This window comes from Haloferax sp. Atlit-12N (assembly GCF_003383095.1).
Classification (GTDB): Archaea; Halobacteriota; Halobacteria; order Halobacteriales; family Haloferacaceae; genus Haloferax.
In genome coordinates this window covers 1,482,738-1,537,409 of the sequence record NZ_PSYW01000001.1, presented here as the reverse complement: position 1 = coordinate 1,537,409, position 54,672 = coordinate 1,482,738, and the positions used below count along the sequence as shown (strand labels likewise).

At 67.9% G+C, this 54,672-nt stretch carries 57 protein-coding genes (2 of these 57 running past the window's edge); 25 read left to right on the top strand and 32 right to left on the bottom strand.

The window, feature by feature from the left end:
- On the bottom strand, window positions 1-142 hold the beginning of the coding sequence (endA, locus tag C5B90_RS08120; RefSeq protein WP_115880474.1) for a tRNA-intron lyase. 878 nt of this gene lie to the left of the window's left edge; 142 of the gene's 1,020 nt are visible here — the first part of the coding sequence; its start codon is at window positions 140-142; its stop codon lies beyond the left edge, outside the window.
- 167 nt (window positions 143-309) lie between these two features.
- The gene (locus C5B90_RS08115; RefSeq protein ID WP_115880472.1) at window positions 310-1,041 is read right to left on the bottom strand and encodes an Sjogren's syndrome/scleroderma autoantigen 1 family protein; all 732 of its coding nucleotides are present in this window, start codon (window positions 1,039-1,041) and stop codon (window positions 310-312) included.
- A gap of 101 nt (window positions 1,042-1,142) precedes the next feature.
- Between C5B90_RS08115 and C5B90_RS08110 the strand changes: the two genes are divergently transcribed.
- Complete coding sequence (locus C5B90_RS08110; RefSeq protein ID WP_115880470.1) at window positions 1,143-1,793, top strand: HAD family phosphatase; 651 nt, start codon at window positions 1,143-1,145, stop codon at window positions 1,791-1,793.
- Window positions 1,794-1,846: 53 nt separating this feature from the next.
- Here the strand turns inward: C5B90_RS08110 and C5B90_RS08105 are convergent, their stop codons facing one another.
- Complete coding sequence (locus C5B90_RS08105) at window positions 1,847-4,186, bottom strand: DEAD/DEAH box helicase (protein ID WP_115880468.1); 2,340 nt, start codon at window positions 4,184-4,186, stop codon at window positions 1,847-1,849.
- A gap of 638 nt (window positions 4,187-4,824) precedes the next feature.
- On the opposite strand from C5B90_RS08105, the gene lipA reads away from it, so the two are divergent.
- From lipA to lpdA, 5 genes are all read left to right on the top strand, one after another.
- On the top strand, window positions 4,825-5,760 hold the full coding sequence (lipA, locus tag C5B90_RS08100) for a lipoyl synthase (RefSeq protein WP_115880466.1): 936 nt from the start codon (window positions 4,825-4,827) through the stop codon (window positions 5,758-5,760).
- 307 nt (window positions 5,761-6,067) lie between these two features.
- Window positions 6,068-7,174 (top strand): pyruvate dehydrogenase (acetyl-transferring) E1 component subunit alpha, encoded by a 1,107-nt coding sequence (pdhA, locus tag C5B90_RS08095; protein WP_115880464.1) that lies wholly within the window; start codon window positions 6,068-6,070, stop codon window positions 7,172-7,174.
- Window positions 7,171-8,154, top strand: coding sequence for an alpha-ketoacid dehydrogenase subunit beta (locus C5B90_RS08090; protein WP_115880462.1), 984 nt, complete (start codon window positions 7,171-7,173; stop codon window positions 8,152-8,154). Before pdhA ends, C5B90_RS08090 begins: the two co-directional genes overlap by 4 nt.
- Window positions 8,155-8,157: 3 nt before the next feature.
- Window positions 8,158-9,726: a 2-oxo acid dehydrogenase subunit E2 gene (locus C5B90_RS08085; protein ID WP_115880460.1), complete on the top strand. Its 1,569-nt coding sequence runs from the start codon at window positions 8,158-8,160 to the stop codon at window positions 9,724-9,726.
- Entirely contained in the window at window positions 9,726-11,153 is a 1,428-nt protein-coding gene (lpdA, locus tag C5B90_RS08080) for a dihydrolipoyl dehydrogenase (RefSeq protein ID WP_115880458.1), read from the top strand. Before C5B90_RS08085 ends, lpdA begins: the two co-directional genes overlap by 1 nt.
- A 31-nt stretch (window positions 11,154-11,184) precedes the next feature.
- Here the strand turns inward: lpdA and C5B90_RS08075 are convergent, their stop codons facing one another.
- On the bottom strand, window positions 11,185-11,376 hold the full coding sequence (locus C5B90_RS08075) for a hypothetical protein (RefSeq protein ID WP_115819901.1): 192 nt from the start codon (window positions 11,374-11,376) through the stop codon (window positions 11,185-11,187).
- 51 nt (window positions 11,377-11,427) lie between these two features.
- On the bottom strand, window positions 11,428-12,075 hold the full coding sequence (gene serB / locus C5B90_RS08070) for a phosphoserine phosphatase SerB (RefSeq protein ID WP_008090876.1): 648 nt from the start codon (window positions 12,073-12,075) through the stop codon (window positions 11,428-11,430).
- 152 nt (window positions 12,076-12,227) lie between these two features.
- Between serB and C5B90_RS08065 the strand changes: the two genes are divergently transcribed.
- A complete protein-coding gene (locus C5B90_RS08065; protein ID WP_115880456.1) occupies window positions 12,228-12,665 on the top strand; it encodes a hypothetical protein in 438 nt (145 codons plus the stop codon).
- Between the two features lie 42 nt (window positions 12,666-12,707).
- On the opposite strand, the gene C5B90_RS08060 is transcribed toward C5B90_RS08065, so the two are convergent.
- Window positions 12,708-13,373 (bottom strand): hypothetical protein, encoded by a 666-nt coding sequence (locus C5B90_RS08060; RefSeq protein ID WP_115880454.1) that lies wholly within the window; start codon window positions 13,371-13,373, stop codon window positions 12,708-12,710.
- Window positions 13,374-13,512: 139 nt separating this feature from the next.
- On the opposite strand from C5B90_RS08060, the gene serA reads away from it, so the two are divergent.
- Window positions 13,513-15,090, top strand: coding sequence for a phosphoglycerate dehydrogenase (gene serA / locus C5B90_RS08055; protein WP_115880452.1), 1,578 nt, complete (start codon window positions 13,513-13,515; stop codon window positions 15,088-15,090).
- Window positions 15,091-15,129: 39 nt separating this feature from the next.
- On the opposite strand, the gene C5B90_RS21300 is transcribed toward serA, so the two are convergent.
- The 6 genes from C5B90_RS21300 to C5B90_RS08025 all read right to left on the bottom strand — a co-directional run bounded on the left by C5B90_RS21300 (window position 15,130) and on the right by C5B90_RS08025 (window position 19,042).
- Window positions 15,130-15,786, bottom strand: coding sequence for a hypothetical protein (locus C5B90_RS21300; protein WP_115880450.1), 657 nt, complete (start codon window positions 15,784-15,786; stop codon window positions 15,130-15,132).
- 135 nt (window positions 15,787-15,921) lie between these two features.
- Window positions 15,922-17,181, bottom strand: coding sequence for a threonine synthase (gene thrC / locus C5B90_RS08045; RefSeq protein WP_115880449.1), 1,260 nt, complete (start codon window positions 17,179-17,181; stop codon window positions 15,922-15,924).
- A 96-nt stretch (window positions 17,182-17,277) separates the two neighbouring features.
- Window positions 17,278-17,649: a helix-turn-helix domain-containing protein gene (locus C5B90_RS08040; protein ID WP_004968692.1), complete on the bottom strand. Its 372-nt coding sequence runs from the start codon at window positions 17,647-17,649 to the stop codon at window positions 17,278-17,280.
- Window positions 17,650-17,727: 78 nt separating this feature from the next.
- Window positions 17,728-17,967, bottom strand: a complete 240-nt coding sequence (locus tag C5B90_RS08035; protein WP_115880447.1) for a hypothetical protein — start codon at window positions 17,965-17,967, stop codon at window positions 17,728-17,730.
- A gap of 99 nt (window positions 17,968-18,066) precedes the next feature.
- Window positions 18,067-18,759, bottom strand: coding sequence for a DUF5828 family protein (locus C5B90_RS08030; protein ID WP_058568856.1), 693 nt, complete (start codon window positions 18,757-18,759; stop codon window positions 18,067-18,069).
- A 73-nt stretch (window positions 18,760-18,832) separates the two neighbouring features.
- Window positions 18,833-19,042, bottom strand: a complete 210-nt coding sequence (locus C5B90_RS08025) for a hypothetical protein (RefSeq protein WP_058568855.1) — start codon at window positions 19,040-19,042, stop codon at window positions 18,833-18,835.
- An 88-nt stretch (window positions 19,043-19,130) separates the two neighbouring features.
- Between C5B90_RS08025 and C5B90_RS08020 the strand changes: the two genes are divergently transcribed.
- Both C5B90_RS08020 and C5B90_RS08015 read left to right on the top strand, forming a co-directional pair.
- Window positions 19,131-19,511, top strand: a complete 381-nt coding sequence (locus tag C5B90_RS08020) for a cupin domain-containing protein (protein ID WP_115880445.1) — start codon at window positions 19,131-19,133, stop codon at window positions 19,509-19,511.
- Window positions 19,508-20,170, top strand: coding sequence for a hypothetical protein (locus tag C5B90_RS08015; protein WP_115880444.1), 663 nt, complete (start codon window positions 19,508-19,510; stop codon window positions 20,168-20,170). Before C5B90_RS08020 ends, C5B90_RS08015 begins: the two co-directional genes overlap by 4 nt.
- Before the next feature lie 32 nt (window positions 20,171-20,202).
- Here C5B90_RS08015 and C5B90_RS08010 read toward each other — a convergent pair whose 3' ends face one another.
- From C5B90_RS08010 to C5B90_RS08000, 3 genes are all read right to left on the bottom strand, one after another.
- A complete protein-coding gene (locus C5B90_RS08010; RefSeq protein ID WP_058568852.1) occupies window positions 20,203-22,023 on the bottom strand; it encodes a carbon starvation protein A in 1,821 nt (606 codons plus the stop codon).
- 134 nt (window positions 22,024-22,157) lie between these two features.
- Complete coding sequence (locus C5B90_RS08005; RefSeq protein ID WP_115880442.1) at window positions 22,158-23,123, bottom strand: TRC40/GET3/ArsA family transport-energizing ATPase; 966 nt, start codon at window positions 23,121-23,123, stop codon at window positions 22,158-22,160.
- 1 nt (window position 23,124) lies between these two features.
- A complete protein-coding gene (locus C5B90_RS08000) occupies window positions 23,125-23,421 on the bottom strand; it encodes a hypothetical protein (RefSeq protein ID WP_004968702.1) in 297 nt (98 codons plus the stop codon).
- A 101-nt stretch (window positions 23,422-23,522) separates the two neighbouring features.
- On the opposite strand from C5B90_RS08000, the gene C5B90_RS07995 reads away from it, so the two are divergent.
- From C5B90_RS07995 to C5B90_RS07965, 7 genes are all read left to right on the top strand, one after another.
- Window positions 23,523-24,830 (top strand): GTP-binding protein, encoded by a 1,308-nt coding sequence (locus C5B90_RS07995; protein WP_115880440.1) that lies wholly within the window; start codon window positions 23,523-23,525, stop codon window positions 24,828-24,830.
- Complete coding sequence (locus tag C5B90_RS07990) at window positions 24,827-25,060, top strand: hypothetical protein (RefSeq protein WP_115880438.1); 234 nt, start codon at window positions 24,827-24,829, stop codon at window positions 25,058-25,060. The genes C5B90_RS07995 and C5B90_RS07990 overlap by 4 nt, the downstream gene beginning before the upstream one ends.
- Window positions 25,061-25,168: 108 nt before the next feature.
- Window positions 25,169-25,849 carry a uracil phosphoribosyltransferase gene (gene upp, locus C5B90_RS07985; protein ID WP_058568848.1) on the top strand — a complete coding sequence of 227 codons (681 nt, stop codon included), beginning with the start codon at window positions 25,169-25,171 and terminating at the stop codon, window positions 25,847-25,849.
- Between the two features lie 131 nt (window positions 25,850-25,980).
- A complete protein-coding gene (locus tag C5B90_RS07980; RefSeq protein ID WP_004974143.1) occupies window positions 25,981-26,184 on the top strand; it encodes a hypothetical protein in 204 nt (67 codons plus the stop codon).
- 450 nt (window positions 26,185-26,634) lie between these two features.
- On the top strand, window positions 26,635-27,666 hold the full coding sequence (locus C5B90_RS07975; RefSeq protein ID WP_115880436.1) for a TAXI family TRAP transporter solute-binding subunit: 1,032 nt from the start codon (window positions 26,635-26,637) through the stop codon (window positions 27,664-27,666).
- Between the two features lie 51 nt (window positions 27,667-27,717).
- Window positions 27,718-28,203: a DUF1850 domain-containing protein gene (locus tag C5B90_RS07970; protein ID WP_058827420.1), complete on the top strand. Its 486-nt coding sequence runs from the start codon at window positions 27,718-27,720 to the stop codon at window positions 28,201-28,203.
- A 6-nt stretch (window positions 28,204-28,209) separates the two neighbouring features.
- Window positions 28,210-31,089: a TRAP transporter fused permease subunit gene (locus C5B90_RS07965; RefSeq protein WP_115880434.1), complete on the top strand. Its 2,880-nt coding sequence runs from the start codon at window positions 28,210-28,212 to the stop codon at window positions 31,087-31,089.
- A 24-nt stretch (window positions 31,090-31,113) separates the two neighbouring features.
- On the opposite strand, the gene C5B90_RS07960 is transcribed toward C5B90_RS07965, so the two are convergent.
- Window positions 31,114-31,746: a YigZ family protein gene (locus tag C5B90_RS07960; RefSeq protein ID WP_004974131.1), complete on the bottom strand. Its 633-nt coding sequence runs from the start codon at window positions 31,744-31,746 to the stop codon at window positions 31,114-31,116.
- Between the two features lie 323 nt (window positions 31,747-32,069).
- Complete coding sequence (locus C5B90_RS07955; RefSeq protein WP_058827423.1) at window positions 32,070-32,573, bottom strand: ACT domain-containing protein; 504 nt, start codon at window positions 32,571-32,573, stop codon at window positions 32,070-32,072.
- Window positions 32,574-32,735: 162 nt separating this feature from the next.
- Here C5B90_RS07955 and C5B90_RS07950 point away from each other — a divergent pair, with 162 nt between their 5' ends.
- Window positions 32,736-33,449: a hypothetical protein gene (locus C5B90_RS07950; protein ID WP_115880432.1), complete on the top strand. Its 714-nt coding sequence runs from the start codon at window positions 32,736-32,738 to the stop codon at window positions 33,447-33,449.
- Between the two features lie 44 nt (window positions 33,450-33,493).
- On the opposite strand, the gene hisB is transcribed toward C5B90_RS07950, so the two are convergent.
- Window positions 33,494-34,087 (bottom strand): imidazoleglycerol-phosphate dehydratase HisB, encoded by a 594-nt coding sequence (gene hisB / locus C5B90_RS07945; RefSeq protein ID WP_115880430.1) that lies wholly within the window; start codon window positions 34,085-34,087, stop codon window positions 33,494-33,496.
- 121 nt (window positions 34,088-34,208) lie between these two features.
- Between hisB and C5B90_RS21025 the strand changes: the two genes are divergently transcribed.
- Both C5B90_RS21025 and C5B90_RS07935 read left to right on the top strand, forming a co-directional pair.
- Window positions 34,209-34,367 carry a hypothetical protein gene (locus tag C5B90_RS21025; protein ID WP_233511918.1) on the top strand — a complete coding sequence of 53 codons (159 nt, stop codon included), beginning with the start codon at window positions 34,209-34,211 and terminating at the stop codon, window positions 34,365-34,367.
- 45 nt (window positions 34,368-34,412) lie between these two features.
- On the top strand, window positions 34,413-34,601 hold the full coding sequence (locus C5B90_RS07935) for a hypothetical protein (RefSeq protein WP_115880426.1): 189 nt from the start codon (window positions 34,413-34,415) through the stop codon (window positions 34,599-34,601).
- 45 nt (window positions 34,602-34,646) lie between these two features.
- Here C5B90_RS07935 and hisA read toward each other — a convergent pair whose 3' ends face one another.
- Window positions 34,647-35,363: a 1-(5-phosphoribosyl)-5-[(5-phosphoribosylamino)methylideneamino]imidazole-4-carboxamide isomerase gene (gene hisA, locus C5B90_RS07930; protein ID WP_115880424.1), complete on the bottom strand. Its 717-nt coding sequence runs from the start codon at window positions 35,361-35,363 to the stop codon at window positions 34,647-34,649.
- 125 nt (window positions 35,364-35,488) lie between these two features.
- Here hisA and glmM point away from each other — a divergent pair, with 125 nt between their 5' ends.
- Window positions 35,489-36,853: a phosphoglucosamine mutase gene (gene glmM / locus C5B90_RS07925; RefSeq protein WP_115880422.1), complete on the top strand. Its 1,365-nt coding sequence runs from the start codon at window positions 35,489-35,491 to the stop codon at window positions 36,851-36,853.
- A gap of 45 nt (window positions 36,854-36,898) precedes the next feature.
- Here the strand turns inward: glmM and C5B90_RS07920 are convergent, their stop codons facing one another.
- From C5B90_RS07920 to C5B90_RS07880, 9 genes are all read right to left on the bottom strand, one after another.
- Window positions 36,899-37,150 (bottom strand): hypothetical protein, encoded by a 252-nt coding sequence (locus tag C5B90_RS07920; RefSeq protein ID WP_115880420.1) that lies wholly within the window; start codon window positions 37,148-37,150, stop codon window positions 36,899-36,901.
- Between the two features lie 90 nt (window positions 37,151-37,240).
- On the bottom strand, window positions 37,241-37,609 hold the full coding sequence (hisI, locus tag C5B90_RS07915) for a phosphoribosyl-AMP cyclohydrolase (protein WP_115880418.1): 369 nt from the start codon (window positions 37,607-37,609) through the stop codon (window positions 37,241-37,243).
- An 81-nt stretch (window positions 37,610-37,690) separates the two neighbouring features.
- Entirely contained in the window at window positions 37,691-38,713 is a 1,023-nt protein-coding gene (locus C5B90_RS07910; RefSeq protein ID WP_115880416.1) for an A24 family peptidase, read from the bottom strand.
- 73 nt (window positions 38,714-38,786) lie between these two features.
- Complete coding sequence (locus C5B90_RS07905) at window positions 38,787-39,728, bottom strand: hypothetical protein (RefSeq protein WP_115880414.1); 942 nt, start codon at window positions 39,726-39,728, stop codon at window positions 38,787-38,789.
- 120 nt (window positions 39,729-39,848) lie between these two features.
- A complete protein-coding gene (gene fer, locus C5B90_RS07900; protein WP_004974109.1) occupies window positions 39,849-40,238 on the bottom strand; it encodes a ferredoxin Fer in 390 nt (129 codons plus the stop codon).
- A gap of 140 nt (window positions 40,239-40,378) precedes the next feature.
- Window positions 40,379-41,500, bottom strand: coding sequence for an inorganic phosphate transporter (locus tag C5B90_RS07895; protein ID WP_199517467.1), 1,122 nt, complete (start codon window positions 41,498-41,500; stop codon window positions 40,379-40,381).
- A gap of 150 nt (window positions 41,501-41,650) precedes the next feature.
- Complete coding sequence (locus C5B90_RS07890; protein WP_115880410.1) at window positions 41,651-42,946, bottom strand: O-acetylhomoserine aminocarboxypropyltransferase/cysteine synthase family protein; 1,296 nt, start codon at window positions 42,944-42,946, stop codon at window positions 41,651-41,653.
- A 132-nt stretch (window positions 42,947-43,078) separates the two neighbouring features.
- The gene (metX, locus tag C5B90_RS07885) at window positions 43,079-44,326 is read right to left on the bottom strand and encodes a homoserine O-acetyltransferase (RefSeq protein WP_058568831.1); all 1,248 of its coding nucleotides are present in this window, start codon (window positions 44,324-44,326) and stop codon (window positions 43,079-43,081) included.
- On the bottom strand, window positions 44,323-45,642 hold the full coding sequence (locus C5B90_RS07880) for an O-acetylhomoserine aminocarboxypropyltransferase/cysteine synthase family protein (protein WP_115880408.1): 1,320 nt from the start codon (window positions 45,640-45,642) through the stop codon (window positions 44,323-44,325). The genes metX and C5B90_RS07880 overlap by 4 nt, the downstream gene beginning before the upstream one ends.
- A 169-nt stretch (window positions 45,643-45,811) precedes the next feature.
- On the opposite strand from C5B90_RS07880, the gene C5B90_RS07875 reads away from it, so the two are divergent.
- From C5B90_RS07875 to ligA, 3 genes are all read left to right on the top strand, one after another.
- Window positions 45,812-46,465 (top strand): helix-turn-helix domain-containing protein, encoded by a 654-nt coding sequence (locus C5B90_RS07875; protein WP_115880406.1) that lies wholly within the window; start codon window positions 45,812-45,814, stop codon window positions 46,463-46,465.
- A 94-nt stretch (window positions 46,466-46,559) separates the two neighbouring features.
- The gene (locus C5B90_RS07870; protein WP_115880404.1) at window positions 46,560-47,912 is read left to right on the top strand and encodes a cytochrome P450; all 1,353 of its coding nucleotides are present in this window, start codon (window positions 46,560-46,562) and stop codon (window positions 47,910-47,912) included.
- 133 nt (window positions 47,913-48,045) lie between these two features.
- A complete protein-coding gene (ligA, locus tag C5B90_RS07865) occupies window positions 48,046-50,145 on the top strand; it encodes an NAD-dependent DNA ligase LigA (RefSeq protein ID WP_115880402.1) in 2,100 nt (699 codons plus the stop codon).
- Window positions 50,146-50,208: 63 nt separating this feature from the next.
- On the opposite strand, the gene C5B90_RS07860 is transcribed toward ligA, so the two are convergent.
- From C5B90_RS07860 to C5B90_RS07850, 3 genes are all read right to left on the bottom strand, one after another.
- Complete coding sequence (locus C5B90_RS07860) at window positions 50,209-51,132, bottom strand: ABC transporter permease (protein ID WP_115880400.1); 924 nt, start codon at window positions 51,130-51,132, stop codon at window positions 50,209-50,211.
- Window positions 51,129-52,109 carry an ABC transporter ATP-binding protein gene (locus C5B90_RS07855; protein ID WP_115880398.1) on the bottom strand — a complete coding sequence of 327 codons (981 nt, stop codon included), beginning with the start codon at window positions 52,107-52,109 and terminating at the stop codon, window positions 51,129-51,131. The genes C5B90_RS07860 and C5B90_RS07855 overlap by 4 nt, the downstream gene beginning before the upstream one ends.
- Window positions 52,110-52,292: 183 nt before the next feature.
- A complete protein-coding gene (locus C5B90_RS07850; protein ID WP_115880396.1) occupies window positions 52,293-52,568 on the bottom strand; it encodes a hypothetical protein in 276 nt (91 codons plus the stop codon).
- Window positions 52,569-52,674: 106 nt separating this feature from the next.
- Between C5B90_RS07850 and C5B90_RS07845 the strand changes: the two genes are divergently transcribed.
- A complete protein-coding gene (locus C5B90_RS07845) occupies window positions 52,675-53,211 on the top strand; it encodes a VIT1/CCC1 transporter family protein (RefSeq protein ID WP_115880394.1) in 537 nt (178 codons plus the stop codon).
- A 32-nt stretch (window positions 53,212-53,243) separates the two neighbouring features.
- On the opposite strand, the gene C5B90_RS07840 is transcribed toward C5B90_RS07845, so the two are convergent.
- On the bottom strand, window positions 53,244-54,672 hold the 3' portion of the coding sequence (locus C5B90_RS07840) for a methyl-accepting chemotaxis protein (RefSeq protein ID WP_115880392.1). It continues 86 nt past the right edge of the window; only the last 1,429 of its 1,515 coding nucleotides appear in the window; its start codon lies beyond the right edge, outside the window; its stop codon occupies window positions 53,244-53,246.

Genomic DNA, 54,672 nt, shown 5'->3' with positions numbered 1-54,672 from the left:
GCGAGAGCAGGTGGGCGGCCTCGACGGGCGCGACCTCCAAGTCGTCGCCGCCGGTGGGTCTCCCGTAGCCGCGGGAGTCGTGGAACCGCTGTCGAGCGTCGCCCGGGAGGTGGACGACGCCGTCTTCGAGGCGTCCTTGCATACCCGAATCGGGGCGCGGCGACGACAAAGGGTCTGCGATGCCGGCGGCGCGGCGCGCGGGACGAACAGGGCCGCCGCCACCGTCTGCTCGTCGCGGGCGCGGACGCGTCCCTCGCGGCCGGCCGTGTCGCCAGCGACGGGGCCATGCCCGCCGCCCCTCGTCTCGGCTCATCGACCCTCGCAGGTCGAGTCGAGACACCGCCGGCCGCGACTCGTCTCGAACACAGGCAGACCACAGTCGCAGTCGTCGCCGACGACGCCCGCGGGGAGGGAAAACGCCGCCTCGCACTCGGGATAGGCGTCACAGCCGGCGAGCAGGCGGCCGCTCCGCCGGATGATTCGGAGGGGAGACCCGCAGTCCGGACACGACCACTCGCCGTCGAATCGATCTTTCACGTGGTCGTCCAGCGGGTCGCACCGGCGGTCGATGCACACCTCGAACGGCGCGCCGCGCTCGACGCGCATCAGCGGCAGGCCACAGTCACCACACGTCTCGTCGAGGACGGTCGCGCCCGCGGGAAGACGATACTCGGTTCCCGAGTCGAGGGCGACGACGGAGCCGTTGGTCCTGACGAGCGGGTCGCCGGTGTCGGGATGTGAACCGACCGGGACGCCCGCGTCGCTGGCGGGGTACTCGGCGCGGCCGGTCACGTCGTTCGATTCGACCGTGAGCGTCTGGTCGCCGGCGCGGGCCACGAGGCCGAACGACCCCGGCCCGGACTCGACAGTCAGCGAGTCGGCGCGAGTCAGCCACGCGACGGGTTGGTAGCCCCCGGCGTCGTGGACGAGGACGGTTCGGTCGGGCTTGGCCACGACGACGACCCGCCCGCGCTGGGTGCGGTCGCGGGAGCCTTCGAAGTTGACGGTGCAGTCGCCGGCGAAGACGCGTATCGAATCCATGCGGCGGAGTGGCCGCCAATTGCGATTTGAACCTTCGTACGGGAGTTCATCAGCCATGCCGCGGCCGAAGCTCTTTGGTCGGCCGCGGCCGAGGGCGAACCATGGACGCGAACGTCGTGCTGTTCGACATGGACGGTGTGTTGGTCGATTCCGAGCAGTACTGGCACGCCTTCGAGGACGAGTGGGTGTTCGCCGACGCCATCGAGTCCGGCGACCCCGACCACGAGGAGATAACGGGGATGAACTTCCGCGAGATATACGACTATCTCGACGCGGAGTACGGGACGACCGTCACGAAAGAGGAGTTCATCGCGGCGTACCACGAGAACTCAGAGGACGTCTACGGCGAGCACGTCGTCCTGATGGACGGCGCGGAAGAACTCTTCTCCGACCTCCGCGCGGCGGGCAAGAAGGTGGCAATCGTCTCGTCGGCCCCGCAGGACTGGATTTCGACGGTCCGCAAGCGGTTCGACCTCGACCCGCTCGACCTCGTGCTCTCGGCCGACGACATCGACAAACCGGGGAAGCCCGAGCCACACATCTACGAGCACGCCGCGGCCGAGTTCGGCGTCGCCCCCGAGGAGTGCGTCGTCATCGAGGACTCGATAAACGGCATCGAGGCGGCCGTCCGGTCCGGCGCGTACACCATCGCCTACCGCGGCGGGCAGAACGCCGACCTCGACCTCTCGCGGGCGGACGAAATCGTGAACGGGCCCGAAGAGTTGCGGGCGGCGTTGCTCGTCGAGGAGTAGGCGAAAGGCGGCCAGAAAACGACCGGAACCCGACCGCCCCCACGTCTTTTCCGTTATTCGACTCGAACCGTCCGCGACTCCCGAATCGGGAGCAGCGGCAGGTCGGGGAACGTGACCTCCACGACGAACGCCAGTTCGTCGTCCGTCGCGCCGAAGACGCCCACGGGGACGGTCACCTCGTCGGAGAGGTAGCACGTCTTCGCCGACATCTCCACGTCGTTGACGGTGACGCGGATACCGACTGAGCCACCGCCGCCGTCGTTTCGCACGCGGATGTCGTGCATGTCGCTCTCGCCGCGGGCGACCGACTCGGGGAAGTCGCCCCAGTCGATTTCGGGCGCGGGGAGGTCCTTCGCGCTCTTGATGACGCGCTCGGCGACGCCCTGCGAGAGGCCCGCGCGAGTGAGTTCCTTCACGCCGGCGTCGACCACGTCGGCCGGGGTCGAGAGGCCGCCGGTCGCGAGCTTTCGCGCGCGGCCGGGACCGATGCCGTCGACGGCCGTGAGCGCCGCGGCGTCGCTGCTGACGCCGTTGTCGACGCGGGCCTCGACGCGCTTTGCGAGGTTGGCCGCGCGGGCGTCCGCGAAGGTGTCGAGGAACTCGCGGAGCGCGGAGAGGAGTCGGAGCGCGTTCTGCTTGATGACCCACGCGTCGCTCCGGAGTTCGCTCGGCGTCGAGTTCGCCATGCTGGCGTGGAGGATGGCGAGCACCTTCTTCGGGCCGTCTTCGAGCGTGGTCGAGACGCCCGTCAGCACCGAATCGACGGCGTCCACCTCGGACTGGCGCGCCGACACCTGTCGGAAGTCGGCCGCGCCCGCGACGGTTTCGAGGATGTCGTCGGCGGTGATGCGGTCCCGTTCCGCGAGGTCGGCGAAGCGCGAGGCGGTCCCGAGTCGGAGGTAGTACTTCGAGGTGAGTCGCCCGAGCGGGGTCGCGTCGATAGAGAGGTCGTCGTCCATCTCGACGAAGCCGCGGGAGACGAGGCGGTCGAGCACGTCGCGGACGCGCTCGCGGAGGTCCTCGAAGTCGTAGGCCGCGGGGTTCGACTGCGCCCGGCGGTAGTAGAACGTCGTCTCCAGCCACGACAGCACGTCGTCGAGGTCGCGGATGGTCCCCATGGCGATTTCGGCGTTGAGGTGCGAGTCGAGGTCTTCTGCGAGGCGCGACTCGATTTCCTTGCCCTCGCGGAGCAGGCGGCGGTACTTGTTCTGGTCCGAGCGGTCGCAGACGACCCAGCCGTAGCCGACGTCGTCGTAGCCGGGGCGGCCCGCGCGGCCGAGCATCTGGAGGATGTCGAGCGGCGAGATGTCCACCTCGCCTTCGAGCGGGTCGTGGTGTTTCGTGTCGCGGATGACGACACAGCGGGCGGGGAGGTTCACGCCCCACGCGAGCGTGGAGGTCGAAAACAGGAGCTGAATCTTGCCCTCCTTGAACCACTCCTCGACGGCCTCGCGGTCGTCCCGCGAGAGGCCGGCGTGGTGGAAGCCGACGCCGTCCAAGACGCCCTTGGCGAGCGAGTCGTTGCTCAGTTCCTTCGCCTCGTTGTGGAAGTCGTAGTCGCCGCGCGCGCCGATGGGCACGTCGCGCTTGGCGAGTTCGTCGCGCGCCTTGGCGGCCGCGCGGACGGCGTCCTGCCGCGAGGAGACGAAGACGAGCGACTGGCCGCCGTCGCGGATGTGCGGTTCCGCGAGGTCGAACGCCCGGTACAGGCGGCGGTACTTGTCGGCGAAGGAGTTCTCGCCGTGGGTGTAGGTCTTGACGCCCGCGTGGAGGTCGACCGGGCGGTAGTCGTCGCCGAACTCGAAGGTCGTCTCGTCCGGTGCGTCGAGCCACGCCGCCACGTCGTCGATGTTGGGCATGGTCGCAGAAAGCGCGACGATGCGGGGGTCGCAGATGCGGCGCATCCGCGAGACGGTGACTTCGAGGACGCCGCCGCGGGTCTCGGAGTCCAGCAGGTGGACCTCGTCGATGACGACGCAGTCCACGTCCTCGATGAAGGAGTAGCGCGCCGAGTCGTGTTTCCGGGTCGCGGAGTCGGTCTTCTCGGGCGTCATCACGAGGATGTCGGCGCGGGCGGCCCGTCGGGGGTTCAGGTCGCGCTCGCCGGTGACGACGTACACCGAGTAGCCGAGGTCCTCGAAGCGCTCCCACTCGGTCTCCTTCTCGGTGGTGAGCGCGCGGAGCGGCGCGATGAAAAGCGCCGTCCCCTCGTCGCGGAGCGTCCGGCAGATGGCGAGTTCGGCGAGCGCCGTCTTCCCGCTGGCGGTGGGGGCGGAGGCGACGACGTTGTGGTCGGTGTCGAGGATGGCGGGCAGCGCCTCGCGCTGCATCCGGTTGAATTCCTCGAACCCGAAGGCATCTGCGAACTCGGGGACCGCCTCGGCGACTTTCACTGGGCGCACCTCCGGGTGCGCGCTGGCGTCGGGGACGAGACGAAGACGAGCGTCATACACGAAGCCGAGTCGTCCGTGGGGAAAGGCGTTTCTCCATCCGGCGCGGCGGCTCGCGGGCGTCGAACGAGCGGAAAACGGAGGGACTGAGGTTGGTGGCGCGTTCCGGCGGAACGCGGTGTGGTGTGGTGGAGTGGTGGAGTGGTAGAGGATTCGGGGACCGAAGCGCCGGGCCGATTACGCGGCGCCGGCGAGCGCGGCGATGAACGACCAGTTCGTCCCCGCGGTGGCCTCGTGCTTCTTCGATTCGGCCTTCGTCATGTTGCGGCGGTGTTTCCAGTTCATACTCGACAGAAGTCTTTACTCGAATATAAGTTTTTCAGTTAAGTGATACATCTAGCACGGTCGTACATGCTGTTTGATGGAAAGTCGTGATATATTCGTCCCGAACGTTTCGTTTTCCGAGATAGTAGTGTTCGTTTGAACGATTCTGAACAAGGCATGATAACACGGGACGTGCGGGCGCTGGGCGAAGTCGCGGGGACGCGGTTTCGCTCGCCTCGGGGAATGGCTCCGTCGGCAACCCGACAGACGGCGGACCAATCCTCACGTTTTTGCCCGTCGCCTCGCAAGAACTGCCTATGCGCACGCGGCGGAAGCCAGACTGGTTGAAGATGCGACCGCCATCGGGCCGGCGTTTCACCGATATCAAATCGACGCTCCGGGACCGGAACCTCAACACCGTCTGCGAGGAGGCGAACTGCCCGAATCTCGGGGAGTGTTGGAGCGGCCGCGACGGCCCCGGGACGGCCACGTTCATGCTCATGGGCGACCGGTGCTCGCGCGGGTGTAACTTCTGCGACGTGACGACCGGCGGGATGGAGCCACTCGACCCCGAGGAACCGGCGAACGTCGCCGACGCGGTGACCGAAATCGGCCTCGACTACGTCGTGTTGACCTCGGTGGACCGCGACGACCTGCCGGACCAGGGCGCGGCCCACTTCGCCGAGACCATCCGCGAAATCAAGCGCCGCGACCCCGAGGTGCTCGTCGAGGTGCTGATTCCCGACTTCCAGGGCGAACCCGACCACGTCCGGAAGATAATCGACGCCGGCCCCGACGTCATCGCCCACAACATCGAGACCGTCGAGCGCCTCCAGTGGCCGATTCGGGACCGCCGCGCCGGCTACGAGCAGTCGCTTTCGGTGCTCCAGCAGGTGACGGACGAGTCCGACATCCACACGAAGACCTCCGTCATGCTCGGCCTCGGCGAGCACGCCCACGAGGTCTACCAGACCCTCTCCGACCTCCGCGAGGCCGACGTGGACATCGTCACCTTCGGCCAGTACCTCCAGCCCTCCCGGAGCCACCTCGACGTGTTCGAGTACGTCCACCCCGACGCCTTCGAGACGTGGCGGCGCGTCGCGGAAGACGAACTGGGCTTCCTCTACTGCGCGTCCGGCCCGATGGTCCGGTCGTCGTACAAAGCCGGCGAACTGTTCGTGGACGCGCTCCTCCGCGAGGGATCGAGCGTCGAGGAGGCGCGGCAGGCCGCGCGCGCGGCCGCCGGACAGTAGGCCACGGTCGCCACCCCGCCGCGTCCGCCCGACTCAGCCATCCGGGTCCGACATCCGGTCCGACCCCGTTCCGCCCCGAAACAGTCCTGCAATGCTGTCGATATTTCCGATTATTTCTCGGTGATGTGTGGGTTCACACTAATGAACGTCAGGAAGAATCGTTTAGAAGCGAAAATGTCCAATTTTACCTCGCGTGAGTTTACATAGCACGACGCGAACCGCAATATTCCGAGCCAAAGTAAATTATATACGAAAACAATATAACGCCGGCGGGTGTCGATTTTGCCATGAACAGGAGGGTTCTCCCGTGAGCGTGCTTCAGCGCGACCCGCAGGACCAGGTACGAGTGCTCGACGAGGACGGGACCGTCGTCGGCGAGGTTCCCGACATCGACGACGAGACGCTCGTCGAGATGTACCGGTACATGCGTCTCGCCCGACACTTCGACACGCGGGCGGTGAGTCTCCAGCGACAGGGGCGGATGGGGACGTATCCGCCGCTGTCGGGACAGGAAGGCGCACAGATCGGCAGCGCAATCGCGCTCGACGAACAGGACTGGATGGTCCCGAGCTATCGCGAACACGGCGCGTCGCTGCTCCGGGGCCTCCCGCTGAAGCAGACGCTTCTGTACTGGATGGGCCACGAGAAGGGCAACGAGATGCCTGAGGGCGTGAACCTCTTTCCGCCCGCGGTCCCCATCGCCTCGCAGATTCCCCACGCGACCGGCGCGGCGTGGGCGAAGAAGCTCCGCGGCGAGGACGACACGGCCGTCATCTGTTACTTCGGCGACGGCGCGACCTCCGAGGGCGACTTCCACGAGGGACTGAACTTCGCGGGCGTCTTCGACACCCCGAACGTCTTCTTCTGTAACAACAACCAGTGGGCCATCTCGGTGCCGCGGGAGCGACAGACCGCCTCCGAGACGCTGGCGCAGAAGGCGACCGCCTACGGTATCGACGGCGTGCAGGTCGACGGGATGGACCCGCTCGCGGTCTACTCGGTGACGAAAGCGGCGCTCGACAAGGCGAAGAACCCCGGCGAGGGCGAGGGCCGACCGACGCTCATCGAGGCGGTCCAGTACCGCTTCGGCGCGCACACGACCGCCGACGACCCGACCGTCTACCGCGACGACGACGAGGTCGAGGAGTGGAAGGCGAAAGACCCCATCCCGCGGCTGGAGTCGTTCCTCCGCGAGACGGGCCGCATCGACGACGAGGGCGTCGAGGCCATCGAGGCAGACGTGAAACAGCGGGTCGCCGACGCCATCGAGGCGGCCGAGTCCGACCCGCGTCCGGACCCGAGCGAGATGTTCAACCACGCATACGCCGAGCGAACCCCGGAGATTCAAGCGCAGTACGAGGAGTTCGAGGCGCTCCGCGAGAAGTTCGGCGACGAAGGATTCCTCAGAGAATGAGCAGTCAGAACCTCACCATCGTGCAGGCGGTACGGGACGGTCTCTACACCGAGATGAACCTCGACGACGAGGTGCTCGTCATGGGCGAAGACGTCGGCAAGAACGGCGGCGTCTTCCGGGCCACCGAGGGCCTCTGGAACGAGTTCGGCGACGACCGCGTCATCGACACGCCGCTGGCCGAGTCCGGCATCATCGGCACGGCCGTCGGCATGGCCGCGATGGGGCTGAAGCCGGTCCCCGAGATTCAGTTCTCCGGCTTCATGTACCCCGGATTCGACCAAATCGTGAGCCACATGTCGCGGTTCCGCAACCGCACCCGGGGCCGCTACACGCTCCCCATGGTGCTCCGCGCGCCCTACGGCGGCGGCATCCGCGCCCCCGAGTCGCACTCGGAGTCCAAGGAGATGTTCTACGCGCACGAGGCCGGCCTGAAGGTCGTCATCCCCTCGACGCCGTACGACACGAAGGGACTGCTCATCTCCGCCATCCGCGACCCCGACCCGGTCATCTTCATGGAACCGAAGCTCATCTACCGGGCGTTCCGCGGCGAAGTCCCGGAAGACGACTACACGGTCCCTATCGGCGAGGCCGCGGTTCGCCGCGAGGGCACGGACGTGTCCGTGTTCACCTTCGGTGCGATGACGCGCCCGACGCTGGAGGCCGTCGAGAACCTCGAAGACGAGGGCATCGACGCCGAAGTCGTGGACATCCGCACCATCTCGCCGCTCGACCGCGAGACCATCGTCGAGTCGTTCAAGAAGACCGGCCGCGCGGTGGTCGTCCACGAGGCCCCGAAGAACGGCGGCCTCGGCGCCGAAATCACGGCGACGATTCAGGAGGAGGCGCTGCTCTACCAGGAAGCGCCGGTCAAGCGCGTCGCGGGCTACGACGTGCCGTACCCGCTGTACGCCCTGGAGGACTACTACCTCCCCTCGGTCGCTCGCGTCGAAGAAGGTATTCGTGAGGCGGTGAACTTCTGAACGATGGCGCTCAAGGAATTCAAACTCCCCGACGTCGGCGAAGGCGTCGCGGAAGGCGAACTCGTAACGTGGCACGTCGCGCCGGGCGACGAGGTAACCGAAGACCAGGTGCTCGCGGAGGTCGAGACCGACAAGGCGCTCGTCGACGTGCCCTCGCCGTTCAACGGGACGGTGAAGGAACTCCTCGCCGAGGAGGGCGAGGTCGTCCCCGTCGGCAACGTCATCATCACCATTCAGGAGGATGGCGACGACGAGGAGGCCGCCGAGACCGCCGACGCGGACGCCGAGGAGACGGCCGACAGCGACGACGCGCAGGCGTCCGACACCGGCGGCGAGAGCGACGAGGACTCCGGATCCGGCGGACGCGTGTTCGCCCCGCCGAGCGTTCGACGGCTCGCCCGCGAACTCGGCGTCGACCTCGAATCCGTCGACGGCAGCGGCCCGAGCGGCCGCGTGACCGAAGGCGACGTTCGCGCCGCCGCGGAAGACGACGGCAGCGAGGACGAACCCAGCGGTCCGCGGAGCGTCCAGAGCAACGGGAAGTCCGCGACCGCGAAGCGCGACGAGGGAACGTCTGCGTCCGCGTCCGCCGCCGCGTCGGCCGAGAGCGCCGACCGCGAGCAGACGCTTGCCGCGCCCGCGACCCGCGCGCTGGCCAAGGAGGAGGGCGTCGACCTCAACGCCGTCCCCGCGACCGAGATGCGCGACGGCGAGGCGTTCGTCTCGCCCGAGGCCGTCCAGGAGTACGCGCAGGCCCAGCGCGAGGCGCAGGCCGCGGACGCCGAGGCGGTGTCCGCCGAGGCCGACGCCGGAACCGCGACCGCCGAGGCGACGGGCGAGCCGGAAGCGGCCGAGAGCGCCGAGACCGGCCCCGGTGCCGGCGAGCGCGTCCCCTACAAGGGCGTCCGCAAGGCCATCGGCGACCAGATGCAGCGCTCGAAGTACACCGCGCCGCACGTCACCCACCACGACGAGGTGGACGTGACCGAACTCGTCGAGCTGCGCGAGCGGCTCAAGCCGGTCGCCGAGGAGCGTGGCTCGCGGCTGACCTACATGCCGTTCGTGATGAAGGCCGTCATCGCGGCGCTGAAGGACTTCCCGTACCTCAACTCGCAACTCGACGAGGAGAACGAGGAAATCGTCCTGCGCGACGAGTACAACATCGGCGTCGCGGCCGCGACCGACGCCGGCCTGCTCGTCCCCGTCGTCCACGACGCGGACCGCAAGGGCATGCTCGAACTCGCCGACGAGATGAACGAGAAGGTCGAGAAGGCCCGCAACCGCAAGATTTCGCCCGGCGAGATGCGCGGCGGCACCTTCACCATCACCAACATCGGCGGCATCGGCGGCGAGTACGCGACGCCCATCATCAACTACCCCGAGGTGGCGATTCTCGCGCTCGGAGCCATCAAAGACAAGCCCCGGGTCATCGACGGTGAGGTCGTGCCGCGAAAAGTCCTCACCCTCTCGTTGTCGTTCGACCACCGCATCGTCGACGGCGCGCAGGGCGCTCGGTTCACGAACCGCGTGAAGGAACTGCTCGAAGACCCCAAGCTGTTGGTGTTAGAATAATGGTCGTCGGAGACATCGCGACCGGAACCGACCTGCTCGTCATCGGCGCGGGGCCGGGCGGCTACGTCGCCGCCATCCGCGCCGCACAGAAGGGAATCGACACGACGCTCGTCGAGAAAGACGCCTACGGAGGCACCTGCCTCAACTACGGCTGTATCCCCTCGAAGGCGCTTATCACGGGCGCGGACCTCGCCCACGAGGCGGGCAACGCCGAGGAGATGGGCATCCACGCCGACCCCGTCGTCGACATGTCGCAACTGCGCGACTGGAAGAGCGGCGTCGTGGACCAACTCACCGGCGGCGTCGAGAAGCTCTGTAAGGCCAACGGCGTCAACCTCGTCGAGGGGACCGCCCGCTTCAAAGACGAGAACGCCGTCCGCATCGCCCACGGCGGCGAGGGACAGGGCTCGGAGACCATCGAGTTCGAACACTGTATCATCGCCACCGGCTCGCGCGTCATCCAGATTCCCGGCTTCGACTTCGGCGACGAGCCGGTGTGGTCGTCGCGCGACGCCCTCGAAGCCGACACCGTCCCCGAGCGACTGGTCGTCGTCGGCGGCGGCTACATCGGGATGGAGCTGTCCACGACGTTCGCAAAGCTCGGCGCGGACGTGACCGTCGTGGAGATGCTCGACGACATCCTGCCGGGCTACGAGTCCGACGTGGCCCGCGTCGTCCGCAAGCGCGCCGAGGACCTCGGCATCGACATGCACTTCGGCGAGGGAGCCAGCGGCTGGCGCGACGAGGACGACGGCATCATGGTGACCACCGAGACCGAAGACGGCGAGGAAAACGAGTACCGCGCCGACAAGGTGCTCGTCGCCGTCGGGCGCTCGCCCGTCACCGACACGATGGACATCGAGAGCGCCGGTCTCGAAGCCGACGACCGCGGCTTCCTCTCGGTCGACGACCGCCGCCGAACCGACGTAGAGCACATCTACGCCGTCGGCGACGTGGTCGAGGACACGCCGATGCTCGCGCACGTCGCCTCGAAGGAGGGCATCGTCGCCGCCGAGCACATCGCCGGCGAACCGGTCGCCTTCGACAGTCAGGCCGTCCCCGCGGCGGTGTTCACCGACCCCGAAATCGGCACGGTCGGCATGACCGAAGCCGACGCCGAGGAAGCCGGCTTCACGCCCGTCGTCGGGCAGATGCCCTTCCGGGCGTCCGGCCGCGCGCTGACGACGAACCACGCCGACGGCTTCGTCCGCGTCGTCGCCGACGAGGAGTCCGGCTTCGTCCTCGGGGCGCAAATCGTCGGCCCCGAGGCCTCTGAGCTAATCGCCGAACTCGCGTTCGCCATCGAGATGGGCGCGACGCTCGAAGACGTAGCCTCGACCATCCACACCCACCCGACGCTCGCGGAAGCGGTCATGGAGGCCGCCGAGAACGCGCTCGGGCAGGCGATTCACACGCTGAATCGGTAACGCCGCAGAACAGAACCAGACTCGACTTTTTTCACCCGTCGTCGAACCACCACAGCGCCAGCATCGTCCCCACGACTGCCACGGCCGCGGGAATCGACTCGTCGACGCCGAATGTGCGGACATCGAAGAGGACGACACCCTCGAACAGGGCGGCGAGCGCGAGGGCCACGAAGACGAAGCCCGCCACCCAGATTTCGGGTGTGTTGACGTCGCTAATTGACATGCGCGGTGCTACGGCCCCAAATATGATAAGTGTTAGCAGACCCCAAACAGTCTACTCGTCGGCGTCGAGAATCCCGTGGCTCTCGAAGAGCTTTCCGAGTCGGTCCATGGAGGCGACGACGGCGTCGCAGGCCGGTCGGACCGCGTCCTTGGGGACGAAACCGACCGAGAGGCCGGCGACTTCGAGCATCGGGAGGTCGTTCGCGCCGTCGCCGACCGCGACCGTTCGGTCCATGGGCACGTCGTGTTCGGCGGCGTGGTTCTCCAGCGCCGTGTCTTTCGTGCCTTCGATGAGCGACCCCTCCACGTCGCCGGTGAGTCGGCCGCCCTTCACGGGCAGGCGGTTCGAGACGATGTCGTCGACCTCGACGCCCTCCTTTTCGAGCGCGCGCTCGACGCCGCGTTCGAACCCGCCGGTGAAGATGGCGACGTGGTGGCCGTAGTCGCGGAGGCGTTGGATGAGGTCGGCCGCGCCGGGGCGGAGTTCGACCTCGCCGTAGGCTTCCTCTGCGAGTTCCTCTTCGAGACCTTCGAGAAGACGGGCGCGCGACCGGAGGCTCTCCGCGTAGCTCATCTCGTCGTTCATGGCTCGTTCGGTGATGTCGGCCATCTCGTCGGCCGTGCCGTTCTTCTTGCCGAGGAGGACCGTCATCTCGGAGTCCGAGAGCGTGCCGTCGAAGTCGAAGGCGATGATGCGCATATCTGCCCGTCGTCGCCGCGGGGTTTCAAAGCTTCCGCGTCGGCAGTTATGCGACGTGGCAAGGACGGGGGCGGGTGACGAACGAGCCGCGGGGAGCGAACCGCGGCGACGTCGCGCACAGCTATTTACCCGTCGTCTCCCTGACAAACACTATGGACGACCTCCACGACGCCGAACACGAGACGCTTAGCGACGTCGAAGCCGACCTTGCCGACGACTTCGGCGAGGAAGGCGACACCCCGATCCGGCAGTTCGTCCGAAGCCTGCACGACCTCGACGAGGCCGACGTGCGCGCGGTCGGCCAGTACGACGGCGAGGCGTTCGAACTGCTCTACCTCCGCGAGGACATCGAAGAGGCGCTCGAACCGGACGCGCGCACCGAGCGCGTGAAGACGCTCGTGCTGAAGGCGCTCGGCGAACCCGTCAACGAACCCGAACTCGACGGCTACGGCGATTTGAACGCCGTCATCAGGTGGTTCGACGAGGTCGTCGTCGCCATCTACCCGCACGACGAGTGGTCGGGGGCCATCGCGACGTTCGACCGAGCGAACTCGCCGCTGGTCGACCTCGCGTCGAAGCACCTGTCGTGAGAACGTTCGCGGGACGACCGCGGCGCGCCCTCACAGTCTGAGTCAGAGTCTGAGCGGCGTCCACGACCGCGGACCGTCGTCGAGGCCGCGGACCCGAAACTCCGGGTCGCCGTCGGTGTCGCGCGTCTCGACGAATCCGTCGAACGGCTGCTTGAGAAGCGCGAGTTCGCGCTCGTCGACGAAGCCGGTGTCGAGCGTGAAGACGCCCGAAAAGCCGGCCGCTGAGATTCGACCAGTGATGACGTGAAGGAACTGGAACAGCTGCTTGAGGTCGACGTACATCACGAGCGTCGAGAGGACGTGCAGGCCGACGCGGGCCGCCCGACTCGCCTCGTGGTGCTCCCGGAGCGATTCGGTGAGGTGGATGCCGATGCCGGTCAGGTCGCCGGGACTGGAGACGTACCGGAGGTTCCCCGCGTCGGCGCGGTCGCCGAGGAGGTCGGCGACGCTCGTCGTGTCGATGACCTCGAACTGCTCCGGGGGCGACCCGCTGATGTGCGACAACTCCCGTGCGATGCTCGGGGCGGGCTTCTTCGTCGTCACGACGACCGTCCCCACGTCGTCGCGCTCGCCGGGCGCGAGCATCGAGAGCATGAGCCGTCGCTTCCGCGTCATCGTCGGACCGGCGATGAGCACGGACCCGGTGTCCGGAAGCGACACCTCGGGCGGTTGCGTCGCCGGCGAAGCGTTCTCGGGGCGGAAGACCATCTACCGAACCTATCGGACTCGCGCAGATAATACTAGTGGGCGAGAACGTCGGACTACTCGAACCGTGCGAGACAGTCTCAATGTCACGATATCGGCCGTTGTGACAACCCTTAACCCGCATGGCTCTGACCCTACGCGCATGAAGGTACTCGTCACGGACCCGATCGCCGACGCGGGTCTGGACCGGTTACGCGAGGCCGGTTACGAGGTAGAGACCGCGTACGATGTCGAAGGTGACGCGCTGCTCGAAGCCGTCTCCGACGCGAACGGGCTCATCGTCCGCTCCGGAACGCAGGTGACCGCCGAGGTGTTCGAGGCGGCACCCGACCTCGTCATCGTCGGACGCGCCGGCATCGGCGTCGACAACATCGACATCGACGCCGCGACCCAACACGGTGTCATCGTCGCCAACGCGCCCGAAGGCAACGTCCGCGCCGCCGCCGAGCACACGGTCGCGATGGGCTTCGCCGCCGCGCGCTCGATTCCGCAGGCCCACGCCCGCCTGAAAGACGGCGAGTGGGCCAAGTCCGACTACCTCGGCAACGAGGTCAACGGCAAGACCCTCGGCGTCGTCGGCCTCGGCCGCGTCGGCCAAGAGGTCGCAAAGAAGTTCTCGTCGCTCGGGATGGACATCGTCGCCTACGACCCCTACATCGGCGAGGAGCGCGCCGACCAGCTCGGTGCCGAACTCGTCGAGTTCGACGCCTGTCTCGCCCGCGCCGACTTCCTCACCGTCCACACGCCGCTGACCCCCGAGACCGAGGGGCTCATCTCCACCGACGAACTCGAAACGATGGGCAGCGGCTACCTCGTCAACTGCGCCCGCGGCGGCGTCGTCGACGAGGCCGCCCTCGCCGAGGCCGTCGACGCCGGCGTCATCGACGGGGCCGCAGTCGACGTGTTCGCCGACGAACCCGTCTCGCCCGACAACCCGCTTCTCTCCGTCGACGACGTGGTCGTCACGCCGCACCTCGGCGCGTCCACCTCGGCCGCACAGGAGAACGTCGCCGTCTCGACGGCCGACCAAATCGTCGCCGCGTTCCGCGACGAACCCGTCATCAACGCGCTCAACGCGCCCTCGGTCGACGAGAGCGCCTTCCCGCGCATCCAGCCGTACATCGGCCTCGCCGAGACCGCCGGGAAAATCGCCGCCCAACTGCTGGACGGCCGCCTCGGCGAAGTCGAAGTCACCTACACCGGTGATATCGCGGCCGAGGACGTCGAACTCGTCACGGCCTCCGCACTGAAAGGCGTCTTCGCGCCGCTCGAATGGCAGGTCAACGCCGTCAACGCCCCGCAGGTCGCCAAGGAACGCGGCATCGAGGTCGTCGAGTCGAAGTCCCGCCAGTCGGACGACTTCCAGAGCCTCGTGACCGTCACCGTCCGCAACGGCGACGAGGAGATGACCGTCTCCGGGACGCTGTTCACCGGCGAGGACCCGCGCATCGTCCGCATCAACGGCTACCGTCTCGACGCCATCCCGCACGGCCAGATGCTCGTCGCCCGCAACTACGACAAGCCGGGCGTCATCGGCTTCATCGGGACCGTCCTCGGCGAGAACGACGTGAACATCGCCGGGATGTTCAACGCCCGCCGCGCGAAGGCCGGCGGCGAGGCGCTGACCGTCTACAACCTCGACGATGACGTGCCGGACAGCGTCCGCGAGAAGCTCCTCGCCGACGACCGCATCATCGACGTGGACCTCATCACGCTCTGAAGCGGACGACCCGCACCGCTTTCTGAAAGAAGAACCCGACTACCGTCGGCCGAACGCCGACGTGACTTCTTCGACCACGCGACCGACGACGGCTTGCACCGTTGCTGCCGCGCTCGACTCGGCACCCGAGCGACGAGGCCGGTCGCTCCGCCGGTCCGAGCGGCCGTGCGTCTGCTGACGGCCGTGGCCGCGACGCTCGGCCAGCAACTGTTCGTAGTGGTCGATTATCTCCTGTTGTGCCGCATCGGCGCTCTCGAGACGCTCGTTGAGACGGGTGTTCGCGCGACGAAGCGCCTCGTTCTCGCGCTGGAGGGATTCCTTGCTTCGCGCGTCGGTGGTGGACGACGGGCGACGACTACGTGACTGCTGGTGACCACGTGACTGCTGATGACCACGTGACTGCTGGTGACCACGTGACTGCTGATGACCACGTGACTGCTGATGACCACGTGACTGCTGATGACCACGTGACTGCGCGGCCGTGGACGCCTGCGCTGACGTGGTCGTGGACGTGTGTGCGGACGAGGGTGCTGACGTGGCCGTGGATGCGTGTGTGGATGAGGCCGAAGACGCGGGGGCTGAGGAGGCCGAAGACGCGGTTTCGGACGGCCCGTTTTCGATTCCGTCCGGCGGGTACGTTCTCGAACCGGCCCCGTCCCGGCTGACGGTCCCGGTCGGCATGCTGCTGAGCGACATCGTGTGGCAAAACGTACCACAGAATGAAAAGAATGCGTCAGACGCGCACCCGACACGCGTCATCGTCCGGAGTTCGACGGCTCCGCCCGCCGATATTCGCGACCGTCGGCGACGGTCGGCACCGGGACGGTCGCCTTACTCGGCGAGGTGTTCGAGGACCGCTTCGGTGTCGTTCGGGACGGGTTCGGGGTCGTCGCCCGCTTCGAACGCCGCGTCGGGGTCCTTCAGCAGGTGGCCCGTCGTGAGACAGACGACCTGTTCGTCCTCGGAGACGACGCCCTCGGCGCGGAGTTTGCGGAGGCCGGCGACGGAGGCGGCGGAGGCGGGTTCGACGCCGACGCCCTCGGCCGCGAGGTCGCGCTGCGCCTCGGTGATTTCCTCGTCGGAGACGGCGACGGCCGTGCCGTCCGTCTCGCGGATGCCCGGGAGCGCCTTCGGCGCGTTGACCGGGTTGCCGATGCGGATGGCGGTCGCGCGCGTCTCGACGTCCTCCCAGCGCTGGGTGTCGTCCCAGCCGTTCTCGACGGCCTCGACCATCGGGGCCGCGCCCTCGGCCTGCACGCCGGTCAGTTTCGGCACGTCGTCGACGTCGAGCGCGCCCGACTGAACGAGTTCGCGGAACGCCTTGTAGAGCGCGGAGGTGTTGCCCGCGTTGCCGACGGGGAGGACGATGCGGTCCGGGTAGGTACCGTAGTCCTCGTGGAACTCCTCTAGGATTTCGAGGCCGATGGTCTTCTGGCCCTCCAAGCGGAAGGGATTCAGCGAGTTGAGGAGGTACGCCTCGCCGCGGGCGGCGAGGTCCTGCACGATGTCGAGACAGGAGTCGAAGTTCCCGTCGACTTCGAGGATGCGCGCGTCGTGGAGCGACGCCTGCGCGATTTTCCCGGCGGCGACCTTGCCGGCGGGGAGGAGCACGAGCGTCTCCATCCCGCCGCGCGCGCCGTAGGCGGCGAGCGCGGCCGAGGTGTTGCCGGTCGAGGCGCAGGCGAGGCGGCCGACGCCGAGTTCCTTCGCCACGCGGACGCCGACGGTCATGCCGCGGTCCTTGAACGAGCCGGTGGGGTTCATCCCCTCGTGTTTGACGCGGAGGGTCTCGACGCCGACGTCGGATTCGAGGCGCGGGACTTCGTGCAGGGGCGTCGCACCCTCGGGGAGCGAGACGCCCTCCTCGAAGGGGAGCGCGGCGTTGTAGCGCCAGACGCCGCGGCCCTCGAAGTCGTCCCACGTCGGCGGGGACGCGTAGCGCACTTCGAGGAGGCCGTCGCAGTCGTCGCAGGTGTACCGAACGTCCTCGAACGGCGCGAACTGCGCGCCGCACGCGATACATTCGAGCCAGGTGCCGTCGTCGGCGACGGATGGCTCCTCGGGGGCGGGTGCCGTGAGTTCGAGGCTCATTGCTCGGGCGGTGGCACCAGAGGGACAAAAACGGGCGGGTTTGGGCGGCACCTGCCGGGCGACGACCTCGTCGGGAACCCGGTCGACCGGGGAGAACTACGACTCGCCGAAGGCGTCGATGCGGGCGTGCACGTCCTCGGCCCACTCGTCGAGGGAGGCGTGCATCATCTCCTTGGCCTCGGGGAGCGGGGTCGCCGTGTACTGGTAGACGTAGCCGCCGGGGTCGAGCAGGCGGCGCTTGCGCTCGGTGAGGCCCTTGTCGAGGAGCGTCGTCAGAGAACGGTTGACGTTGCTTCGGTCGCGGTCGAGCACCTCCGCCAGTTCGGCGACGGTGCTTCCGGGGTTGTCGAGTAGTGCGAGGTACGTTCGGCTCTCGTGGCTCTGGATACCGAAGACGCACGCGAGGACCTGTCCGAAGTTCGGGTCCTCGGTCTCCATCAGTTCGCCCATGTCCGGTGCGTCGGCCATGCACACCTGTTCGCCGTGCGTCGGATTAAACCCTCACCTACAGGCGAGCGAGCGGTCGTCCCGGACGGGACGCCATGGCTACTCCGATTTCGCGTACCCCATCTTCAGCACGCAGTCTCGCATGCCGTCTTCGTCTTCGTGTTTGTGGAGCGTCGTCGGCGTGTCGCAGTAAAAGACCGTGCCGTCGTGGCGGAGCGTCACCTCGTGGATACCGCCGAGCATCTCCGCTTGGACGACGACGCGGCGACCCTCGCGGAGCGCGTCGAGAATTTCGTCTGCGGTCAGTTCGCCGGACTCGACTCGAAGCGGCTCGGGCATACCGGAGGGTCGGGAGCGAGCGGTATCAGTATTGTCGATGACGGCGGACGCCGACGACGGCGGCCGCGTTCGACGAGTCGAATCAGTGCGAGTCGTGAGTCAGTTCGTCGTGGACTTGGACCGGTGTTCCTCGTCCGTCGTCGGGACCTCCACGCCCTCGACGACCTCCGCGACCTCGGTCTCTTTCGGCGTGTCGATGTGCCAGCGGTCGATTTCGTCCTCGAAGCCCCGCAGCGTCTCCGACACCTTCGACTTCAGTTCGTCGTCGTTGACGTTCACCTCGAAGACGAACCGCTCGTCGCCGGTGCCGCGGCCGACCCGCTGGATGTTCGCGCTCACGAGTTCGTTGTCGAAGTAGTACGGGGCCAACTGGGTCATCACGTTGCGGTAGACCGTGTCCTCGACCTTCCGAAGCGCCTTGCGACCGGCGGAGTCGGCCGCGCGGGCGACGTAGTTGATGGAGTCCTGCCACGACTCGACGGCTCCCTCGTTGTCGCCCTCCTCGACCTTCTCGTAGGACCGAGAGAGCTTCTCCCCCGCCGTCTTGAGGTCGTCGTTGGGCGTCTTGCCCGCCTTCTCGCCCTCGCCCTCGCCGACGCTCGCCTGCTGGGCCGTCTTCTCGTTTACGTCCTCACCGAGGCGCTCGTGGGACTTGGGTCGCCACTCGTCCCAGTCGTCGAATGCGGCGCCGTCGACGTCGGCGTCGCGGAGTGCGCGGGTGATTCGCTCCCCGTGTTCGACGACCTCGTCCCAGGTGCCACGGCGTTTGAACCCGGAGATGCTCTCTTCCATTGTCGTTGACGGGACTACGCGCCAGACGGTATAAACTCTACGAGGAGACAGGTTCGCACACGGGTGAGAACGTCTAGCGGTCGCCGTAGACGAACCGCTGAGCGGCCGCGTCGAGGCGGGACGACAGCCCTGCGAACCACGCGGTCGGCGACGCGAGTCGGAGCGCCGATTCGTCGAGTTCGATTCGGTCGCCGCCGAGCGGGTCGCGGTCCCCGCTCGCGGTGGCGTCCACGACGGTGGTCATCGAACACCGGCCGCAGGCCTCGCGTTTCGGGTCTGCCATGGGCCGCGGTTCGTAACCTTCACGAATAAACCTTGGTTTTCGGGCGGGTCGCGACGGGCTTATAGGGTCGAACGTGTTGCTCCGTCTCATGGGATATCGCGTCGTGGACGCAACCGCCGTCGAACCCGCCGACGACCGCCCGTGCGAACTCCGCCGCATCGGCGGCGAGGGCGGCTTGGAGAGCGTCGCGCTCAACCGCTTCCGGGCTGCCCCCGGCGAGCAGGTGCCGCTTTCGTACCACTACCACACCGAACAGGAGGAGGCGTTCTACGTCCTCTCGGGGACGCTGTTCGTCGAGACGCCGGACGAGACGTTCGAAGTCGGCGCTGACGGCCTGTTCGTCGCCGACCCGGAGAGTCCCCACCGGGCGTACAACCCCGAGACGGCGGACGAGCCGGTCGAACTGCTCGCGCTCGGCTCGCCGGCCGTGTCGGGTGACGCGGTGGCCTACGACCCCGACGAGGAATGAGGAGCGTCGAACCCGAGGACGCCGAGGGGGGCGAAACGCCGGCCGAGCAGAGCGAGTCGGACGCGTCGGACGCCACGACACCGGGTCCGGCCCTCGACCGCCCCGAGTGGGACGACGAGTACCTCGACCGGGTCGCCGAACGGCTCATGTACAACTACGACTTGGAACGGGAGTACGCCGTCCGCGGCGAGCGATTCGACCTGTTCGGCGCGATGCGGATGGAGAGCCAAAAGCAGTTCCTCCACCAGTCTATCAACTACGCCAACCACCACGCGATGGAGTACATGTTCGCGCGGCGGGTCGAGTCGCCGACGGTCGCCGAACTCGAACGGCTCGTCGAACTGGGCCACGCGCTCGCCGACGAGTGGATAGAACCCGACGAGGAACACTACGGGACGGATTTTACCTTCGTGCTCGTCGCCGACGCGGTGCCGGACGAGGTCCGAGCGTTCGTTTCCGACTTCGCGGACCGAACGCTCCTGAAGTTCGGCTACTACGGCCACTACGAGATGAACCTCGCAGTCGTCGCGCCGACCGACGAGGACGCCGTGGCGAGCCGCAACGCCGACTCCGTCGCTGCGTTCACGCTCTGGAGCGACGGCTCGCCGGCCGTCTCCGACGGGCTGTTGCGTCGGCTCCTCGGAACGTTGCGTCGGTAAAAAGCGGAGTCGAAACGGCGAACAGTCGCGCGTCAGTCGTCGCTCGGCTGCGGACGACCGCCGCCACCGCCGCCACCCGAACTCCGGGCGTCTTTGATGTTGTCGTAGCCGATTTTCGCCAGCGACAGCGCGAGGTAGACGAGCACCAGCGCGAGGACGATTTGGACGACCGCCGACACCATCGCGAAGGTGCCCGCGGACGCCATCCACTCGGGGTTCAGGAACTTCGCGTAGAGGTTGTCGTGGAACGCGAGCCAGAGCAGACCCAGCGACGTGATAGTCGTCATGAGGGCCATCGGCAGGCCCGTGCTGAGGAGCTGCTTGGAGTCGTCCCAGTTGGCCAGCCAGACGGTCGCGGTCAGGAGCGCCAGCGCGGCGAGCAGCTGGTTCGCGCCGCCGAACAGCTGCCAGAGCGTCAGCCACGAACCGCTCGTGATGAGGATGTACGCCGGCAGCGACTGCACGAACGCGTTGCCGTAGCGGTTGGTCGCGAACTCCTCGACCGGCGTCTCGGGCGTCCCGACGATTTCTTCCATCATGTAGCGACCGAGACGCACGGCCGTGTCAGTCGACGTGAGGAGGAAACTGACCAGCACGAGGGCCATGAACGGCCCGCCGAAGTCAGTCGGGATGCCGAAGCTCGACAGGATGACGCCGCCGCCCGCCGCGAACGTCGGCAGGGCGAGGCCGATGCCGCCGCCCACGTCAGGCGCGATGATGGCGACCGTCGCCAGCGCGACGGTGGCGAGGAGACCCTCGCCGAGCATGCCGCCGTAGCCGATGACGCGCGCGTCGGACTCCTTGTTCAGTTGCTTCGAGGTCGTGCCCGACGAGACGAGCGAGTGGAACCCGCTGATGGTCCCGCAGGCGATGGTGATGAACAGAAGCGGGAACAGCGGCGCGCCGGAGCGGCCGATGAACCCGTAGTACGGTTCGAGGTTCGTCACGAGCGGCTGGGTCGGGTTCGTGAAGAACGTGCCCACGACGATAGCGACGAGCGCGCCGCCGACGCCCGCGTACAGCAGGAACGACGAGAGGTAGTCGCGCGGTTGCAGGAGCACCCAGACCGGGAGGGCACTAGCGATGGCCCCGTAGACGAGGATGAGCGGCACCCACGCCGCGGTGTTCCCGTTGAACGAACTCGCACCGGGGAGCCACGCGCCGGAGCCGGAGAACAGGACGAACGTCTCGGCGGGCGCGCGGGCCGCGGGTTCGAACAGCGCAATCGGGAACTGAATCCCCGCGTAGACGCCGACGAACATCGCCACGACGAACGCGAGCGTCCCCGGCAGGAACGGGAGATTCAGTTGGTAGAGGTAGACGCCGAACAGCACCGCGAGGACGATGTACACCAGACTCGCCGTGGCGGCCTCCGGATAGGCGTTGAACACGATGGCCACCACGAGGGCGAACACCGCGACGACGAGGACGATGGTGAGAAACGCGAACCACAACAGCATGTTCTTGCCGCGCTCGCCGACGTACTCGCCGATGATGTACCCGATAGACTTTCCGTCGTGTCGCAGACTGCTCGACAGCGACACGAAGTCGTGAACGCTCCCGAGAAGCGGGTTGCCGATGGCAATCCACGCGAGTGCGGGGGCCCAACCCCACACCACGCCCGCCGTAATCGGACCGACAATCGGCGCGCCGCCTGCGATGCTCGAATAGTGATGCCCCAGTAACACCGGCTTTTTCGCCGGAACGTATTCTTGACCGTCTTCGTACTTGTGCGCTGGTGTCTCACGACTGTCGTCGAGTTCGACGAACTGCGCGAGATATCGGGAGTAACCGAGATACCCGACAGTAAACAACGCGAGTACCGTGACGACCAACCAAATGACTTGTACCATGGTACGCTGCCCCACTCGGTGACACGAAAATGCCCACCTTAACGTTAACGATAGATATGAATGTATCGCGTTCGAACGACAGGTTCAATCGGCGAGGTGACCGAAAATTCTCACCGCGAGGTCGGTTTACCTACCTACTGAACGTCGGGTTCGATATCGATGTCGAGTTCGTCCGCGACCTCGCCGAGGAAGTCGCCTTTGACCTCGGCCACCCGCGTCTCGACCGCGGCGACGAGTGGCGGTGAAAAATTCTCGCGGAGGTCGTCGAGGCGCTCTCGTTCTGTCTTGACTCGCTCGCGCAAGAACGTCGCGCCCCGTCCCGACTCGTCGGGGTCGGGTTCAGGCGTGAGGCGATTGACCGCGAGGCCGCGCACGTCGAGGCCGTAGTCATCGAGTTGGTCGATTGCGCGCTCGGTTTCGCGGAGCGATAGCTCGTCGGGATTCACGACGAGGAAGAACGCGGCGTCGTCCTGCAGCGTCTCCTTGGCGAACGAGAAGTCGTCGCGGCGCTGTTCGAGGCGGGCGATGATGGGGTCGCCGTCCATCATCCGCCGCGGTTCGTTGTTGCCGATGGCCGCGCGCTCGAACAGTTTGACCGACTCCTTGCGCTTGTGGAGGAGCCGCTGAATCCAGCCGTCGAGGTACTCCGGGAGGGAGAGCAGTCGGAGCGTCCCGCCGGTCGGCGAGGTGTCGAAGACGACCCGGTCGTACTCGTCGGCGGAGCGCATCACGTCGATGAAGCGGTCGAACAGCGCCGACTCGTACGCGCCGGGCGTCTGGTGGGCCATCTCTATCTGGCGGTCAATCTCGTTGACCATCGCGGGGCTGACCTGGTCGCCCATCGCCCGCTTGGTCTCCATGAGGTGGTCGCGGACCTCGGTCTCGGGGTCGATTTCCATCGCGTCGAGGTTCGGCTCGTCCGTGACGGCCGCGGGCTCGTCGGTGAACGACTGGTCGAACACGTCGCTCGTGCTGTGGGCGGGGTCGGTCGAGACGAGGAGCGTCCGGACGCCGTCGCGGGCGCACTTGACCGCGTAGGCGCTCGACATCGTCGTCTTGCCCACGCCGCCTTTGCCGCCGAAGAAGACGAATTTGCGCATGTTAGAAGTGATACTGGTGGCCTTTGCGTTCGAGGAGCGACCCGCGGTCCCACATCCGCCGCTCCCACGCCTCGAACTCGTCTTCGAGGTACGGGAGCAGTTCGGCGGTGTAGTACGAGATGGGCGAGGGGATGCCGAACGCGTCGGGGAAGCACGCGAGCATGAACGCGTCCTCGTCGTCCTCGGCCTGCTTTTCTATCTTCTCGTAGGCGGGGTGCGAAATCATCCCGTGGTAGAGGCCGCGGAGCCACTCTTCGACGAGTTCGCGAAAGGATTCGATGCGCGCGGCGAGCGTCATCAGTTTACACACTCACCGGTTCCCGGGCAAAAGGGTATCGTTCACGAACGTCCACGCTGGTTACCTGCGATTTCATATGTGCGGACCCGGTAGGCCCGCTCATGAACGCGGGGGAGACGATTCCGGTGACGGTACTCGGCGGGAGTCTCGGGGCGGGCAAGACGACGCTTCTCAACCACCTGTTGACGAACGCCGGCGACCGCGACATCGCCGTGCTCGTCAACGACATGGGCTCCGTGAACGTCGACGCCGAACTCGTCGCCGAGGAGTCCGACCTCGCAGTCGGCGACGGCGTGACCGAACTCTCGAACGGCTGTATCTGCTGTGAGCTACAGGACGACCTCGAAACCGCGGTCGTCCGCCTCGCGCGAGAACGGTCGTTCGACCACCTCGTCGTCGAGGCCTCGGGCGTCTCGGAGCCCGGTCCGGTCGCCAGACTGTTCGTCACCTCGCGGGCGGCCGCCCGCTACGACGTGGCCGGCCTCGCCACGGTCGTCGATTCGCGGCTGTTCGCGGACACCTTCGGCGACGGCGACCCCGAACGAACCGTCGCCGAGGAGGGGGACGGCTCGGTGCGTCCGCTGTCGGACCTCCTCGTCGAGCAGGTCGAGAGCGCCGACCTCGTCGTCCTCAACAAGCGCGACCTCGTCTCCGACGCGGAACTCGCGGCGGTCCGCGACGCGGTCGAGGCGCTCCGCCCCGGCGCGACCGTGGTGGAGACGACCCGCGGCGACGTGGACGTGGACCTGCTCCTGTCGGACCTCCACGACCCCGACGCGCCCGTCGGCTGGCGGGCGGCGCTGGAGAGTGACACGGGAGGAGACGACCGCGACCAAGACGGCCACGGCGACCACGACGAACACGACGACCACAGCCATGACGCCCACGACGAACACGACCACGACGACACCCCGCACGCGGAAGCGACCTACGGCGTCACGTCGTTCGTCTACCGCCGACGGGCATCGCTCGACCCCGACGGCGCGGCCGCGGTGCTGGGCGACCTCCCCGACTCGGTCGTCCGGGCGAAAGGGTCGCTGTGGGTTGCCGGAGCCGAGGACGTCCACTACACCTACAGTCAGGCCGGCCCGTCGGCGTACGTCGCCGCCGCCGGCCCGTGGGTCGCCTCGCGCCCCGAGTTCGAACAGGACACCTACCGCCGCAACCACCCCGAACTCGACTGGCACGACGACCACGGCGACAGGCGGACCGAACTGGTGTTCATCGGCCGCGGGATGGACGAAGACGCACTCGCGGCCGCGCTCGACGACCACCTGCTCGACCCCGGCGCGTCCGCGGACGCCGGCGACTACCCGACCGACCCCGGCGAGGAAGTCGCACTCGCGGAGCCGACCCGGGAGCGCGAGTCGGTCCCGACCGCGGGCGCGACCCCGGAGGGTGGACGATGAGCGGCGAAGCCGAAGGGGCTGGGAACGACGACGAGGAGCGCGGAGAGGAGATAGAGTGGGGCGAGGGCGACCCGCGAGTGCTGTTCGTCATGAATCTCGTCCTCTCGACGGCGTTCGCGGCGGTGGTCGTCTACGGCCTGTCGTACCTCGACCTCGCGGCCTTCTCTGTCGTCAACGTCGCGTCCGCGGCGCTCGTGCTCACGGCCGTCACGTACCTCGTGACGAACTGAAACCGCGGGATGCGTCGCCGACCCATTCTCCGCGTGAACTACCCGCAGGGCACCGCTGGCGGCCGATAGCCGCATTTATGTCCTTCGGGAAACCGCCTTCTCAGTAAGATGCCCATCGAAGACCGAGACGACGCGTACCTCATCACGCACGCGCTGGCGAAGGACACGCTCTCGCGCCTCCGGGACGTGGAGACGACGCAGGTCGCCTTCCGGAAAGGCCTCGTCAAACTCGGCCGCATCTGTGGCTACGAGATAATCGACGGCGCGATGGAGACCGAGTACGTCACCATCCAGACCCCGCTCGCGGAGACGACCGGCGAGCGCGTGAAGGGTCTCGACAACGTCGTCATCATCAACGTGCTCCGCGCTGCAACGCCGTTCGTGGAGGGACTGCTCAAGGCGTTCCCGCGGGCGAAGCAGGGCGTCATCTCCGCCGGCCGCGACGAGGAGGCGGGGATGGACGACGACGGCGGCTTCCCCATCACCATCGACTACGTGAAGCTCCCCGAAATCACGGAGAAGGACACGGTCATCGTGGCCGACCCGATGCTCGCGACCGGCTCGACGATGTGCTCGGTCCTCGACCACATCCTCGAGAACGCCGGCGTCGACCCCGAGAAGCTGTTCGTCCTCTCGGCCGTCTCCGCGCCCGACGGCCTGCTCCGCGTCGACAACGAGTTCCCCGAGGTGGACCTGCTGACGGTCTCCATCGACGACTATCTCGACGACGACGGCTACATCGTCCCCGGCCTGGGCGACGCCGGCGACCGCGCGTTCCGCACGACGTAACTCGGTCTCCTCGCGTCGCGGCTCGCGGGCGGGCCGTCCCCGCCGCCGACCCGAATTCGGGTAACGACTAAGTTACCGCCCGCGCACCTCCGACGCATGGACGAACCTCGCGCCACCGGAGGAACCCGACGATGAGCGACCCGTGTGACGGCTGCGGGCGGGCGGTCGAAGACGCCCTCGCCCGTGCAGTCCAGTTACAGGTCGACGGCTCGACCGTGGACGACCAGCGACTCTGTCCGACCTGCTTCGCCGACTGGATAACCCGGTACGAAGAACAGATGTCGCCCAAGCAGTCGTCGGACGACTCGACCGACTCCGAGATAATCGTCGACTGACGGCTGTGGGCGCGAGCGCACTCCTCTGAACACCGTCTGAACCCCCTCTTTTCGGGTCGAAAGTCGCCCACTGGCGGCCGACTGTCGTTCGAGTCGAACGTCCCGAACCGTACCCCCGTAGACTACTGTGAGAGACGTTTGCACGGGGTGCGCCGGGGTCGGCACCCTACTCGCCGAACCCCTTCGTTTCGAGTCGAAGTCCGCCACGAACTCCGAACTCGGACGGAACTGAGAAACAAGAAAACGACGGCGGTGAGCACGTGCAGTCGAAGTGGAATCAGCACCACGGGAAGTGTATTTCTCTCCCGAGTGGCTATTTCAGGTATGTATATTGTTGACGAATTAATGCGCTAATATTGATAAGAATTTACTACAATTAGTGTGTAAATAGAGATATGTTGGCCGTTGACATGAACAGTCATAAATACGTATCGTGACGAATAGTGATGTATGACTCGGAAACTTGACCGCCGACAGTTTATCGCCGCGACAGGTGCCGCTGGCCTCGCCGGCCTCGCCGGCTGTTCCGGTGGCGGTGGCGAAGAGACGACGACGACGACGACCGAATCCGGTGGCGAAGAGACCACCACCGCCGAGGAGACGACGACCGAATCCGGCGGTAACGGCGGCACCGAGAGCCGACTCTCGTGGCACGCCGGCGGGACGGGCGGTACGTACTACCCCCTCTCGAACGAGTTCAAGTCAGTCATCGAGGGACAGACGGACTTCACGATTCAGGTGCAGTCCACCGGCGCGTCCGTCGAGAACGTCGGCAGCCTCGCCCGCGGCGACGCTGACTTCGCGCTGATTCAGAACGACGTCGCCTACTTCGCCCGCAACGGCGAGGGCATCGAGGCGTTCCAGGGCAGCCCCGTCGAGAACCTCCGCGGCGTCGCCACGCTCTACCCCGAGACGATTCACGTCGTCACGCTCGCCGACACGGGCATCGAGACGCCGTCCGACCTCTCCGGTGCGACCATCAACACCGGCGACCTCGGCTCCGGGACGCAGGTCAACGCGACCCAGATTCTCGAAGCCCTCGGCATCTCCGACTACAGCGAGCAGAACACCGGCTTCTCGCAGGCCTCCGACCAGCTGAAGAACGGCGACATCGACGCCGCGTTCGTCGTCGGCGGCTGGCCGGTCGGCGCTATCGAGGAACTCGCCGCGACCGAGGACGTGCGCATCGTCCCCATCGAGGGCGAGGACCGCACGGCCGTCAAGGACGCCGCGCCGTTCTACGCCGACGACGAAGTCCCGTCGGGCACCTACGGACTGGAGAACCCCGCGCCGACCGTCTCGGTGCAGGCCATGATTGCGACGAACGCCGAGCAGCCCGAATCGACCGTCGAGTCGGTCACGAGCGCCATCTTCGAGAACGTCGACGAACTCACCATCAAGACTGACTTCATCTCCCGGGAGAGCGCCCAGGACGGCATGTCCATCGAGCTCCACCCCGGCGCGCAGGCCTACTTCGGCTGAGCCCGGGCGCTTCGCTTCGCTTTCGAACAGCGGTTTCCTACCCATCTTTCGATGCTTGATTCGACTCCCACACGTCTCCTCGTCGTAGTCGCGGTGCTGGCGGTCGCCGTCGGCGGGAGCGCCGCCGTTCCGGCCGGACAGGTGCTCGTCGTCGAAGACGCCGAGACCGGCGAGCGACTACAGACGATGCCGGTCGAAGAGAACACGACCGTCGCGCTCGAATACACCCACAGCGTCGAGAAAACGCGCGTCCTCGACGCCTACGCGGTCCAAGACGGTGAACTCGTCATGACCAAAATGGAGTTCAAGTCCTACGGCGCGGGCCTGCCCGCTCGGGCGAACGTGACGACCGAAAACGGCTCGTTCGTCTTCGACCCCGAGGGAAGCTACGAGGACCTGTACGTCAAACCCGGCCACATCGCCGGCCACAAGCTACACGTCGGTGACCAGACCTACGACCTCGTGGCGCTCTCCGACGCGCGCTCGGTCCGCCTGTACGTCACGCATCGCTCCGTCCTCGACGCCGCCCTCCACTGACCAACGATGAACCGAACACACGACGAGGGCCAATCCGACGGCCCCGACGACGAAGACGCCTCCCGGTCCGTCCCGGAGACCGACGCGGCACCGGCCGACTCGCCGATTCGAACCGACGGCGGTGAGCCGCCCGCTGACGACGACCGCGAGGCCGCGAGTACCGACGAAGAACTATCCGAAGAAGAGGCACAAGAGATGCTGGAGGGTATCGACCGGAAGCGGACGCTTTCGGGGTGGGCGGCGATTTTCACGTCGTTCGTCGCCATCTGGTTTTCCGTCTTCCAGTCGTGGCTGGCCGCCCGCGGCTTCGAGTTCGCCGCGACGATACCGCTCGTCGGCGAGGTGTCGCTCGGTTCGCTCCAACTCCTGCAGGTGAACTCGATTCACGTCGCCTTCGCGCTCGTGCTGGCGTTCATCCTCTTCCCGGCGACGACCGGCCACGGTCGGTTCGCCGCAGTACTCAGTCGCGTGGTTCCGACCCTCGCGTCGAACCTCGGTGAGGACAACCCGGTCACCCGCGTTGCCGCGGGAATCCGCCGGTTCATCCGGTGGCTCGCGGTCGACCCGGACCGCGAGCGCGTGACGCCGCTCGACCTGCTGTTCATCGTGCTCGCCGTCGCCACGGCGGCCTACATGGTGTTCGAGTGGTCCGAGATTCAGCGGCTCCGCGTGTTCGGCCTCGAAGCCGGCCGGACGGTCACCGAGTACCTCGGCGCGCCGTTCGTCTCGCTGTCCGAGACGCTCGGCCCGCTCGGCTTCCTCGCCGACGCGGTCGTCGCGGCCATCGGCGTCCTCCCCTTCGCGGACGTGTCCTACCCGTTCTTCCTCGGTGCGGTCGGTGTCCTCCTCGTCCTGGAGGCGACCCGCCGCTCGCTCGGGTTCTACCTGATGGTCATCGTCGCCTCGTTCATCGTCTACGCGAGGTTCGGCTACCTCATCTCGCCGTCGATGCCGCTGATCGGCGTGCTGTCCATCCCCGAAGGGTCGTGGGCGAACATCATCCAGAACCTCTGGTACAACACCGAAAACGGCGTCTTCGGCATCCCGGTCACCGTCTCCGTGCAGTTCATCTACATCTTCATCCTGTTCGGGGCGTTCCTGGAGATGTCGGGAGCCGGCCAGTGGTTCATCGACCTCGCGTACGCCGCGACCGGGACCCGCAAGGGCGGCCCGGCGAAGGCGTCTATCCTCGCGTCCGGCTTCATGGGAACCATCTCCGGTTCCTCTATCGCCAACACGGTGACGACCGGCGCGTTCACCATCCCGCTGATGAAGCGGTCGGGCTACCGCTCGGAGTTCGCCGGGGCCGTCGAGGCCTCCGCCTCCTCCGGCGGGCAGATTCTCCCGCCGGTGATGGGCGCGGCGGCGTTCCTCATGATAGAGTTCATCGGCGTCCCCTTCTCCGACATCATCATCGCGGCGGCCATCCCCGCCGTGGTGTTCTTCTTCGGCGTGTGGGTGATGGTCCACCTCGAAGCGACGCGGGCCGGTATCGGCGGCCTCGACCGCTCCGAGGTCGTCGACCTCAGCAAGCACCTCGCTCGCGGGTGGTTCTACCTCATCCCGCTGGTGTTGCTCATGTACTACCTGCTGGTCGAGCGCCTGACGGTCGCGCGCTCGGCGTGGTTCACGCTCATCGCCATCATGGCGCTCCTGTCCGTCGTCGCGGCGTACAGCGAGCGGACCCGCGTCCCCCTCGTGGGCGCTATCGTGGCGGCGTTCGTCGCGCAACTCGGCTCCTACATCACTACCGGCGTCGGCGTCATCGACGCGGTCACGGGCGGAAGCGGCGAACCGCTCGGCGCGACCGCCGCGCTCTTCGCCGCCGCGGGCGACCTCGGCATCATCGCCATCTTCGTCAGCCTCGTCGTGATGCTCGTCCGACCGGCGCTCGACTCGCCGCTGTTGGAGTTCGACGACGCGGTCGACGAGGCCGCCGACAACGTCGCCAACGCGGTCTCGCGGCCGTCGCTGTCGGACCTGAACGTCTTCCGCTACGTGACGTTCATCGGGAAGTCGATGGACTCCGGCGCGCGCACTTCGACCGAAGTCGTCGTCGCCGTCGCCGCCGCGGGCATCATCCCCGGCGTCGTCAGCGCGACCGGCCTCGGCCCGAACCTGACCGCGCTCATCAAGGCGGTCGCCGGCGGCTCTATCGTCCTCTTGCTCCTGTTCACGGCTATCGCGTCCATCATCCTCGGGATGGGGATGCCGACGACGGTGACGTACATCATCCTCGTCTCGCTGCTCGGGCCGGCCATCGCGCAGTCCTCCGACATCCCGCTGCTCGCGGCCCACCTGTTCATCCTCTACTTCGGGGTGATAGCGGACATCACACCGCCGGTGGCGGTCGCGGCGTACGCCGCCTCCGGCATTGCCCGGTCGAATCCGTTCCGGACCGGGACGAAGGCGTTCTCGCTGTCGCTCAACAAGGCAATCGTGCCGTTCGCGTTCGCCCTGACACCGGGCATTCTGCTCCTCCGCGGACGGGGCGAGGCCGCGGCGGTCATCACGTTCGCCGACGTGGCCGAAATCGGCTACTTCGTTCCCGAGGTGGTCATCCCGGTCGCGGGCGTCTTCATCGGCGTCATCGGACTCGGCGCGACCGTCATCGGTTACCTCTACAGCCGCGTGTCGCAGACCGAGCGGGCCCTGTTCGCCTTCTCGGCGTTCCTGCTCATGGCCCCGATGCTTCTGTTGAACGCCGCGTTCGACCTCGGGAGCTTCCTCGGACTCGTCGGGACCGTCCCCGACACGGTCGCCGTCGACCTCGCCATGCGCGCGGTCGGTGGCGCGCTGTTCGGCGCGCTCGCCGTGAAAAACCGCCGCGAGACGCGTGAACGGGCCGCACCGACTCCCGCAGAACAGGTCGAACCGACCGACTGAACAGAAAAGAACCCCGCGACCGCGCTACTCGATGTCCGCGCGGCCGCTGGTCGCGCTTCTGATGCGGTCGCGGAGGTCCGCCCCGTCCTCGACGGGGACGCGGACCTCGAACGACACGTCGGCCTCGTAGGCGGCCTCGAACTCGACGCCCGCGCTTTCTAACAGTCCACGAACGCTCCCCGAGTCGTCGTACTCGACGGTCGCGGTGAACCGCTCGTGGGGAATCTCCTCGACGACGCCCGCCGCGTCGAGCGCCTCCTTCACGGCGCGGGAGTACGCCCGAGCGAGGCCGCCGACGCCGAGGTTGGTCCCGCCGTAGTAGCGCGTCACGACGGCGGCGACGTTGCGCACGTCCTGCTGGACGAGGACGTTGAGCGCCGGTTTTCCCGACGAGCCGCTCGGCTCGCCGTCGTCGCTCTGGTACTCGCGGAGCATGACGTTCCCCCCGCCGGGAACCGACGACGAGGCCGACCCCGCGGGCACCCGGTAGGCGGGGACGTTGTGGGTGGCGTCGGGGTGGCGCTCCTCGATTTCGGCGACGAACGCCTCCGCCTCCTCGACCGTCTCCGCGGGGGAGACGTAGCCGATGAACTCCGAGCCGTTGACCTCGAAGCGGGCGTCGGCCCGGCCGGCGACGGTTCGATAGGCGTCGGTCATGCCACCGAGTTGGCGTCGCGGCGTGGAAAAGCGTTCGCACCGGGGCGTCGCCGGCACGGTGCGGGCGACAGAGGGCGACGGGGGCGGCGGGCGGCAGACGACGACAGGATACAAACGGGGAAGCGACGCGCTACTGACCGCAGGCGTCCGCGTACGACGTACACCCGTTTTGGATGCAGACGCCGCAGAGGTGGCGCGTCTCGGAAATCGGGTCACCACAACACATGCAACTGCGCATGGACACCATGCGAAAATCTACCGCGGGAAATTACAAGAATCTTATTGCCACGCTGACAGAATATTCGCGGAGCCGAGAGGCCGGCTCAGGCGATGATGATGCGGCGGACGAAATCGAGGTTCGACAGGTCGTTGAGCAGGTCGCCGGGAACCGGCTCGTCGGTGATGATGTAGAGCTTCGGGTCGTCGGTGAACTCGGGGTCCTCGCTTATCGTCTGGCGAATCGAGATGCCCGCGTCGGCGAGTTTCGAGGTGACGGTGGCGACGATACCGGGCTCGTCGGCGTCGGCAACCTCGACGGTGAGCACGGAGAGGTTGAGCACCGGCGCGAGGTCCATCAGGCTCGGAATCGACGAGATGTTCTGGAAGATTCGTCGAAGCTCCTCGTCGGCGAGGATGGCGTCGGTCGTCGAATCGACGACGCGCCTGTCCACGTCGGCCTCGCGGGCGATGCCGGTGTTCGGTATCTCGATGCCGCCCGAGACGACCCGTCCCTGGTCGTTGACGGAAAAACCCCGTTCCAAGAGGAGCCGGATGACGGCCTGCTGGCTCGGGCTGCCCTCGAACTTCTCCATAATCTCGTCGAACATTCGTTGGTCCGGGAATTTGCGGGCGGGTGCATTAAGTGGTACGTCGCCGACGGCGGCTGAATGGAGGCGTCGCGTGGGCGTCGCGTGGACGACGCCGCGGGCAGGCGACCGACGCCGCGGTCGGGGAGTGGGTTTAACCGTCGGCGTGGATACCCGTCGTGCATGCGCGAGCTACGCACCTGCGACTTCTGTGGGACCGACGCCGTCGGCGTATTCGAGGTACTGCCGCCGGAGTTGACGCCGGCCGACGACCAGCGCCGCGTCGTCCTCTGCGAACACTGCGAGGAGACTCTCGGCGAGGTCATCGCGCCGCTTCTCTCCCGACTCGGCGTCGACGCCGGCGTCGACGTGGCCGACGACGCGCGGGCCGAGACGGGCGCGTCCGCGGCACCGGAGCGGACCGCGAGCGGGTCGGGCGGCGAGGCCGCCTCCGTCGACGTGAACGCGGTCGACCCCGCACCGACGCCGCCGGAACCGGCGAACCACGACTCGCCCGACGAGGCAGACGACCACGAGGAGTCGGGAGATGACGCGGGTGACGACGGCGCGGACGAGGCCGAGGAGTCCGACGGTGCCACCCGGGTGGCCGACGAGACCGCCAACGAACCCGAGCCGGCCGACGGCGAATCCGAGTCGGCCGACGCCGAGGACCGCCAAACTGGCAGCGGGTCGCCTGACCGGAGCGAGGAGCCACCGAAGTTCCGGAAGGTCATCCGCATCCTCCAGAACCGTGAGTTCCCCGTCGACCGGGCGGAAGTCGAGGCGCTGGCGTCCGGCGCGTACGACCTCGACGACGACGAGGTCGCCGACATCTTCGACTACGCGGTCGAACGCGGCCTGCTCGTCGACGACTCGGGAACGCTCCGGCGGCCCTGAGCGGTTGAGTGCGGGAGGTCGGGGAGAACGGGACGGACTGACGACTACAGTTTTCCTTTCGTGCTCGGCGTGTCCGAGCGCCGCGGGTCCACGCGGGTCGCGTCGTCAAGTGACCGCGCGAGCGCCTTGAACAGCGCCTCGACCTCGTGGTGGGCGTTGTCGCCCTCGACGTCCGCGTGGAGCGTGAGGCCGGCGTTCATGGCGAGCGACATGGCGAAGTGCTCGGCCATGTGGCTCGTGAACTCGCCGACGTACGGCTGGGAGAACTCGCCCGAGAACTCGAAGAAGGGGCGGCCAGACACGTCCACGACGACGGAGGCGACGGCCTCGTCGAGCGGGACCTTGCGGTCGGCGTAGCGGACGATGCCTCGCTTGTCGCCGAGCGCCTCGGTGAACGCCTCGCCGAGGACGATGGCCACGTCCTCGACAGTGTGGTGGTCGTCGATGTGGAGGTCGCCGTCGCACTGGACGGTCAGGTCGAACAGGCCGTGTTTGGCGAAGGCCTCCAGCATGTGGTCGAAGAATCCGATACCGGTGTCGACGACCGCGTCGCCGTCGCCGTCGATGGACAGCGTCACGTCGATGGTCGTCTCGGACGTCTCGCGGGAGACGGCCGCGCGTCGGTCGGCGTCGCTCATGTCGCGTTCGAAGCGGGCCGCGCATATAGGGATTCTCGTCGTCGAGCGGGTCGGTCCACGCACCGGTGCGTCAGACGCGCGTCTGACGGACGTTCATGGTTTCGGACGCGTACGGTGGGGTATGCAGCGAAAGGGAGCGCTGGTGGTGGGCTACACCATCTGCGTCGGGGGACTCCTGCTCACCGCCCGGTCCGGGGTGGCTGTCGCGCTCGGCGTCGCGCTAGTGACGCTCGCGGTCGGCGCGGTGGTTCTCGGCGGAGGCGTTCTGGGTGGGCGATAACCGACCGATGCGGCGGGAATCGAGTCGTCCGGAGGCGAGCGACTGATGTGGCGCGGAGCGACTGCCAGCCCGAAACGCGACGTGGTGACAGTCAGTATGCTCGTCCTTGCCGGGCCGTTCCTCGCGACCTCGCGCCCCGAGACTGCGATTATCGGCGCGCTGTTCGTCGCCGTCGGCGTCTACGGGACCGTCGAGAGCCTCGCCACGGCCGTCCTCGCGTACCTCGGCACGTAGCGCCGTAGCGTCGCGTGGCCGTGTGGCGTCTCGGCGCGGCGGCGACTACGCCTCCATCGCTTCTTCGAGCGTGAACCGCCCCTCGTAGAGCGCGGTGCCGACGACGGTCGCCGCCGCGCCCGCCTCGCGGAGTGCACGGATGTCGTCGAGCGAGGCGACGCCGCCGGAGGCGACGACGGGGATATCGACCGCGTCGACGACGGCCGAGGTCGTCTCGAGGTGGACGCCTTCGAGTTGCCCCTCCACGTCGACGTCGGTAAAGAGGATGGCCGCCGCGCCGAGTTCCTCGTAGCGGGCGGCCGCCTCGGCGGGGTCGAGGCCGGTGCTCTCGGTCCACCCGGAGACGACGACCTCACCGTCCTTCGCGTCGAGGCTGACCATCACGCCGTCGGGGTAGTCGTCGGCGAGTTCGGCGACGATGTCGGGGTTCTCGACGGCCGCGGTGCCGAGGATGACGCGGTCGACGCCGCGGTCCAGCAGGTCGCGGGCGTCGTCGGCGGTGCGGATGCCGCCGCCGAGTTGGAGCGGCACGTCGACCGCGTCGAGGACGGCGTCGACCGCCGGGGCGTTCTTCCGCTCGCCCTCGAACGCGCCGTCGAGGTCGACGAGGTGGAGCGTCTCCGCGCCGGCGTCGACCCAGCGGCGGGCGGCCTCGACCGGGTCGCCGTAGGTCTTCTCGGTGCCGCGTTCGCCCTGCACGAGTTGGACGACTTCGCCGTCTTGCATGTCGACCGCGGGGACGACTTCGAACTCCGGGAACATACGCCACCGTGGGCGAGCGACGTGCGTAAACGCACCGGATACGGCGACCCGAGTTCACCGAGGAACGTAACGAGCGAACCAACAGTTCGGAACGGCTTTGTCGCGCCGGGGTGCACACACACTCAATGAAACTCTTCGGTTCCAGCGGCACCCGCGGCGTGGTGGGTGAGAGCCTCACCCCGGAGTTCGTCCTCCGCGTCGCCAAGGCCGCCGGCACGGTCTGGAACGCAGACCGAGTCGCCATCGCACGCGACACCCGAACCACGGGCGAGATGTTCGTCAACGCCGCCGAGTCCGGGCTGGCGAGCGTGGGCGTCGACGTGGACGACCTCGGCGTCGTCCCCACCCCCGCCGCGGTCCGGTACTGCGAGAACCAGGGCGTTCCGGGCGTCGTCATCACGGCCTCGCACAACCCGCCGGAGTTCAACGGCGTCAAACTCGTCGGCGACGACGGCGTCGAACTCGCCGTCGAGGAGCTAGAGCGCATCGAAGACCACATCCTCGCCGAGGAGTTCGACGTGGCCGAGTGGGACGCCGTCGGCAAGACTCGGCGCGTCGAGACGGCGAACGACGACTACCGCGAGGACCTCCTCGCTAACGTCGACCGCGAGAAAATCGCCGACGCGAACCTCACCGTCGCGCTCGACCCCGGCCACGGTGCCGGGTCGCTCGTCACGCCCGACTTCCTCCGCGAACTCGGCTGTGAGGTCCGCACGGTCAACGCCCAACCCGACGGCCACTTCCCCGGTCGCCAGTCCGAACCGGTCCCCGAGAACCTCCGCGACCTCGAACGCCTCGTCCGCGCGACCGACGCCGACGTGGGAATCGCCCACGACGGCGACGCCGACCGGGCCGTCTTCGTGAACGAACACGGCGAGTGCATCTCCGGCGAGGCGTCGCTGGCCGCTCTCGCGGCCGCCACCCTCGAACCGGGCGACGCGACCGTCTCCGCGGTGAACGTCTCCCAGCGCCTCGTCGACGTCTGTGAGGAGGTCGGCGCCGACCTCGAACTCACGCCCATCGGCGCGACGAACCTCATCACCCGCATCCGCGAGCTCTGGCGCGAGGGTCGGAACGTCCCCATCGCGGGCGAGGGTAACGGGGGAGTGTTCTACCCGAACTACCGCCTCGTCCGCGACGGCGCGTACATCGCGGCGAAGTTCCTCGAACTCGTCGCCGAGCGCCCCGCCAGCGAACTCGTCGCGCCCTACGAGGACTACTACAACGTCCGCATCAACCTCGAATACGACGAGGAATCCGAGCTGACGGCGATGCTCAACGCCGCCGCCGACTACGCCGAATCGGCCGACGCGACCCCGAACACGACTGACGGCTACCGCCTTGACTACGGCGACGCGTGGGTGCTCGTCCGGCCCTCCGGGACCGAGCCGAAAGTCCGCGTCTACGCCGAAGGTCGCTCCGAGGAGCGCGCGACCGAACTCGCCGAGGACGCCGCCGACGCGCTCCGAAGCGCGGTCGCGACGCTGTAACTCGGCGGCAGAACCGACAGGGAAGAACCTCTTTTCGCGCGCCGCTCACAGGCTAATCGCCGCGAACAGGAGCGCCAGCGCCCCGAACACCAACAGCATGAAGCCGCGTTCGAGGTCGTCGCCGTCGAGTTCGTCGTCCGGCGGGTCCTCGCGGGTCGGGTCGAGGACGAACTCTGGGTCGTCCGAGCGGGCGACCCGGCGGGCGGCCGCGGCGCTCTTGAGCAGTCGGCCGCCGAGGGCAAAACAGCCCAGCCCCACGACGATGGCGACCAGCGAAATCGGATTGACGCTCAGCATCGGCCCGCGACTGTGGTCATCGGCTGGTCGGCGTGCCGGCGGCCGTGGTCATCGTGTCAGCCGCGCCCGTCATCGGTCGGCTCGCATCGGTCACTCGTCGTCGTAGACCGCGTCGGGGTCGAAGACGCGCTCGCCGACGTTCTCGCCCTCGGCGGTGCGGTAGAAACACGACCGGTGGCCGGTGTGGCACGCGCCGACGTTCTGGTCGACGAGATACAGCAGGGTGTCGGCGTCGCAGTCGACGCGGACCTCCCGAATCTCCTGTGTGTGGCCGCTCGAAGCCCCCTTCTCCCAGAGTTCGTCGCGGCTCCGCGAGTAGTAGTGCGCCCGGCCCGTCTCGACAGTTCGGTCGAGCGCCTCGGGCGAGACGTACGCCAGCATGAGTACCTCTCCGGAGTCGGCGTCCTGCGCCACGGCGGGGACGAGTCCGTCCTCGCCGAAGTCGACATCGACGGTCATGATTCGGGCCACGCGGTCGTGGGGGTTATCTCTTGTGCGTCGCCGCGCGGACGGCGCTCGGCACCGACTCTCCGCGGGAACTCAGACGATACCGAGCGCGCCGAGGACGCCAAAGAGGATGTCGCCGTAGACGAACGCGACGACGAGACCGACGAACATGGGAACGAGAAACGGGATGCCCGGCGAAATCCACACCGACTCGCGGGCCGTCACGAGTTCCAGTCCGCCGCGAAGCTTCTCGGGCGAGGTGCCGTAGGCGGTGCCCTCGATGCTGTCGAGGAACCGGGCCGCACCCCACGGGTCGTCGAACGACGCGTCCGGCGCGGCTTCGCCGCTGTCCACGGTCTCGCCGTCGCCGTCGAAATCGGCCGACGTGCCGCCGTCGGTCGCCGCGCGGTGGACCGCGCCGTCGGTCGGGTCGAACGTCTCGCCGATGCTGTCGGGGTCGCGGAGGGTGTCAGAGTCCGAACGCAGGTCCGCGAGCGTGAGGCCGCGCCAGCGGAGGTACATCCGGAGCGCGTCGAGGTCGAGGCCGTTCCGCGTGATTCCCTCGGGCGACTCGAACAGGCGGCCGTGGGCCGTCGAGAGCGACGCCACGGAGACGCGGCGGCCGACGAACGAGATGGGGAACTCGAACTCGCCGTCGGCGAGGTTCCGGGCGGCGAGGAACAGCGGGTAGGCGAGGCCGACGATGACCGTGTTCGTGAGAATCGTCATCGAGAAGACGCCGAGGCGGGTGGCGGCGAGCGGGAACTCCGTTCCGGCGATGACGTAACTGGGGAACGTCGGGAGCAGGACGGCGAACACCATGAGCGCCTTCGCGTCCGCGCCGCCGAAGCCGCCGAGCCGCCAGAACAGGTACGAAAGCGGGACGACGAAACAGATGCTCACAGCGACGCGAATCAGATAGAGCCGGTCGAGTACCGTCTCGGGCGGGAGGTGGCCGACCAGTTCCCACGCGAGCAGGACGACGCCCAGCGCCGCGAGCGGATACCAGACGACGTTGGGGACGCGACGCGTGCGAACGTCGCGTACCGCGGTCCACGCGAGGACGGGGAGCACCACCAACCGCAGGAGGTCGGGGAGCGTACCGATACCGAACATACCCGCAGACTGGGGGCAGGGGAGTTAGGTGTTCGGGACGGGTATCAATCCTGAAACCGACCCCGGCGGCGGGTCAGAACGCCGCGAGTTCGACGAACGCGACGAGCCGAATCGAGAGCCAGAACAGCGCCATCGCGGCCGCGGGGACCCACACCGACTTCGAGCGGTGGTAGCCGAAGGCGGCAAGTCCGAACGCGAGCGCCCACAGGACGTGCTTGACGCCGCCGGGAACGTCGGCGAAGACGGTTCCGAGCGCGACCGCGCCGAGCAGTCCGAAGGCGAACACGGGGACGAGCGCCGGCCGCGAGACGTGGCGGAGCGAGCGCTCGGCCGCGCTTCGATACGTCACGCCGACCGCGACACAGCCGCAGACGGTCGCGACGAGGAGAAGGCCGAGGACGGTGACGCGCCACGGTTTCGGGAAGACGACGAGCGTGAACGCGGCGTCCCGAAGCACCGAGTGAAAGAACGTCGCGAGCGCGGTCGCAGCGACGACCGCGCGAGCGGGCGCGAGACCGACCCGCGACGAGGCGAGGTCGAACGCGACCGCGACGAGGAGACCGAACCCGACCCCGGTGAGCACCACGTCTTCGGCGGCCTGAACTGCCGCCGTCACGACCGACGCCTCGGGATGGTACGTCCACCCGAGAAGCGCGGCGAGCGAGGCGTCGAACCCGACCGCGAAGACGACGCTCAGTGCGACGACGGCGAGCGCGGGAGCAAGAACGGTCGCCGCCGCGTCGGCGAGTCGGGCGCGCTCGGGGAACCCGAACGACGGCGGGACACCGCGATAGCGCGCGTAGACGAGCGACGGAACCGCGAGGCCGGCGACGTTCGGCGACGCGAGCGTCCCCGCTACCGGGACGCCGAGGAGTCTGAGCGCGACCCAGTAGCTGACAGCGCTCGTAACCGTGAGACAGGCGAGAAACAGTCCGATTCGGCCGAGTTCGGTCGCTTCGCTCGGGAGCGAGCGGCCGGGGCGAAACGCGCGGACGGCGGTCGCGAACCTCGACACGGATGGAGCGACCGTGCCGCGGGACAAATCGCTGTCGGCCGCTCGACTCGGACGGGAGAGAAAACGGCGGACCTACCGGTCACGGGCCGGTGCGTCGAAAGAAATGTTCGGGTGAGCGCCTTAGATGACGCGGTTCTGCAGGTAGTCGAGGTGCTTCGCGTTGTAGACGATCTTGACCTCGTCCTCGACCGGCGAACCGATGCAGGTGAGACGGACGTTCTTGTCGTTGACTTCCTCGTCGGAGAGAATCTGCTGCATGTCCATCTCGATTTCGCCTTCCTTGAGGATGGACGCGCAGTTCGCACAGGCACCGGCACGGCAGCTGAAGGGCCAGTCGTAGCCCTGCGCCTCTGCGGCTTCGAGGATGTACTCGCCCTGATTAACTTCCATCTCACCGTAGTCTTCGGCGTCGAGACCGGCGTCGGCGGCCTGTTCGAAGAGGTCGTCGTCGTCGAGGTCCCAGCCGTTGTCGTCGAGAACTTCGTAGTTGAGGTAGGTTACCGTGGGCATCGACAGAGGATTCGAAGGCCACCCCATTAGACTTTGCTGTTCCGTGCGCCGAATTCGACCCGCGGCACGGCGGCGGTCGCCCGTTTGTTTCATTGTTGACCGTGATGGTTTCGAATCAGCCGATGCGACGGTCGAACGCTTCAGATAACGCCAGCGGAGAACAGCGCGTACGACGCGATGGCCGAAAGCGAGGGCGTGAGCATCCAGAAGAAGATGACGCGCCCGGTCGTGCCGGGGTCGAACAGGTCCTGCGCGGAGAGTTCGTCGGGGGCTTCCTCGCCCATCTTCGGCACCTCGTCCTCGCGCTCGACGGTGAGCGCGTTGACCGATACCTGCGGGGCCTCGCCGCCGCTCAGGGCCTCGCCGAGCGTGACGGTTCGGGTCGCCCGTCCCCAGCCGAGGCCGACGATGCACATCGTCGCGCTCACGGCGAGGCTGGCGGGGATGCCGATGGCCGACAGGAAGGAGATGAGCGACGCGCTCACGGTCTCGACGATGAGCGCCGCGAGGATGGGCAACTGCGTGAGGTCGTTGCCGACGGTGTCGAGCGTCCGACGGGCGATGGTGAACGCGCCGAGGCCGATGGCGCCGCCGGCGACGAGGATGCCCGTGTTCATCTCGAGCGCGCCGTTGCCGACGAGCGGGGCGACCGCGTTGGCGACGTTCGACGCGCCCGCGGAGAACGCCATGTAACAGGCGACGACGACGACGAGGACGGTGCTCCCGAACTCGCGGTACGTCGTGTTCGGCCCGAGTCGCGGCCGCGGGAAGCCGCCGTCGCGGTCGAGCGTGACGAGCGCACCGGGGCTCTGGTCGAGTTTGAGCCACGCGTCGAGGTAAGGGTAGATGTACCGCCCGATGACCGCGCAGATCCAGAAGGCGATGACGGGCGCGACGATCCACCACGAGATGATTTCGAGCATCACGCCGGAGTCGAGCGACCCGTTGGCGAGGCCGAGGCCCGCGATGGCCCCGACCGCCGTCATCGACGTGGAGGCGGGGACGCCGAAGGTGTTAGAGACCAACAGCGCGAGGCCGACGAAAAAGAGGACGGCGACGCTCGCCGCGAGCGTGAACTCGCTTTGCGGGACGATTTCGCCGCCCATCTTGGCGACGACCTCTCTCCCGAGCGTCCACCCGCCGAGGAGCGCGAACCCCGTCATCAGGGCCGCGGCGGCGAGTTTCCCGAGCACACCGCTCCCGACCGCGGGGCCGAAGGCGACCCCCGTGGACGAGCCGCCGATGTTGAACCCGACGAACACTGCCACCAGGAGACCGACGAAGAGGAGTGCTTCTACCACGCAGTCACCTACTGGCGCGGGAATAAAAGGAACGGCGGTCGGTGGCCGACCACCCTGCCGACACTAACACCGACGCGGCGGCCGGGAACGACTCGTCGGAAGCGAGCGCGCTCAGTTCGACGCGGCGCGAATGGCCTGGTCGAGGTCGTCGATGATGTCGTCGACGTCCTCGATGCCGACCGACAGGCGGACCATGTCGGGCGTGACGCCCGCGGCGGCCTGCTCGTCCTCGGTGAGTTGCTGGTGCGTCGTGGACGACGGGTGGATGACGAGCGTCTTCGCGTCGCCGACGTTGGCGAGGAGCGACGCGAGTTCGACGTTGTTGACGGTGCCCTTGGCGGCCTCGTAGCCGTCGGTGAGGCCGAAGGTAATCATGCCGCCGTAGCCGCCGTCGAGATACTTCGACGCCTCTTCGTGGGTCTCGTGGGATTCGAGACCGGGGTAGTTCACCCACGACACCTTCTCGTGGTCGTCTAAGAACTCCGCGATGGCCTGTGCGTTCTCGCAGTGGGCACGCATCCGAAGCGGGAGCGATTCGAGCTTTTCGAGCGTCTGCCACGCGTCAAACGGCGACTGGGCGTTACCGAGGTCGCGCAGGCCGCGGGCGATGGCGGCGTAGGTGAAGCCGGCGGGGCCAAACGTCTCGTCGAAGTTGACGCCGTGGTACGCCGGGTTCGGCTTCGCGATTTCGGGGTAGTCGTCGGCGTACTCGTCCCACGGGAAGGTGCCGCCGTCGACGAGGATGCCGCCGATGGTCGTGCCGGCCCCGTGAATCCACTTCGTCGTGGACTGCCAGACGAGGTCCGCGCCGTGCTCGATGGGGTTACAGAGATACGGCGTGGCGAACGTGTTGTCCACGAACAGCGGCGTCCCGTGGTCGTGGGCAACCTCCGCGATGGCCTCGATGTCGGGCGTCACGAGCGCCGGGTTGCCGATGGTTTCGAGGTGGACGAACGCGGTGTCGTCGTCGATGGCCTCCTCGTAGGCGTCCACGTCGAGGGTGTCCACGAACCGGGTCGTGACGCCGCGGCGCTCGACGGTGTGGGTGAGGTAGGTGTAGGTCCCGCCGTACAGCGACGACGCGGAGACGATGTTGTCACCGGCGGACGCGAGCAGGAAGGTCGCGAGGTCGAACGCGGCCATCCCGGAGGACGTGGCGACCGCACCCACACCGCCTTCGAGCGAGGCGAGGCGCTCCTGCAGCATCCCGACGGTCGGGTTCATCAGCCGCGAGTAGATGTGGCCCGGCTTTTCGAGGGCGAACTGCGCGGCCGCGTCGGCGGCATCCTCGAAGACGTACGAGGTGGTCTGGTACAGCGGCGGGGCGCGCGCGCCCGTCGCGGAGTCGGGGCTCTGTCCGGCGTGGAGGCTCCGAGTGTGGAAACCCGGACTGTCGTCGTCGCTCATACCCGAACGTCGAATCGGACGGGCGTAAAGCGCGGTGGCGGTCGCAATTCCCGCCGGCTTCTGCGATGCGATAGCAATTGACAAGAACCCCCTGAGAATCGAGGGGCTGGTCTCGAATCGACCGACTGCGCCTCAGCGCGAGAACAGCGAGGAGTGGACCGGGGCGAAGTCCTCGTCCTCCTCGGGTTCGCCGCCGTCGGGCGCGGTGTCGGTCACGGCGCGGCCCGCGACGCCCTCGTCGACGAAGTCGCCGAGCGGCGGCCCGACCTTCTCGGGTTCGACGAGGAAAGCGTCGTGGCCGTGGTCGGACTCGACGACGTGGTGGGCGACCGGCACGTCGACGCGGCGGAACGCGCCCGCGAGCGACTCGGACTGTTCGGTCGTGAAGTGCCAGTCGCCGGTAAAGGAGACGAGGAGCGACTCGCCCTCGAAGGCGGCGAGCGCGGCCGCGTCGGACTCGTAGCCCTCCGAGAGGTCGAAGTCGTCCATGGCGCGCGTGAGGTACAGATACGCGTTGGCGTCGAACCGCTCGGCGAACTTCTCGGCCTGGTAGTCGAGGTAGGACTCGACCTCGCGGTACGGGAAGAAGGACGCCGCGGGGTCCGAGGGGAAAGCGTCGCCGCGGTCGCCGCGGCCCGCGGAGCGCCGGCCGAACTTGCGCTCCATCGAGTCTTTGGAGAGGTACATCAGATGGCCGAGTTGGCGGGCAAGTCCGAGGCCCGCGTCGGGCGAGGGCTGGTCCTCGCCGTAGTAGTCGCCGCCGTTCCAGTTCGGGTCCGAGGTGATGGCGCGCCGGGCGACGGCGTCGATACCGAGACACTGCGAATCGAGGCGGGCCGCGGACGCGACGACCGCGAGGCGCTCCACGTCGTCGGGGAACTGCACGGCCCAGTCGAGGGCGTTCATGCCGCCGACGGAACCGCCGACGACGGCGTGCAGGCGACCGACCCCGAGGTGGTCGAGCAGGCGGCGCTGGGCGCGGGTCCAGTCGTGGACGGTGACCGGCGGGAAGTCGGTCCCCCACGGTTCGCCGTCCGGTCCATCGCTGGCCGGGCCGCTCGTGCCGTAACACGACCCCGGGACGTTCACGCAGATGACGTAGTAGTCGTTCGTGTCGATGGCCTTGCCCGGCCCGACGATGTCGCCCCACCACGCGCGGGCCTGCCCGGAGACGCCCGACTCGGTGCCGTGGCCGGCGACGTGCTGGCTCCCGGTGAGACCGTGACAGACGAGGACCGCGTTCTGCCCGTCGAACTCGCCGTAGGCCTCGTAGGCGACTTTCAGGTCGGGCAGTATCTCGCCCGACTCGAACTCGTGTTCGCCGATGTCGACGACGTCGGATTCGACCCGGCGGCCGGGCGTGGTTCGGGTTCGGCTCATCGCTCCTCCGAACCCCCGTCCGTCTGCTGACGCAGGGCGTGTTCGATTGCCTGGTCGAGGTCGGCGATGATGTCGTCGGCGTCCTCGATGCCGACTGACAGCCGGAGCATGTCGGGCGCGACGCCCGCGGCGCGCTGTTCGTCCATCGAGAGCTGGGCGTGCGTGGTCGAGGCGGGATGGATGAGCAGCGTCTTCGCGTCGCCGATGTTGGCGAGGAAGCTCACGAGGTCGACCGACTCGCAGACGGTCTTGGCGGCTCCGTAGGCCGCCTCGTCGTCCTCGCCGTCGAGGCCGAAGGTGACCATCCCGGCGTAGCCGCCCTGCAGGTACTCGGTCGCGAGGTCGTGGGTCTCGTGGTCCTCGAAGCCGGGGTAGGTGACCCACGCGACGCCGTCGCGGTCGCGGAGGAACTCGGCGACGCGGCGGGCGTTGTCGCAGTGGGCGCGCATCCGAAGCGCGAGCGTCTCGACGCCCTGAAGCGTCTGCCACGCGTCGAACGGCGACTGGCAACTACCGGTACTCCTGACGGCGCGCTGGCGGACCGCCTCGGCGAAGGCGCGCTCGCCGAACCGCTCGACGAAGTCGACGCCGAACGCGGGGTTCTCGCCGGACAGTTCGTCGTAGTCCGCCGCGTCCCACGGGAAGGTGCCGCCGTCGACGACGACGCCGCCGACGGTCGTGCCGGAGCCGTGGAGCCACTTCGTCGTCGACTCCCAGACGATGTCCGCGCCGTGTTCGATAGGGCGGCAGAGCGCGGGCGTGGCGAACGTGTTGTCCACGACGAGCGGGACGCGGTGCTCGTGGGCGACCTCCGCGATGGCCTCGAAATCGGGCGTCTTCAGCGAGGGGTTCGCAACCGTCTCGACGTGAACGAAGGCGGTGTCGTCGTCGATGGCCGCCTCGTAGGCGTCCACGTCGAGCGTCTCGACAGTCCGGGATTCGATGCCGCGCCTGACGGCGGTCTTCGAGAAGTACGAGGCCGTGCCGCCGTACATGTCCTCCGAGAGGACGACGTTGTCGCCGACCGACGCGAGGACGGTCGTGAGCGCGTCGAGGGCACCCATCCCCGACGCGGTGGCGACCGCGTCGACGCCCGATTCGAGGGCGGCGAGGCGGCGTTCGAGGATGCGGGTCGTCGGGTTGGAGATGCGGGAGTAGACGTCGCCGTCGGCTTCGAGAGCGTACAGGTCCGCGGCGTGGTCCGCGTCGTCGAAGACGTACGACGTGGTCTGATAGAGTGGCGGGGCGCGGGCCCCTGTCGCCGGGTCCGGGTCCTGTCCGGCGTGGAGGCCGAGTGTGCGGAAGCCTCGGTTCATGTATGAGGTGCATAATCTTGGACAGAGGAATAACCGTCAGTTACGGCAAGCGTTGCCCGTGGTTGGGGTGAAAAGCGGTGACCGGTCCGGAGGGGAGCGCGAGTGAGACGAGACGGTTCGCGTCGGAGGGGAACTTGCATACCTCGGCGGCACGAGAGTCGGAGTACCCATGAAGTGTCTCCGGGCCCACTTCGACGCCGACGAGAACCCGTTCGGGAGCCCGTACGACGTGTTCGCGGTCGACGGCCGTCACCCGTGCGGGGAGCTTCGCGACCTGCGGCTCCGGCCCGACGGAACCGTGGTCGAACTCTGCGTCCTCGAGGACGCGCCGCCGGACATCGAGGCGCGGCTGGCCGACCACCCCGATATCGTCGATTTCGACGCGGGCGAAACTTCCGACGGCGGCGTCGTCTGCCACGTCCACCTCGTACCCGACGACGACGTGCGCCGGCTGCTCGAACTCGTGGACGAACACGACCTGCTTCTCGACACGCCGATTCGGCTCACCCGCGACGGCGTCGTCGTCAACGTCCTCGGGAGCCACGCGCAACTCACGGACGCGGTCGCGTCGCTCCCCGACTCGCTCACCGACGCGTTCTGCGTGGACGGCCTCTCGGACTACGAACCGGTTCGCAGCGGCGTCCGCGCTGACCTCACCGCCCGCCAGCGCGAAGTGCTCGACACCGCCGTCGAGCGCGGCTACTACGACATCCCGCGGCGGGTGTCGGTCGAGGAACTCGCCGCCGAACTCGACTGCTCACAGAGCACCGTCTCGGAACACCTCCGAAAAGTCGAATCGCGCGTGATGAACCGCCTCGGATGACCCCGCGGTCGCGCGCCGACTTGGTGGACCACCATATAAAGGGCCGGCCGGCATCGGCAGTAGCGCCATCCCGGTTCCGCCCGTAGCTTCAACCATGTCAGAAGCGACGCAACGCGGTCGAGAACGACCGCCGAGTCCTCCGTCGAAGCCCGTGGTCCACCACACCCTCCGGTACGCGGACGACCCGCTCGCGTTCGTCACCGAAGTCGCTCGCGAGTACGGTCCGGTCGCCGAGTACGACATCGGCGGCATCTCGTTTTACCAGCTGAGCGACCCCGAACTCGTCGAACACGTCCTCGTCCAGGAGAACCAGCGGTACATCAAAGGTGAACTGTTTCAGGAATCGCTCGGGGCGGTCCTCGGCGACGGCCTGCTCACGAGCGAAGGCGAGTTCTGGCGGCAGCAGCGCCACCTGATGCAGCCGGCGTTCCTCCCGCAGATGCTGCAGCGATACAGCGAGGTGATGGTCGAGTACACGGAGCGCATGCTGTCGTCGTGGGAGGACGGCGAGACGCGCGACATCCACGAGGACATGATGAGCCTCACCGTCGAAATCGCCGCGAAGACGCTGTTCGACGTGGACATCCGCGAGGAGGAGTCCGCCGTCGGCGACGCCCTCGAAACCGTCATGGACTACTCGTCGACCTCGATGAAGCGCCCGGTTGACGTTCCGCGGTGGGTCCCCACCCCGCGTAACCGCCGGTATCAGCAGGCGCTGGACGACCTCACCGAGGTCGTCGGCCGCATCGTGACGGAACACCGCGACGACGACCCCGACACAGAGGCCAACGACATCGTCTCGCTCCTGTTGACGTTCCGCGACGACGACGGCGAACCCCTGCCGGACGAGCAGATACGCGACGAACTCGTGACCATCCTCCTCGCCGGCCACGAGACCACCGCGCTGGCACTCACCTACACGCTCCACCTCCTCGGGACGAACCCCGAGCAGGCGGCGAGGCTCCGCGAGGAACTCGACGCCGTCCTCGACGGCGAGCGTCCCGGCTTCGGCGACCTCGACGACCTGACCTACACCGAGCAGGTCGTCAAGGAGGGGATGCGCGTCTATCCGCCGGTGTGGGAACTCATCCGTGAGGCCGCCGAACCCGACACAGTCGGCGGCTACCGCGTCGAACCCGGCCAGACCGTCTCGGTCCAGCAGTGGGTGCTCCACCGCGACCCGCGGTTCTACGACGACCCCCTCGAATTCCGGCCGAGTCGGTGGACGACGGCGTTCGAACGCGACCTTCCGAAGTACGCGTACTTCCCGTTCGGCGGCGGCCCGCGCCGGTGTATCGGCGACCGCTTCGCCATGCTGGAGGCGCGCCTCGCGCTGGCGACGATTGCCCAGTCGTGGACGGTCGACCCGACTCACGACCTGTCGTTCGACCCCTCGATTACCCTCCGGCCCGAGGGGTCGGTCGAGATGGTCGTGAACCGCCGGTAAGCGCCGGTGGGAATCGCGGCGGCGGCGCGTACGTCTCACCCCGGTTTCGACCGCCGTCGTCGTTGCTGGTCGCACCGGCCCACCCGCCGCCACCCCGGAGCGTTTACCCGCCGTCCGGCCGACACCCGAACCAATGAGCGACGCCGACGTCGACGCCGAGTCGAACCCGTACCTCCGCGACCCGCCGACCGAGTTCGAACCCGCCGAGTCGCTCTCGCGCGAAGCGGCCGAGGAGCAGGCCGCGCTCCTCCGCGAGGCCGTCCGCGAACACGACCACCGCTACTACGTCGAGGCCGACCCGCTCGTCTCCGACGCGGCCTACGACGCGCTGTTCTCCCGCCTCGTCGCGCTCGAAGGCGCGTTCGACCTCGACACGACCAACAGCCCGACGAACCGCGTCGGCGGCGAGCCTATCGACGCGCTGGAGACGGTCGAACACGTCGCACCCATGCTCTCTATCGACCAGAGCACCGAGGCCGACGACCTCCGGGAGTTCGACGAGCGCGTCCGCCGCGAAGTCGGCGACGTCGACTACGTCTGCGAACCCAAGTTCGACGGCCTCTCGGTGGAGGTCGTCTACGAAGACGGCGAGTTCGTGCGCGCGGCCACCCGCGGCGACGGCCGACGCGGCGACGACGTGAGCGCGCAGGTGAAGACAATTCCGACCGTGCCGCTGTCGCTCCGCGGCGACCACCCCGAGCGACTCGCCGTCCGCGGCGAGATTTACATGCCGAAATCCGACTTCAGCGACCTCAACGCCCGGCGCGTCGAGGCAGGTGAGGACGCCTTCGCCAACCCCCGGAACGCGGCCGCCGGGACGCTCCGCAACCTCGACCCCTCGGTCGTCGCCGACCGACCGCTCGCGGTGTTCTTCTACGACATCCTCGACGCGAGCGCGCGACCCGACAGCCAGTGGGCGGCGCTCGACCGCCTGCGCGAGTGGGGCCTCCGCGTCGCCGACCGAATCGAGCGCGCCGAGGACGTTGAGGGGGCCATCGACTACCGCGACCGGATGCAGGCCGCCCGCGACGACCTCGACTACGAAATCGACGGGACGGTCATCAAGGTGGACTCGCGGGACGCCCGCGAGCGCTTGGGCGAAAAGAGCCGCTCGGTCCGCTGGGCGTTCGCCTACAAGTTCCCCGCGCGCCACGAGGTGACGACCGTCCGCGACATCGTCGTGCAGGTCGGACGGACGGGTCGGCTCACGCCGGTCGCCATCCTCGACCCGGTAGACGTGGGCGGCGTCACCGTCTCGCGGGCGACGCTCCACAACCCCGACGAGATAGCCGCTCTCGGCGTCGCGGTCGGCGACCGAGTCCGGGTCAAGCGCGCCGGCGACGTGATTCCGCAGGTGGTCGAAGTCACCGAAGACGGCGGCGGGAGCTACGAGTTCCCCGACGAGTGCCCGGTCTGCGGGAGCGCGGTGGACCGCGACGGCCCGCTGGCGTTCTGCTCGGGCGGGCTGTCGTGTCCGGCCCAGCGCGAGGCCTCCATCGGCCACTTCGCGGTCAAGGGCGCGATGGACATCGACGGCCTCGGCGAAGAGCGCGTCTCCCAACTCGTGGACGCCGGCCTCGTCGAGACGGTCGCCGACCTCTACGACCTGACGGCCGACGACCTCGCCGAGTTGGAGGGGTGGGGCGAGACGAGCGCCGAGAACCTCGTGGCCGCCGTCGAGAACTCGACGAATCCCGCTCTCGACTCGTTCCTCGTCGGCCTGAGCATCCCCGAAGTGGGCGAGGCGACCGCCCGCGGCCTCGCCCGCGAGTTCGGCGCAATCGAGGCGTTCCCCATCGAAGCCGACGCCGAGGAAGACGAGTTCGACGCGTTCGAAGAACGCCTGACGACGGTTCCCGACGTGGGTGAGACGGTGGCGCGTCGCGTCCGCGACTTCTTCGAGAACGAGGACAACCGCGCCGTGATTCGTGCGCTTCTCGACCGCGGCGTCGACCCCGAACCCGTCGAATCGGGCGGCGACGAACTCGACGGCCTGACGTTCGTCGTGACCGGGACGCTGGCCGCGAGCCGGGGCGACGTGAAGGACCTCGTCGAATCGCACGGCGGCAACGTCACGGGCTCCGTTTCGGGCAACACCGACTACCTCGTCGTCGGCGAGAACCCCGGCCAGTCGAAGCGCGACGACGCGGAGGCGAACGACGTGCCGACACTCACGGAAACCGAGTTCGAGGAACTGCTCGCGGAGCGCGGCGTGGCGTATCCGCCGGAATAGTCGGCAGTCGGTGTGGGAGTCGCGGACACAGGCGCTATCGCCTCGGCAGTCCGCGTCTCCGCCTCAGAGGTCCGTCTTCTCGAACGCCCGGTAGCCGAGCAGCGGCGGGACGACAATCCACGCGAGGAGGATGGCGAGGATGAACGGCCCGGTGAAGTAGAACGGAAGCGACTCCGTGAACGTCGGCTCGATGGTGAGCCGCTCGGCGAAGCCGGCCTTGAACAGGCGGGCTGCGACGGCGGGGCCGTACAGTTCCGCGACCAGCGTCTCGTAGGCCCGAAGCGGGTTCAGGTACTTGATGAAAAGACGCATCTGAACGATTTGCGGCGCGGTCAGCGCGGTGAGACCGAGCTGCTCGATGACCCAGTTGACGAGCCGCGGGACGCCCGTCGCGACCGTCGACCAGAGGACGGCGAAGATGAAGTACAGTCCGACGGTGCCGAACAGCGCCTGTCGCTGGGAGGCCGACGTCGCCGAGAGCCAGACACCGATGGAGACGAACGCCGTGGCGAGAAGCCCCGAGAGGGCGACCTGTCCCGCGTAGGAGACGAACATGACCTGCCCGCCGGTGAACAGCATCGCGAAGAGGGCGACGACGAAGCCGACGAGCATCGAGATGATGACGACGAGCGTGCGGCCGACGAGCTTTCCGAACACCACGTCGCGCCGGGAGTTCGGCAGCGACAGCAGGAGCTTGATGGTCCCCGATTCGCGCTCGTCGATGAGCGAGCCGTGGGCCGTCACGAGCGCGATGAGCGCGAGGACGAACCCGAGCATGCCCGCGTAGGAGAAGTTGAACAGCCCGCCTGGGGCGGTGGTGAGGCCGAACAGCGTCTCGGAGTTCGCGCCCGCACCGGAGAGCAGGACGCCGTAGAACAGCGCCGCCGACCCGCCGATGAGGAGGGCGAAAAACAGCGTCAGCCCGAGGAGCCACCGCGACCGAAGGGCGTCGCGGAAGTCCTTGCGCGCGACGGATTCGAGCGTCATGCCGTCACCTCCGGTTCGTCGGCCGAGTCGTCGCCCTCGGTGTACGCGAGGAAGATGTCCTCCAGCGACGCGGAGTCGGTCTCGAAGTCGGCGACGGTCGCGCCGCCGGCCTCGACGGCCTCGATGACGCGCGTCTTCGCGTCGTCAGTACAGCCGACGACGAGTCGCCCACCGTCCGATTCGACCGACGAGACGCCGTCGAGCGCGCGGACCGCGTCGAGGTCGGCGTCGCCGTCGACGTCGATTCGGAGGACGGCCTCGGCGTCGACGCGGTTGCGGAGACCTCGGATACTGTCCTCGGCGATGAGTTCGCCGTCGCGCATGATGCCGACGCGGTCGCAGACCGCTTCGACCTGTCCGAGGACGTGGCTGGAGAAGAACACCGTCGCACCGCGGTCGGCCTCGGTGCGGACGATGTCGCGCATCTCGCGCGCACCGGCGGGGTCGAGACCGGAGGAGGGCTCGTCGAGGACGAGAAGGTCTGGACTCCCGGCGAGCGCCATGGCGAGCGCGAGGCGCTGGGACATCCCCTTGGAGTAGCCGCCGGCGCGGCGGTCCGCCTCGTCGGGGTCGAGGCCGACGCGGGAGAGCAGTTCGTCGGGGTCGTCGTCGGCTTCCTTGGACTCGATGGCGAACTCGACGTGTTCGCGCCCGGTCAGTCGGTCGTACACGTCGTACCCCTCGGGGAGCACGCCGGTCCGACGCCGGACGGCCACGCTCTCGGCCTGTGCGTCGTGTCCGAGCACGCGGATGGACCCGCTCGTCGGGCGCACGAAGTCGAGAAGCATGTTGATTGTCGTCGATTTTCCGGCACCGTTGGGACCGAGGAACCCGAACACCTCTCCCTCCGCGACGGAAAAGGAGAGGTTGTCGACGGCGGTGACGGCGTCGGCGTCGGACGACGGGAGGAGAGAATCGAACAGTCCCTCGTCGTCCTCAAACCGTTTCGTCACTCCGTTCAGTTCGATGGCGGCCATGGGCGGGCCTGCGTCGCACTGGGTTAAAGGGTTTTAGGTGCAAAAATCACGGGCGATAACATTCCCGTGCGAGGACGGGGGTTCGACGGGAGAGTCGAGCCGTCGCAGTCGGACGGTTCGGTCGGCATCGACGGCCAGTATCGGCGGCCGACGACCCCCGTCGTCCGCGTCGGCGAAGTCGCCTCAGACCTCGTCGTCGGGGTCGTGGGAGTCGGCCATCTTCGTGGCCTCCGTCGCGTACCGCTCGCGCAGGTCGTCGTCGTCCACGGGTTCGAGGTTCTCGGTCGGCGCGTCGATGGCGGCGGTCACGGTCATCCGGCGCTGGTGCATCACGGCCGCGGCGAGTTCCTTCCGGAGTTCGTACTCGCCGTCCGGCGTCGCGTAGATGAGGATGATGAGGTCCCGGTCGTCGTAGGACCGCTCGACCAACCAGAGCCGCGTCGTGTCGTCGTCGCTCATGGCCCGTGGTTCGGACGGGGTTCCCTTACGCGTGCCGGCATCGACTCCGGGCGGCGCGCCGGAAGCCCCCTATCGTTTATTCGCGCTGCGAGCGTACGACTCCGGCATGTTGGAGACGTTGCTCGGGGACGACGTGGAGTCGTCGGGCCGGTACCTCCCGGAACTCATCTACGGCGCGAACGACGGCATCGTCACGACGTTCGCCGTCGTCGCCGGCGTCGCGGGCGCGTCTTTGAGCCCGAGCATCGTCATCGTCCTCGGGTTCGCCAACCTGTTCGCCGACGGCTTCTCGATGGGCATGAGCAACTACCTCTCAGAGCGCTCGGAGGAGGACTACCACGACGCCCGCGGCGACGCCCACGACCGAACCGACGGGAAGACACCAGTCAGAACCGCCGCCGCGACGTTCGCCGCCTTCATCGTCGCGGGATGGGCACCGCTGTTCCCGTACGTGCTTCGGCTCGAACCGCTGTTTCCCGTCTCCATCGCCGTCACCGCCGCGGCGTTCTTCGCCGTCGGCGCGAGTCGGAGCCTCGTGACGAACCGCTCGTGGCTCGCCAACGGCGTCGAGATGTTCGTCGTCGGGATGGCGGCCGCGACGGTCGCCTACGTGGTTGGGAACCTCCTCGCCGGCGTCGCCTGAAAAGAACGCGCGTCTGGCTCGCTTTAGGGAGACTAGTTGCCCGTCAGTTCCTCGACTTCCATGGCGAGCGACGACAGCGCCTGCGTGCTCTCGTCGGTCGCGCTGACGATGCTGTCGACCGCGCCCTCGGTCTCGACGGTCCGGTCGCGCACGTCCTCGATGGTCGCGGTCAGTTCCTCGACCGCCTCGGCCTGCTCGTCGGTCGCGCGTGAGACCTCCGCGACGCCGTCTGCGGCGGTGTCGATGGAGGTGGCGATTTCCTCGAACGCCGCCAGCATCTCGGAGATGCGGTCGTCGGCGTGCTCGATGCGGTCGTTCGACTCCGTCGCCGCGTGGACCGCCTCGCCGGTCTGCGACTGGATGTCCTCTATCTGCGCGGTGATGTCCTCGGTGTGCTGGCGCGTCTCGTCGGCGAGCGACTTGACCTCCTCTGCGACGACTGCGAACCCGTCGCCGTCCTCGCCGGCCCGGGCGGCCTCGATGTTCGCGTTGAGCGCGAGCAGGTTCGTCTGTTCGGCCACCTCGGAGATGACCTCCACGACCGCCTCGATGTCGTCCATGCGGCCGCCGAGTTCGGTCACGCGGTCGACGAGTTCGTCGCCCATCGTGACGACGCTCTCGGTCGCCTCTCGCGCCTCGCTGTTGGCCTCGCGGCCCTCGGCGGTCGCCTGCCGCGCCTCCGTGGCCGCCGTGTCGACCTCGTCGGCGGTCGCGGCGACTTCCTCCATCGTCGCGCTGAACTGCTGCATCTGGGTCGCGCCCTCGTCGAGGAGGTCGCGCTGTTCCTCGACGTTATCGACGATGGCGTCGGCCGCCGAGGCGGCCCGCGTGACCGCCGCGGTCGCCGTCTCGGTCTCGTCTTCGACGTTCGACGCCAGCGTCGAGAGGTTGCGCGCCGTCTCGTTGACCGCGTCGACGACGAGGTAGAGTTGGTCGTCGACGGCCCCGCTTTCGTCTATCGTCGCCCGCGCGCCCAGGTTGCCCCGACTCAGCTGGGTCAGCGTCGACTCGACCTCGGAGACGAGCGCGGCGACCTCGCGGTGGCGTTCGACTTCAGTCGTGCGGTTGCGGACGGTCTGGAGGACGCCGACGAGGTCGTCGTCCTCGTAGAGCGGCATCGCCGTGTGCCGGGCGTGGCAGTCGTCGCCGTTCACGTCCGCAAACGTCTCCTCTGTGGCGTAGAGCAGGCGGTCGGGGTCGTCGAGTTCCACGCCGTCGAGTGTCGCCGCGTCGCGGGGGTTGTCGAGGACCTGCCCCGCGAGCACGCTGACCGCGGAGTCGCCGTAGAAGGCATCACCGAGGTCGCGGCGGCCGAGCGCGGCGTCTGCGGACGTGCCGGTCAACGACTCGACACCGGCGTTCCACGCCGCGATTCGACCCTGCTCGTCGAGGACGAACGCCGGGAGGCCGACGCCGTCGAGCAGTACGTCGTCGTCGACGTTCAGGTCCGGCGCGTCGGTG

What these genes read in the sequence shown, in the direction of transcription:
- C5B90_RS08115 (WP_115880472.1), bottom strand. Translation starts at nt 1,041, where the DNA reads ATGGATTCGATACGCGTCTTCGCCGGCGACTGCACCGTCAACTTCGAA.
- C5B90_RS08110 (WP_115880470.1), top strand. Translation starts at nt 1,143, where the DNA reads ATGGACGCGAACGTCGTGCTGTTCGACATGGACGGTGTGTTGGTCGAT.
- lipA (WP_115880466.1), top strand. Translation starts at nt 4,825, where the DNA reads ATGCGCACGCGGCGGAAGCCAGACTGGTTGAAGATGCGACCGCCATCG.
- C5B90_RS08090 (WP_115880462.1), top strand. Translation starts at nt 7,171, where the DNA reads ATGAGCAGTCAGAACCTCACCATCGTGCAGGCGGTACGGGACGGTCTC.
- C5B90_RS08085 (WP_115880460.1), top strand. Translation starts at nt 8,158, where the DNA reads ATGGCGCTCAAGGAATTCAAACTCCCCGACGTCGGCGAAGGCGTCGCG.
- lpdA (WP_115880458.1), top strand. Translation starts at nt 9,726, where the DNA reads ATGGTCGTCGGAGACATCGCGACCGGAACCGACCTGCTCGTCATCGGC.
- C5B90_RS08075 (WP_115819901.1), bottom strand. Translation starts at nt 11,376, where the DNA reads ATGTCAATTAGCGACGTCAACACACCCGAAATCTGGGTGGCGGGCTTC.
- serB (WP_008090876.1), bottom strand. Translation starts at nt 12,075, where the DNA reads ATGCGCATCATCGCCTTCGACTTCGACGGCACGCTCTCGGACTCCGAG.
- C5B90_RS08065 (WP_115880456.1), top strand. Translation starts at nt 12,228, where the DNA reads ATGGACGACCTCCACGACGCCGAACACGAGACGCTTAGCGACGTCGAA.
- C5B90_RS08060 (WP_115880454.1), bottom strand. Translation starts at nt 13,373, where the DNA reads ATGGTCTTCCGCCCCGAGAACGCTTCGCCGGCGACGCAACCGCCCGAG.
- serA (WP_115880452.1), top strand. Translation starts at nt 13,513, where the DNA reads ATGAAGGTACTCGTCACGGACCCGATCGCCGACGCGGGTCTGGACCGG.
- C5B90_RS21300 (WP_115880450.1), bottom strand. Translation starts at nt 15,786, where the DNA reads ATGTCGCTCAGCAGCATGCCGACCGGGACCGTCAGCCGGGACGGGGCC.
- thrC (WP_115880449.1), bottom strand. Translation starts at nt 17,181, where the DNA reads ATGAGCCTCGAACTCACGGCACCCGCCCCCGAGGAGCCATCCGTCGCC.
- C5B90_RS08040 (WP_004968692.1), bottom strand. Translation starts at nt 17,649, where the DNA reads ATGGCCGACGCACCGGACATGGGCGAACTGATGGAGACCGAGGACCCG.
- C5B90_RS08035 (WP_115880447.1), bottom strand. Translation starts at nt 17,967, where the DNA reads ATGCCCGAGCCGCTTCGAGTCGAGTCCGGCGAACTGACCGCAGACGAA.
- C5B90_RS08030 (WP_058568856.1), bottom strand. Translation starts at nt 18,759, where the DNA reads ATGGAAGAGAGCATCTCCGGGTTCAAACGCCGTGGCACCTGGGACGAG.
- C5B90_RS08025 (WP_058568855.1), bottom strand. Translation starts at nt 19,042, where the DNA reads ATGGCAGACCCGAAACGCGAGGCCTGCGGCCGGTGTTCGATGACCACC.
- C5B90_RS08020 (WP_115880445.1), top strand. Translation starts at nt 19,131, where the DNA reads ATGGGATATCGCGTCGTGGACGCAACCGCCGTCGAACCCGCCGACGAC.
- C5B90_RS08015 (WP_115880444.1), top strand. Translation starts at nt 19,508, where the DNA reads ATGAGGAGCGTCGAACCCGAGGACGCCGAGGGGGGCGAAACGCCGGCC.
- C5B90_RS08010 (WP_058568852.1), bottom strand. Translation starts at nt 22,023, where the DNA reads ATGGTACAAGTCATTTGGTTGGTCGTCACGGTACTCGCGTTGTTTACT.
- C5B90_RS08005 (WP_115880442.1), bottom strand. Translation starts at nt 23,123, where the DNA reads ATGCGCAAATTCGTCTTCTTCGGCGGCAAAGGCGGCGTGGGCAAGACG.
- C5B90_RS08000 (WP_004968702.1), bottom strand. Translation starts at nt 23,421, where the DNA reads ATGACGCTCGCCGCGCGCATCGAATCCTTTCGCGAACTCGTCGAAGAG.
- C5B90_RS07995 (WP_115880440.1), top strand. Translation starts at nt 23,523, where the DNA reads ATGAACGCGGGGGAGACGATTCCGGTGACGGTACTCGGCGGGAGTCTC.
- C5B90_RS07990 (WP_115880438.1), top strand. Translation starts at nt 24,827, where the DNA reads ATGAGCGGCGAAGCCGAAGGGGCTGGGAACGACGACGAGGAGCGCGGA.
- upp (WP_058568848.1), top strand. Translation starts at nt 25,169, where the DNA reads ATGCCCATCGAAGACCGAGACGACGCGTACCTCATCACGCACGCGCTG.
- C5B90_RS07980 (WP_004974143.1), top strand. Translation starts at nt 25,981, where the DNA reads ATGAGCGACCCGTGTGACGGCTGCGGGCGGGCGGTCGAAGACGCCCTC.
- C5B90_RS07975 (WP_115880436.1), top strand. Translation starts at nt 26,635, where the DNA reads ATGACTCGGAAACTTGACCGCCGACAGTTTATCGCCGCGACAGGTGCC.
- C5B90_RS07970 (WP_058827420.1), top strand. Translation starts at nt 27,718, where the DNA reads ATGCTTGATTCGACTCCCACACGTCTCCTCGTCGTAGTCGCGGTGCTG.
- C5B90_RS07965 (WP_115880434.1), top strand. Translation starts at nt 28,210, where the DNA reads ATGAACCGAACACACGACGAGGGCCAATCCGACGGCCCCGACGACGAA.
- C5B90_RS07960 (WP_004974131.1), bottom strand. Translation starts at nt 31,746, where the DNA reads ATGACCGACGCCTATCGAACCGTCGCCGGCCGGGCCGACGCCCGCTTC.
- C5B90_RS07955 (WP_058827423.1), bottom strand. Translation starts at nt 32,573, where the DNA reads ATGTTCGACGAGATTATGGAGAAGTTCGAGGGCAGCCCGAGCCAGCAG.
- C5B90_RS07950 (WP_115880432.1), top strand. Translation starts at nt 32,736, where the DNA reads ATGCGCGAGCTACGCACCTGCGACTTCTGTGGGACCGACGCCGTCGGC.
- hisB (WP_115880430.1), bottom strand. Translation starts at nt 34,087, where the DNA reads ATGAGCGACGCCGACCGACGCGCGGCCGTCTCCCGCGAGACGTCCGAG.
- C5B90_RS21025 (WP_233511918.1), top strand. Translation starts at nt 34,209, where the DNA reads ATGCAGCGAAAGGGAGCGCTGGTGGTGGGCTACACCATCTGCGTCGGG.
- C5B90_RS07935 (WP_115880426.1), top strand. Translation starts at nt 34,413, where the DNA reads ATGTGGCGCGGAGCGACTGCCAGCCCGAAACGCGACGTGGTGACAGTC.
- hisA (WP_115880424.1), bottom strand. Translation starts at nt 35,363, where the DNA reads ATGTTCCCGGAGTTCGAAGTCGTCCCCGCGGTCGACATGCAAGACGGC.
- glmM (WP_115880422.1), top strand. Translation starts at nt 35,489, where the DNA reads ATGAAACTCTTCGGTTCCAGCGGCACCCGCGGCGTGGTGGGTGAGAGC.
- C5B90_RS07920 (WP_115880420.1), bottom strand. Translation starts at nt 37,150, where the DNA reads ATGCTGAGCGTCAATCCGATTTCGCTGGTCGCCATCGTCGTGGGGCTG.
- hisI (WP_115880418.1), bottom strand. Translation starts at nt 37,609, where the DNA reads ATGACCGTCGATGTCGACTTCGGCGAGGACGGACTCGTCCCCGCCGTG.
- C5B90_RS07910 (WP_115880416.1), bottom strand. Translation starts at nt 38,713, where the DNA reads ATGTTCGGTATCGGTACGCTCCCCGACCTCCTGCGGTTGGTGGTGCTC.
- fer (WP_004974109.1), bottom strand. Translation starts at nt 40,238, where the DNA reads ATGCCCACGGTAACCTACCTCAACTACGAAGTTCTCGACGACAACGGC.
- C5B90_RS07890 (WP_115880410.1), bottom strand. Translation starts at nt 42,946, where the DNA reads ATGAGCGACGACGACAGTCCGGGTTTCCACACTCGGAGCCTCCACGCC.
- metX (WP_058568831.1), bottom strand. Translation starts at nt 44,326, where the DNA reads ATGAGCCGAACCCGAACCACGCCCGGCCGCCGGGTCGAATCCGACGTC.
- C5B90_RS07880 (WP_115880408.1), bottom strand. Translation starts at nt 45,642, where the DNA reads ATGAACCGAGGCTTCCGCACACTCGGCCTCCACGCCGGACAGGACCCG.
- C5B90_RS07875 (WP_115880406.1), top strand. Translation starts at nt 45,812, where the DNA reads ATGAAGTGTCTCCGGGCCCACTTCGACGCCGACGAGAACCCGTTCGGG.
- C5B90_RS07870 (WP_115880404.1), top strand. Translation starts at nt 46,560, where the DNA reads ATGTCAGAAGCGACGCAACGCGGTCGAGAACGACCGCCGAGTCCTCCG.
- ligA (WP_115880402.1), top strand. Translation starts at nt 48,046, where the DNA reads ATGAGCGACGCCGACGTCGACGCCGAGTCGAACCCGTACCTCCGCGAC.
- C5B90_RS07860 (WP_115880400.1), bottom strand. Translation starts at nt 51,132, where the DNA reads ATGACGCTCGAATCCGTCGCGCGCAAGGACTTCCGCGACGCCCTTCGG.
- C5B90_RS07855 (WP_115880398.1), bottom strand. Translation starts at nt 52,109, where the DNA reads ATGGCCGCCATCGAACTGAACGGAGTGACGAAACGGTTTGAGGACGAC.
- C5B90_RS07850 (WP_115880396.1), bottom strand. Translation starts at nt 52,568, where the DNA reads ATGAGCGACGACGACACGACGCGGCTCTGGTTGGTCGAGCGGTCCTAC.
- C5B90_RS07845 (WP_115880394.1), top strand. Translation starts at nt 52,675, where the DNA reads ATGTTGGAGACGTTGCTCGGGGACGACGTGGAGTCGTCGGGCCGGTAC.